This window comes from Halanaerobium congolense (assembly GCF_004366375.1).
GTDB lineage: Bacteria > Bacillota > Halanaerobiia > Halanaerobiales > Halanaerobiaceae > Halanaerobium > Halanaerobium congolense.
On sequence record NZ_SOEF01000011.1, the window covers coordinates 1 to 57,671 of the forward strand.

53 protein-coding genes and 1 tRNA gene (1 of these 54 running past the window's edge) are annotated in these 57,671 nt (G+C 32.7%); 6 read left to right on the forward strand and 48 right to left on the reverse strand.

Features of this window, described 5'->3' with window-relative positions; genetic code table 11:
* Positions 1-228: 228 nt before the first annotated feature.
* From C7954_RS05240 to C7954_RS05310, 16 genes are all read right to left on the reverse strand, one after another.
* Positions 229-1,251: an AfsR/SARP family transcriptional regulator gene (locus C7954_RS05240; protein ID WP_243833648.1), complete on the reverse strand. Its 1,023-nt coding sequence runs from the start codon at positions 1,249-1,251 to the stop codon at positions 229-231.
* A 194-nt stretch (positions 1,252-1,445) separates the two neighbouring features.
* Positions 1,446-2,636 (reverse strand): iron-containing alcohol dehydrogenase, encoded by a 1,191-nt coding sequence (locus tag C7954_RS05245; protein WP_089723165.1) that lies wholly within the window; start codon positions 2,634-2,636, stop codon positions 1,446-1,448.
* Complete coding sequence (locus C7954_RS05250) at positions 2,636-3,136, reverse strand: hypothetical protein (RefSeq protein WP_073157000.1); 501 nt, start codon at positions 3,134-3,136, stop codon at positions 2,636-2,638. The genes C7954_RS05245 and C7954_RS05250 overlap by 1 nt, the downstream gene beginning before the upstream one ends.
* A gap of 19 nt (positions 3,137-3,155) precedes the next feature.
* Entirely contained in the window at positions 3,156-3,701 is a 546-nt protein-coding gene (locus tag C7954_RS05255; RefSeq protein ID WP_073156997.1) for a TIGR01440 family protein, read from the reverse strand.
* A 154-nt stretch (positions 3,702-3,855) separates the two neighbouring features.
* Positions 3,856-4,866, reverse strand: a complete 1,011-nt coding sequence (locus C7954_RS05260) for a hypothetical protein (protein ID WP_089655171.1) — start codon at positions 4,864-4,866, stop codon at positions 3,856-3,858.
* A 94-nt stretch (positions 4,867-4,960) separates the two neighbouring features.
* Entirely contained in the window at positions 4,961-5,596 is a 636-nt protein-coding gene (locus C7954_RS05265) for a metallophosphoesterase family protein (RefSeq protein WP_073156991.1), read from the reverse strand.
* A 132-nt stretch (positions 5,597-5,728) separates the two neighbouring features.
* Positions 5,729-6,682 (reverse strand): tRNA modification radical SAM protein MnmL/YtqA, encoded by a 954-nt coding sequence (gene mnmL / locus C7954_RS05270; RefSeq protein ID WP_110300785.1) that lies wholly within the window; start codon positions 6,680-6,682, stop codon positions 5,729-5,731.
* A 10-nt stretch (positions 6,683-6,692) separates the two neighbouring features.
* Positions 6,693-7,445 carry a PHP domain-containing protein gene (locus C7954_RS05275; RefSeq protein ID WP_134058986.1) on the reverse strand — a complete coding sequence of 251 codons (753 nt, stop codon included), beginning with the start codon at positions 7,443-7,445 and terminating at the stop codon, positions 6,693-6,695.
* Between the two features lie 138 nt (positions 7,446-7,583).
* Positions 7,584-8,312 carry an amino acid ABC transporter ATP-binding protein gene (locus tag C7954_RS05280; protein WP_134058989.1) on the reverse strand — a complete coding sequence of 243 codons (729 nt, stop codon included), beginning with the start codon at positions 8,310-8,312 and terminating at the stop codon, positions 7,584-7,586.
* Between the two features lie 9 nt (positions 8,313-8,321).
* A complete protein-coding gene (locus C7954_RS05285) occupies positions 8,322-8,966 on the reverse strand; it encodes an amino acid ABC transporter permease (protein WP_073156980.1) in 645 nt (214 codons plus the stop codon).
* A gap of 11 nt (positions 8,967-8,977) precedes the next feature.
* Positions 8,978-9,772: an amino acid ABC transporter substrate-binding protein gene (locus C7954_RS05290; protein ID WP_081374508.1), complete on the reverse strand. Its 795-nt coding sequence runs from the start codon at positions 9,770-9,772 to the stop codon at positions 8,978-8,980.
* Between the two features lie 293 nt (positions 9,773-10,065).
* Complete coding sequence (gene pyk / locus C7954_RS05295; protein WP_089655166.1) at positions 10,066-11,820, reverse strand: pyruvate kinase; 1,755 nt, start codon at positions 11,818-11,820, stop codon at positions 10,066-10,068.
* A gap of 21 nt (positions 11,821-11,841) precedes the next feature.
* On the reverse strand, positions 11,842-12,840 hold the full coding sequence (pfkA, locus tag C7954_RS05300; protein ID WP_073156973.1) for a 6-phosphofructokinase: 999 nt from the start codon (positions 12,838-12,840) through the stop codon (positions 11,842-11,844).
* Between the two features lie 15 nt (positions 12,841-12,855).
* Positions 12,856-13,032: a hypothetical protein gene (locus C7954_RS13620; RefSeq protein WP_166667683.1), complete on the reverse strand. Its 177-nt coding sequence runs from the start codon at positions 13,030-13,032 to the stop codon at positions 12,856-12,858.
* 57 nt (positions 13,033-13,089) lie between these two features.
* Positions 13,090-13,308: a trp RNA-binding attenuation protein MtrB gene (mtrB, locus tag C7954_RS05305; protein ID WP_073156970.1), complete on the reverse strand. Its 219-nt coding sequence runs from the start codon at positions 13,306-13,308 to the stop codon at positions 13,090-13,092.
* 133 nt (positions 13,309-13,441) lie between these two features.
* Positions 13,442-16,798 (reverse strand): DNA polymerase III subunit alpha, encoded by a 3,357-nt coding sequence (locus tag C7954_RS05310; RefSeq protein ID WP_089655164.1) that lies wholly within the window; start codon positions 16,796-16,798, stop codon positions 13,442-13,444.
* Between the two features lie 85 nt (positions 16,799-16,883).
* Between C7954_RS05310 and C7954_RS05315 the strand changes: the two genes are divergently transcribed.
* Entirely contained in the window at positions 16,884-17,105 is a 222-nt protein-coding gene (locus tag C7954_RS05315) for a NifU family protein (protein WP_073156964.1), read from the forward strand.
* 239 nt (positions 17,106-17,344) lie between these two features.
* Here the strand turns inward: C7954_RS05315 and C7954_RS05320 are convergent, their stop codons facing one another.
* From C7954_RS05320 to rlmD, 6 genes are all read right to left on the reverse strand, one after another.
* Positions 17,345-17,731, reverse strand: a complete 387-nt coding sequence (locus C7954_RS05320; protein WP_073156961.1) for a YlbF/YmcA family competence regulator — start codon at positions 17,729-17,731, stop codon at positions 17,345-17,347.
* Positions 17,731-18,225 carry a metallophosphoesterase family protein gene (locus C7954_RS05325; RefSeq protein ID WP_089655162.1) on the reverse strand — a complete coding sequence of 165 codons (495 nt, stop codon included), beginning with the start codon at positions 18,223-18,225 and terminating at the stop codon, positions 17,731-17,733. Before C7954_RS05325 ends, C7954_RS05320 begins: the two co-directional genes overlap by 1 nt.
* A 16-nt stretch (positions 18,226-18,241) precedes the next feature.
* Positions 18,242-19,384: a DUF362 domain-containing protein gene (locus tag C7954_RS05330; RefSeq protein WP_073156956.1), complete on the reverse strand. Its 1,143-nt coding sequence runs from the start codon at positions 19,382-19,384 to the stop codon at positions 18,242-18,244.
* 113 nt (positions 19,385-19,497) lie between these two features.
* Positions 19,498-19,740 carry an FmdB family zinc ribbon protein gene (locus C7954_RS05335; RefSeq protein WP_134058990.1) on the reverse strand — a complete coding sequence of 81 codons (243 nt, stop codon included), beginning with the start codon at positions 19,738-19,740 and terminating at the stop codon, positions 19,498-19,500.
* A gap of 39 nt (positions 19,741-19,779) precedes the next feature.
* The gene (locus C7954_RS05340) at positions 19,780-20,052 is read right to left on the reverse strand and encodes a hypothetical protein (RefSeq protein ID WP_134058993.1); all 273 of its coding nucleotides are present in this window, start codon (positions 20,050-20,052) and stop codon (positions 19,780-19,782) included.
* Positions 20,053-20,183: 131 nt separating this feature from the next.
* A complete protein-coding gene (gene rlmD / locus C7954_RS05345; RefSeq protein WP_420841469.1) occupies positions 20,184-21,545 on the reverse strand; it encodes a 23S rRNA (uracil(1939)-C(5))-methyltransferase RlmD in 1,362 nt (453 codons plus the stop codon).
* A 201-nt stretch (positions 21,546-21,746) separates the two neighbouring features.
* Between rlmD and C7954_RS05350 the strand changes: the two genes are divergently transcribed.
* Positions 21,747-22,676, forward strand: a complete 930-nt coding sequence (locus C7954_RS05350) for an AEC family transporter (RefSeq protein ID WP_166667684.1) — start codon at positions 21,747-21,749, stop codon at positions 22,674-22,676.
* A gap of 24 nt (positions 22,677-22,700) precedes the next feature.
* Positions 22,701-24,062, forward strand: coding sequence for an MATE family efflux transporter (locus C7954_RS05355; RefSeq protein WP_073156944.1), 1,362 nt, complete (start codon positions 22,701-22,703; stop codon positions 24,060-24,062).
* A gap of 133 nt (positions 24,063-24,195) precedes the next feature.
* On the opposite strand, the gene C7954_RS05360 is transcribed toward C7954_RS05355, so the two are convergent.
* The 9 genes from C7954_RS05360 to C7954_RS05400 all read right to left on the reverse strand — a co-directional run bounded on the left by C7954_RS05360 (position 24,196) and on the right by C7954_RS05400 (position 35,850).
* Positions 24,196-26,703, reverse strand: coding sequence for a CoA-disulfide reductase (locus tag C7954_RS05360; RefSeq protein WP_134059002.1), 2,508 nt, complete (start codon positions 26,701-26,703; stop codon positions 24,196-24,198).
* Positions 26,704-26,754: 51 nt separating this feature from the next.
* Positions 26,755-27,084, reverse strand: a complete 330-nt coding sequence (locus C7954_RS05365) for an ArsR/SmtB family transcription factor (RefSeq protein WP_073156938.1) — start codon at positions 27,082-27,084, stop codon at positions 26,755-26,757.
* 138 nt (positions 27,085-27,222) lie between these two features.
* Positions 27,223-27,846 (reverse strand): NUDIX hydrolase, encoded by a 624-nt coding sequence (locus C7954_RS05370; protein ID WP_243833649.1) that lies wholly within the window; start codon positions 27,844-27,846, stop codon positions 27,223-27,225.
* Between the two features lie 92 nt (positions 27,847-27,938).
* Positions 27,939-29,384: an Asp-tRNA(Asn)/Glu-tRNA(Gln) amidotransferase subunit GatB gene (gatB, locus tag C7954_RS05375; protein ID WP_134059008.1), complete on the reverse strand. Its 1,446-nt coding sequence runs from the start codon at positions 29,382-29,384 to the stop codon at positions 27,939-27,941.
* 21 nt (positions 29,385-29,405) lie between these two features.
* Positions 29,406-30,848: an Asp-tRNA(Asn)/Glu-tRNA(Gln) amidotransferase subunit GatA gene (gatA, locus tag C7954_RS05380; protein ID WP_133505619.1), complete on the reverse strand. Its 1,443-nt coding sequence runs from the start codon at positions 30,846-30,848 to the stop codon at positions 29,406-29,408.
* A 25-nt stretch (positions 30,849-30,873) separates the two neighbouring features.
* Positions 30,874-31,161, reverse strand: a complete 288-nt coding sequence (gatC, locus tag C7954_RS05385; protein WP_133505620.1) for an Asp-tRNA(Asn)/Glu-tRNA(Gln) amidotransferase subunit GatC — start codon at positions 31,159-31,161, stop codon at positions 30,874-30,876.
* A gap of 39 nt (positions 31,162-31,200) precedes the next feature.
* A complete protein-coding gene (gene ligA, locus C7954_RS05390) occupies positions 31,201-33,216 on the reverse strand; it encodes an NAD-dependent DNA ligase LigA (protein ID WP_134059010.1) in 2,016 nt (671 codons plus the stop codon).
* Between the two features lie 12 nt (positions 33,217-33,228).
* Entirely contained in the window at positions 33,229-35,376 is a 2,148-nt protein-coding gene (gene pcrA / locus C7954_RS05395; RefSeq protein ID WP_134059013.1) for a DNA helicase PcrA, read from the reverse strand.
* A 30-nt stretch (positions 35,377-35,406) separates the two neighbouring features.
* A complete protein-coding gene (locus C7954_RS05400) occupies positions 35,407-35,850 on the reverse strand; it encodes a GIY-YIG nuclease family protein (RefSeq protein ID WP_110300794.1) in 444 nt (147 codons plus the stop codon).
* A 785-nt stretch (positions 35,851-36,635) separates the two neighbouring features.
* Between C7954_RS05400 and hflX the strand changes: the two genes are divergently transcribed.
* Entirely contained in the window at positions 36,636-37,865 is a 1,230-nt protein-coding gene (gene hflX, locus C7954_RS05405) for a GTPase HflX (protein WP_166667685.1), read from the forward strand.
* Positions 37,866-37,898: 33 nt separating this feature from the next.
* Here hflX and hslO read toward each other — a convergent pair whose 3' ends face one another.
* The 9 genes from hslO to C7954_RS05450 form a co-directional block, all read right to left on the reverse strand.
* Positions 37,899-38,840 carry an Hsp33 family molecular chaperone HslO gene (gene hslO / locus C7954_RS05410; protein ID WP_110300795.1) on the reverse strand — a complete coding sequence of 314 codons (942 nt, stop codon included), beginning with the start codon at positions 38,838-38,840 and terminating at the stop codon, positions 37,899-37,901.
* A gap of 96 nt (positions 38,841-38,936) precedes the next feature.
* Positions 38,937-39,221 carry a hypothetical protein gene (locus tag C7954_RS05415; protein WP_089716067.1) on the reverse strand — a complete coding sequence of 95 codons (285 nt, stop codon included), beginning with the start codon at positions 39,219-39,221 and terminating at the stop codon, positions 38,937-38,939.
* Positions 39,222-39,929 carry a 2-phosphosulfolactate phosphatase gene (locus tag C7954_RS05420; protein WP_243833650.1) on the reverse strand — a complete coding sequence of 236 codons (708 nt, stop codon included), beginning with the start codon at positions 39,927-39,929 and terminating at the stop codon, positions 39,222-39,224.
* A 51-nt stretch (positions 39,930-39,980) separates the two neighbouring features.
* Positions 39,981-42,278: a single-stranded-DNA-specific exonuclease RecJ gene (gene recJ / locus C7954_RS05425; protein ID WP_089655152.1), complete on the reverse strand. Its 2,298-nt coding sequence runs from the start codon at positions 42,276-42,278 to the stop codon at positions 39,981-39,983.
* Between the two features lie 304 nt (positions 42,279-42,582).
* Positions 42,583-43,380, reverse strand: coding sequence for a PD-(D/E)XK nuclease family protein (locus C7954_RS05430; RefSeq protein ID WP_089655151.1), 798 nt, complete (start codon positions 43,378-43,380; stop codon positions 42,583-42,585).
* Positions 43,381-45,588 carry an ATP-dependent helicase gene (locus C7954_RS05435; protein ID WP_134059016.1) on the reverse strand — a complete coding sequence of 736 codons (2,208 nt, stop codon included), beginning with the start codon at positions 45,586-45,588 and terminating at the stop codon, positions 43,381-43,383.
* 3 nt (positions 45,589-45,591) lie between these two features.
* A complete protein-coding gene (locus C7954_RS05440; RefSeq protein ID WP_134059019.1) occupies positions 45,592-47,571 on the reverse strand; it encodes a UvrD-helicase domain-containing protein in 1,980 nt (659 codons plus the stop codon).
* Positions 47,572-47,657: 86 nt separating this feature from the next.
* Complete coding sequence (locus tag C7954_RS05445) at positions 47,658-48,137, reverse strand: DUF456 domain-containing protein (protein WP_073156894.1); 480 nt, start codon at positions 48,135-48,137, stop codon at positions 47,658-47,660.
* A 242-nt stretch (positions 48,138-48,379) separates the two neighbouring features.
* Positions 48,380-48,838, reverse strand: coding sequence for a redoxin domain-containing protein (locus tag C7954_RS05450; RefSeq protein ID WP_081374506.1), 459 nt, complete (start codon positions 48,836-48,838; stop codon positions 48,380-48,382).
* Between the two features lie 157 nt (positions 48,839-48,995).
* On the opposite strand from C7954_RS05450, the gene C7954_RS05455 reads away from it, so the two are divergent.
* Positions 48,996-49,072, forward strand: a tRNA-Pro gene (locus tag C7954_RS05455).
* A gap of 92 nt (positions 49,073-49,164) precedes the next feature.
* Here C7954_RS05455 and C7954_RS05460 read toward each other — a convergent pair.
* The 5 genes from C7954_RS05460 to C7954_RS05480 form a co-directional block, all read right to left on the reverse strand.
* Positions 49,165-50,568: an NAD(P)/FAD-dependent oxidoreductase gene (locus C7954_RS05460; RefSeq protein WP_089716063.1), complete on the reverse strand. Its 1,404-nt coding sequence runs from the start codon at positions 50,566-50,568 to the stop codon at positions 49,165-49,167.
* Positions 50,569-50,748: 180 nt separating this feature from the next.
* Positions 50,749-51,753 carry a glycine betaine ABC transporter substrate-binding protein gene (locus tag C7954_RS05465; RefSeq protein WP_089655147.1) on the reverse strand — a complete coding sequence of 335 codons (1,005 nt, stop codon included), beginning with the start codon at positions 51,751-51,753 and terminating at the stop codon, positions 50,749-50,751.
* A 57-nt stretch (positions 51,754-51,810) separates the two neighbouring features.
* A complete protein-coding gene (locus C7954_RS05470; protein WP_089655146.1) occupies positions 51,811-52,437 on the reverse strand; it encodes an ABC transporter permease in 627 nt (208 codons plus the stop codon).
* The gene (locus C7954_RS05475) at positions 52,438-53,103 is read right to left on the reverse strand and encodes an ABC transporter permease (RefSeq protein WP_089655145.1); all 666 of its coding nucleotides are present in this window, start codon (positions 53,101-53,103) and stop codon (positions 52,438-52,440) included. It lies immediately after the preceding gene.
* Between the two features lie 12 nt (positions 53,104-53,115).
* Positions 53,116-54,231 (reverse strand): betaine/proline/choline family ABC transporter ATP-binding protein, encoded by a 1,116-nt coding sequence (locus tag C7954_RS05480; protein ID WP_089655144.1) that lies wholly within the window; start codon positions 54,229-54,231, stop codon positions 53,116-53,118.
* A 391-nt stretch (positions 54,232-54,622) separates the two neighbouring features.
* Between C7954_RS05480 and C7954_RS05485 the strand changes: the two genes are divergently transcribed.
* Positions 54,623-54,982, forward strand: coding sequence for a hypothetical protein (locus C7954_RS05485; protein ID WP_089655143.1), 360 nt, complete (start codon positions 54,623-54,625; stop codon positions 54,980-54,982).
* A 573-nt stretch (positions 54,983-55,555) separates the two neighbouring features.
* On the opposite strand, the gene C7954_RS05490 is transcribed toward C7954_RS05485, so the two are convergent.
* The 3 genes from C7954_RS05490 to ppdK form a co-directional block, all read right to left on the reverse strand.
* Positions 55,556-55,858: a YerC/YecD family TrpR-related protein gene (locus tag C7954_RS05490; RefSeq protein WP_073156887.1), complete on the reverse strand. Its 303-nt coding sequence runs from the start codon at positions 55,856-55,858 to the stop codon at positions 55,556-55,558.
* A 23-nt stretch (positions 55,859-55,881) separates the two neighbouring features.
* The gene (guaA, locus tag C7954_RS05495) at positions 55,882-57,420 is read right to left on the reverse strand and encodes a glutamine-hydrolyzing GMP synthase (RefSeq protein WP_089655142.1); all 1,539 of its coding nucleotides are present in this window, start codon (positions 57,418-57,420) and stop codon (positions 55,882-55,884) included.
* 173 nt (positions 57,421-57,593) lie between these two features.
* On the reverse strand, positions 57,594-57,671 hold the end of the coding sequence (gene ppdK / locus C7954_RS05500; protein WP_166635208.1) for a pyruvate, phosphate dikinase. It continues 2,547 nt past the right edge of the window; 78 of the gene's 2,625 nt are visible here — the last part of the coding sequence; its start codon lies off the right edge, out of view — the gene reads right to left on this strand; the stop codon is at positions 57,594-57,596.

A 57,671-nucleotide genomic window follows, 5' to 3' on the forward strand; every position in this document is an offset into this window, starting at 1 on the left:
TGTCAATAAATATATTCAACCACTCAAAGAAGGATTCCTCTTTTTATTTAAAAAAATTATCATAATTTTATTTACACAACTTATTATACATTACTGCCACCTAATATTAATATCTTTTAAAACTCTAAAAAACCTCTAAATATATATCAAATTTTTTGAGATAATCTAAAATTCTAGCTAATTAAAAAACCACCCGTACGGGTGGTTTTTAGCAAAATATTATTTTTTTTATTTTATCTCTTTTATATCTAGTGATGGTTTTTGATCTAGATCAAATTTTTTACAAAAATTATTAAATCTTTCTAAGATTATTCCACTACTGCCAAAGTTCATTCCATGAAGCAGTATAAAAATTTTATTATTACAAATAGATATTACATCCCCTGCTCTCAATTGTTTACCAAAATAGTCAGCTGCTTTTTCAATTATAAATTCATTTTCTATTTCTTCAAAATCCAAATTTAACAGAATAAATGAACTTTTTAAACGTTTAACATGACGAAACTCAAGCTCATAAATTTTTTCAAAAATATTAAAATCACAACACATTGCACCAGTCTTTACATTAATATCACTTACCAGATGATCTTCAATTTTCATTGAAAGCTCTCGACTCAACTTAATTCGGTGATAAACATTATTTAACTCCTGACCTGGCAAAAGATCAAGCTCCTCTTTAAGTATTCTCTCACATTTTTTATAACTGTTTATTGCTTCTGCTATTCTTCCTAGTTTAACTAGAGCCTTGATATAAAGCAGATAAAAATTCTCCCGATAAGGGTCAAATTCTATACCTTTATGAAGATAATTAACTGTATCCCGATAGTTTTGATTTTGATACAATTTTTTTGTTAATATTTCTATCAGATTCAAATAATTTACCCTTAAATTTTCTCTGTGTATCTCAGTCCAGTCTTCGTATTTTAAATTTGAATAAAAATCTCCCCGATAGAGCTGATATAAAGTTCTTAATTTTTCTATTGAAAAATCTTCTCCTTTAAGAATTTTATTTACTTCTTCTTCAAAATAATCCCAATCTGTCCAAATCTGATACTTATCATTTATTGAATATCCTCCACTTACAGACTGAACAATATCTTTAGGAACTCCATCTCTGATTAAAGATCGTCTTAAAAGATATATTGTGTTATAAAGCTTATTTTTTCCGTCATCTAAGTCAGATTCCGGCCAAAAAACATCAACCAATTCTTCTGCACTAATTTTTCTGTTCTTTTCTAATAATAAAAACATTAACAAATAAAAAGCACGCTTAGAGATCCATTTTTTTCCCATCAACTATTTTATCCTGAAATTTTAAATAAAATGGACCCAAACCATAAAACCTAATAATTTCCGCTTCCACCAGCAGCACCCCCTAAAATTGAAATGAATACCCGACATTTATTATAAAAGGGGCATTTGTCAATTATGCAAATGTCCATTATTTAAAAAGCTGCTTCTAAAATATTTTTTATATCTTCCCGATTAACCTGACCTGCGGAATTCAAAATAGCACTATTATGCATCGCTTTATCTACAATATCATCAAATTGGTTCCTTTTCACACCAATTTCTTTGAGAGTAACAGGAATACCAGTTAAAGAACGAAGTTCATTTAAAATACTGACTACAGCATTAACAGCAATTAGAGCTCTATCTTCTAGCCCTGTCTCAATAAACTTATCTCTTCCCTCCAAGGCAATTAAAATATCCTGATATGAATTTCTGCAGTAATCAAATTTAAGATTATAAAACATTCCATGAGGTAAAAGAACTGATAAAGCATCACCATGAGATACCCCAGCAATTTTTTCACAGGCATCACCAACTGCGTGAATAATACCAGCATGAGAGTTCGAAAATGAGATCCCGGCCATAACAGCTGCATTATTCATAGCAACTCTGTGTTTCTTATTATTGACATCTTTAACTAATTCGCGCAAATTCTGTCCTATTAGTTTTAGAGCTGCAAAAGCATACGCATCACTAAGTGGATTAGTCTGAAGACCCGTATAGGCCTCGACAGCATGGACAAGAGCATCTACTCCTGTAGAAGCTGTAAGTCGTGGTGGTAAAGAAAAAGTCATTGTTGGATCTATAACAGCAAGATCTGGAATTAATTTACTGGATATAAATTCTAAAACTCTTTTGCTGCTCTCATCATTAATCACAGCAGTTAAAGCAGCTTCTGAACCTGTACTGCTTGTGGTGGGAATCACAATAAATGGTTGCATATCTGCATGAGCAGTTTCAATTCCGGCCAAATCTTTCAAATCTTCAACCTGTTCCGAAATCATTAAATTGATTCCTTTAGCAGTATCTATAATCGCTTCCCCACCTAATGCAATAATTCCATCACACTCTAAATCTTTATATCTTTGAGAAGCTTTTTTTACAATTTCAATTGTTGCCTGGTTAGGAATTGTTTTGATAATCTGACGCTGATTTATTGAATCATTTTTTAGATGGGATAATAGTGTATCCAGTATTTTCATTTCATCTAAACTTTGATTTGTTAAAATTAGAGGTTTACTAACATGTAAACGATCTAATTCATAATTTAAAGTTGATAAAGCATGTTCTCCTGAAATTATTTTAACAGGACTAAAAAATTCAAAATAATCTGAGCTGTACATTAAATTTCACCCTTTTCTCTATATAAAAATAGTGCACGGATAATTAACTGCAGCCGAGAGATATTTCTTTTAAATTTATAACCTATAATTTTTTCAGAAAATTTTTCTGACATAATATAGGCTTCAACAACCTCAAAAATATAGATTAAAGATACCGCATATTCCAAATCACCTTCCAAAATTATTTTGTGTTCAGAAAATGCCTGTCTGATACCTTCTTTGGCTCCTAAAACCTCATAGGCAAATTCTTCATCTTTAAAATATAACCTCAAATCAATATTATTTGGCTCATAATGATAACCAAAATATTTAAATCTATTGTTTTCTTTTTTTACTATAATAGATGGTGCACCCTCTTCTACAGCAAATGCTGCTGTAAATTCATCAGGTAAATATGCTAATTCTCTTTTTATAATTGGCTCAGTATCAGTTAAAATGGTGAAAGAGCGGCCTATAAGTGAAAGAATTAATTTATCAATTAAATGATGCAGTTTTTTCAAATTAAAGCCTCCCTTAAAATTAATCTCTATATTTTGCTCTGGCTCCTCCAACAAGTTTTAATCTTGTCTTGGCAGCTGTAAGATGAGCTTCTCCAACCTGCTTGATTGATAATCTTACTGGCACTGCAACATTCTTAAGATGCATTCCGATTAAAGCATCACCAATATCAATACCTAAATCGGCCTCCATATTTTCTACAGTGACAGCTTCGGAAAATTCTTTAAATGCTGCTGTGGCAAAAGCACCTCCAGCACTTCGATGTGGAATAACATTTACTTCACTAAATGAATATTTTTGCTGACATTCTCTTTCAATAACTAAAGCTCTATTTATATGCTCACATCCCTGAACTGCAAGATACAGTTTATATTCTTTTAAAATTAAAATTATCCTTCTTATAATCTTGTCGCCTAAATCTACATCAGTTGCTGATCCAATCTTTTTCCCCTGGATTTCACTTGTACTTCCACCTAAGATAAAAATGGATCCGGTTTTTGGTTCTACAGTATCTATTAATTCTCTGACGGCTTTTTCAACATCAGTTAATATCTTCTCTGTCTGCATTCAAAATCTCCTTCCTAAACTAGGGTATATATATCTATTTTAACTCAAAATAATCTATATCGCAAATATGTATTTTTTTTTACAAACTAATAATGTAAATATATATTATAAATTATTATTTTTCAAAAGAAAAACCGGGAATTCCCGGTTGCATTTATTTATTTGACTGAGCTGTAATCTCTTTTTCTATATCAAAATAACGTTTTTTGGCAGATTCTGATAATTCTTTCATAATTTTTTCTCTATAACTAAAGGCTAATTCTTTACGATCATGATATTTGCCATCATTTAAGATTTCTGACCAGTTGATTTTATTGCTTTTGTTAAAAAGATCATAATCAACAAGCCTTTCTCCATCACTATTATATTCAAAAGCAAATAATATTTTTTTTATTTCTATAGGCTCAAGGAAAGTAAAGAGCCTTATCTGATAAGCAGTAATTGAAAACAAAGCAAAAGCATGATCTTTAGTCCAGGATTCACCAAGAATGATTCCCGCTTCTAAATCTGATAAAATTGTGATTAATCTTTTATATTCTAGTTCATATAATTCATCTGAGTCATAAATATTTATTTTGAGCTCAGACCACTGATGATTTTCTAAGCCATGGGTAATATATCTTACAGCATCCCGTCTTAATTCTTCAAAAACTAAAGTACTGTTCTTTGCAACTAAGATATTGTCTCTAACTTTTTTTAAAGATTTCAGTCTGGATTTAATAGGTTGATCCGTAAAAGAAATAATTGTACTGTCAGTATTACCTTTATCAATAGCTTCTAGAATTGACATTTCTTCCGCCTGATAATTTTCTGCAATTTCTTCTATTACTTTTTCACCCTGGTCGGGTATTCGCATAACTAGCTGACCTGGTCCTGTAGTAACTTTCTCAACTGCCTGACTTAGTTCATGTTGATTTAAAATCATTGCCAGCAGAGCTGTGGAATTTAGAGGTAGATATAAAATCAAATCAGAATCTTCAACTTTAAAACTATCTTTATTGTAATCACTTAAAAAAACAATCACTGATTCTTCTGCAGCTAATTTAATAGCTGTTTGAAAATTTAATTTTTTCAGCTTCGTTTTTCTAGAAAGTTCTTGACAAAATAATTTTGGTGATTTTACTTTTAAAAATAAATATCTGGGCCCACTTCTCACAAAATTCATTTAATCATCCCCAAATCATAATATTTTTAAATTTCTAAAAATTATTTTCAAATAAATAAGCCAGATTATTCAAAACCTGGCTGCTTAAAAATATTTAAATCATATTAAAAGTTTTATATTGCCTTCCCTGGTCAACTGTCCATGGATAATTAACTTTAAAGTCTTCTTTAGATGGAAGCAAAATATAATTTATATTTAAAATTCCATTTAAAAATTTATTATCACCTGTGAAATCCTGTTGATGATTATGACCAAAAAGATTAATATCAGCATCTAAGGGAAGTTTTTCAGGATAATGTGCTAATCCAATTTTAACTCCATCTAATTCAACAATACTTCCTTCAAACATAATTTCACTTCTATTTATATTTTCTTTAATAACATTTATATCATCATGATTACCTGGGATATAGATAATTCTGGCACTGGTTAATTTTTCAAGATTTCTAATAAATTCAGCTGATTTTCTTTGGTAAAGTGGTATAAGTTCATCTCCAGCATCTTCAAGCTTTAAATTATCCACTAAATCACCAGTATGAATAATCACGTCTGGACTGCTATATCTCAGCATCTTATAAACATGAGAATAAATTGATTCAGGTGTATCACTTATATGCATAATTTTTAATTCATTGGAATTATGATATTCTTTTGGCAATTTATATCTATTTTTAAAATCATAAATTCCACTACTAAAGTTTTTAATTACTTTCTTTAATACTGAAGTCATCTTACCACTCCTCTACTTTTCTGCTTTTGACTCCATTTAGATATTTGATTAACTTTAATTATAATACTTTTATTTCCATATTTCAAGTACTATTACCATTTAAAATATAAATTCAAGCTCAATATTCTCATATTATAAATTATTCAACGCTTTTCCATTCAGATAATTAAACAATCTTCCTTGATATGTATTTCTTTTATTCATTTCCTTAATAATGAGGTCATGAATTTCCCACCAGGGTGTGTCCCAATTAATAAAGATTGATTCTTTTCCAGGAGCTCTGCCAATCAAACGCTGAACAGCAATCTCAGGTGATAAATTTTCTAAAAACAAAATTACTCTCTCTATATATTCATTAAGTGAGCAAATTTCTAAATTTCCTGCTTTATATTTTTTTGCAAAAACTGAATTTTCTCTAATGTAAAGAGCATGCAATTTTACATGGTCTACTTCTAAAGCAGACAAAATTCTTGCTCCCTCAATTACATCTTCTCGTGTATCACCTGGTAAATTTAAGATTAAATGTGCTCCTACTTCAACTTCAAACTTTTTAGCTCTTAAAACAGCATCAATAAATTCAGCTAATCCATGCTGTCTATTTACACTTTTTAGAGTTTTATAATTAACTGTCTGCAGGCCAAATTCAAATGCTAAACTTATATCAGAATCAACTTCTTCTACAGCATTTTTTAAGGTTGAAATATATTTATCACAAATTGAATCAGGTCGGGTTGAAAAATAAATAGATTTAATTTTCTCTACCGCTGCAGCTTCTTTTACATATTTTTTTAATTTATCTAAAGACAAATAAGTATTGGTATAATTTTGAAAGTAGGCAATAAATTGATCTACTCCATAGCGCTCACCAATATAGTCTTTGTTTTCTAAAAGCTGTTTAGTAATTGACATATCATCAGGCAGCATTTCGAAATCAGCACCTTCTTCACCACAAAAATGACATCCTTCTTTTGCCAAATTGCCATCTCTGTTCGGACAAGTAGTTGGCAAATTAACCGGTAGTTTGTAGGTCTTTTTGCCATACTTATCTTTTAAAAACTGCGAATATTTATAGTATGGTTCTTCCATTTTTACACCTCTAAACTGTTTTCTTCAATTTATTTAATCTTTTCTGTCTTTGATCTAAATAATTAATTATATTTTCAGCTTTACTATTGATTATCAGTTCACTATCAAAATCTGGACTTTCAAAAATAAAATTGAGAGTTGAATATTCTCCAATTATATCATAGAAGTGTGCATCACTATTTACAGCAAGCTTAAATCCATACTTTTTTGCTAATTTTAATAATTTAAGTGATTCAGACTTTATTCCCCTTGTTTTAAATTTATTAGGGTTATAAGAACTTGCATTTAACTCTAAAATAACATTATTTTTGCCTGCAGCTATAGCTACCCTTTCTAGATCTATAGGATATTCACGCTGAACTGGATGAGTTATCATATCTAAATGAGGATTTTCCATTGCTTTAATTGTTGCTTCAGTATAGTCGCTTTTATTATTCAATTTATGTTCTGTTAAACGATGAATTCCCGCTGAAACAAATTCTAAATAACCGAGTTCTTCATCTGTTAAATCTAATCTACCATCTTTTAAAATATTTGCTTCTACACCTTTTACAATTCTAACCCCATATAATTTATCAGGTACAATTGAAAAATTTCCAAAATGATAAACATTCGGACCACCAGGCATATTGGGACCATGATCAGTAATTGCAAGTAATTTAATACCTTTATTAAAAGCACCTCTAGCCATTTCATCTACTGTACAATATGCATGACCACTGGCTACAGTATGAGTGTGTAAATCAGTATTAATTCTAAACACTATTAAGTTTCTCCCCCTTATATTACTTAGTATCACTAAGTAAATGTTATACTATTATATACCATTTATCTGTAAACATTTTAACAGTGATTATCTTTAAAAGCAAATTAAACATAGAAAAGCTCCCAAAAGGGAGCTCTAATTTTGACTTAATATTTTTGTTAAAAAGTTTTGGATACGTTCAGATTCTGGATTTACAAATATTTTTTCTGGGACAGTGTCACTTATTATTTTACCGTGATCCATAAAAAACACTCTATCTGAAACATCTTTTGCAAAACCCATTTCATGAGTTACAATCATCATAGTAATGTTTTCATCTGCCAAACCTCTGATAACTGTCAAAACTTCTCCAACTAACTCTGGATCTAAAGAAGAAGTTGGTTCGTCAAATAGCATTATATCAGGTTCCATTGCTAGCGCTCTCGCAATTGCAACCCTTTGTTTTTGGCCTCCAGATAATTGTGCAGGATAGCTGTCTTTTTTATCAGTAAGACCAACTTTGTTTAATAATTCTTCAGCTCTTTTTTTTGCTTCTCCCTTTGTCTCACCTTTTACAACTATTGGTGCTTCAATTAAATTACCCATAACAGTTTTATGTGGAAAAAGATTAAAACCTTGAAAAACCATTCCCATTTTTTCATAAGCTTTTTTGCCAGATTTTTTTACAGAAATTCCCTCTATAAATAATTTCCCTGAATTAATTTCTTCTAAGCCAATTAGTGAACGTAAAAGTGTGCTTTTACCAGAACCAGAAGGGCCAATTATTGAAATAACCTCTCCCTGCTGAACGTCAAACGAAACATCCCGCAGCACCTCTAATTCTCCAAAACTTTTATTTATATTTTTTGCCTTTATCATTTCCAAAATTATCACCTATTCGTATACAGAATATTTTTCTTCTAATTTGCGAAAAACTGTAACAATAACTGAGCTAATTATTAAATAAAATACGGCAGCTATTATAAAAGGGATAATAGAAAAATCCCTAGTTACAGCTACTTTGGCAGCCCGCAATAAATCACCAAGTCCAATTACAGCTACAAGAGCACTGTCTTTAACCAGATTAATTGCTTCATTACTGGTTGCTGGTAAGACTCTTTTCACAGTTTGAGGAATAATAATTCTACTCATAGTCTGTCGATAATTCATCCCCAACACCTTTGCTGCTTCATATTGACCATCACCAATAGACTCTATTCCACCTCTAAAAATTTCTGTGAAGTAAGCACCATAATTTACAATAAAAGTCAGAGCTGCAGCCGGAAAAGGTTCCAAAGTTATACCAAGTACCGGTAGACCATAATAAGCAAAGAAAAGCTGTAATAAAAGTGGTGTTCCTCTGAAAACCCAGGTGTAGAATGACAAAATAGATTCTAAAAGTGGAATTTTAGAAATTTTTCCTAGAGCACCCAGTACACCTAAAATAACAGAAAAAATTGCTGTTACCAAATAAAGCTGGAAGGTAACTAAACTACCTTCCAGTACATATCCTGATACGTTTAATATATAATCAAACAAATAAATGCCTCCTACTTAAGTACAATATCTTCTCCAAACCATTTTTCTGAGATCTCAGCTGCTGTTCCATCTGCAATCATTTCATCTAAAGCAGCATTAAGAGCCTTTCTGAATGAAACTGCTCCATCACGAATACCAACCCCATACTTTTCGCCACCAAAATCTTCTTCTAAAACTTTAAATTGACCGGGACGCTGACTAATATAATAACGACCAACAATTACATCTAAAACTACTGCTTGAACTCTACCTGTTTGCAAATCCATCAGAGCTTCAGTGTTGTTAGAAAACTTGCGCAGCTCTTTAAATGTATCTAACACTTCTGGCTCAGATTCTACAGCACTTACAGCACTACTTCCAAGCTGAATCCCAACAACTTTGCCGGCTAAATCTGCCTTAGTTTCAATATCACTATCAGCCTGTACTACAATACTCTGGGAGTTTTCTAGATATGGTTGAGAAAAATCAATGCTTTCTTCTCTCTCAGGAGTGATTGTTAGACCATTCCAAATTGCGTCAATCATCCCATTTTTTAAGCTTAAAATTACACCATCCCAATCAACAGCTTTAAATTCTACTTCAACCCCCATTCTTTTAGCTGCTTCTTTTGCTAAATCTATATCAAAACCAACAATTTCTCCATTTTCATCTCTAAAACCCATTGGTGGAAAACTATCATCTAAACCTACTACCATTTTTCCCTTTTCCTGAATTTCAGCCAAAGAATCTTCTGCCATTACACTGCCACCAATTAATAATAAAGCCAATAAAACAATAACAAAAATATTTAATAAATTATTTTTCACTTTATATCCCCCTCTAGTATATTTTCTTTTATTATACTTTATTACTTTATTATTGTAAAGTATTAATAGAAAAAAATATATTTTTTTATGAGGTCTAATATAAAAATTAAAATAGAACAAAATGTCCTTCGGACAATCTGTAATATAGTAAGGTTAAATTTTGTTGATAGCGAAAATTATGAAACTATAAATATTATCCACAACAAACCATCAGGTATAATTTCCTAGCTAATAAAAATAATTAAGAGGACAGTTAAGCCCTCTTAATTTAATATATATTTTTTTGATTGATATTATTTTAGATTTGCCTGACCTCTATAGACTAAGCCTCTAACACCATCTACAGTAAGAATTTCACCATCTTTAAAGTCATCACTAATGTCACCTGTATTAACTACAACAGGAATTCCAATATTAAGACCAACAATAGCTGGGTGAGAAGTTAGACCTCCACTAAATGTAACTACAGCAGAAGCTTTCTTCATAGCTGGTACATAATCTCTGTCTGTCATATGGGCAATCATAATATCTCCTTCTTCAATTTTTTCATTTGCCTCGTCAGCAGTTCTAACTAATTTAGCTTTTCCAATTGCTATCCTCTTTCCAATACCCTGACCATCAGCAATCGGCTTACCGACAACATCTACTTTAATTAAGTTTGTTGTACCTGAAATACCAACAGGAGCTCCGGCAGTAATTGTTACTAAATCTCCTTCATTAATTAAACCATGTTCTAAAGAAGATGAAATTGCATTATCCATCATTTCATCAGTTGTACTGCTTCTGGCTGCTAATAATGGAGAAACTCCCCAGGTCATTGACAGCTGGTGCAGCACTCTCTTATTTGGTGTAACAGCAATAATTGGTGTCTGTGGTCTAAATTTAGACACTGTACGGGCTGTTAAACCTGAACCTGTAGAAGTAATTATAGCCTCTGCTCCAAGTTCTTCGGCAGTTTGACAGGTTGCAAGTGAAATAGCAGCAGTTACAGATTCAGCTGCAAATTCATATTTTCCTGCAAATTTCTCTTTATAACTATCAGAATTTTCAACTTCATTTGCAATCTGAGCCATGGTTGCCACTGATTCAACCGGGTATTTGCCAGCAGCAGATTCTCCAGACAGCATTGTTGCATCTGTTCCATCAAAAATAGCATTAGCAACATCAGATGCCTCAGCTCTTGTTGGACGAGGATTCCTAATCATAGAGTCCAGCATCTGAGTAGCTGTAATCACAGGTTTTGAAGCTTCATTACACTTTTTAATCATCATCTTCTGAACAATTGGTACCTTTTCAGCAGGAATTTCCACCCCAAGGTCACCACGAGCTACCATAATTCCATCAGCAACTTCTAAAATGGAATCAAGATTTTCTACACCTTCCTGGTTTTCAATTTTAGCAATAATGAAAATATCTTCATTCCCACTTTCTTCTAAAATCTTTCGGATTTCAATTACATCATTTGATTTGCGAACAAAAGAAGCTGCAATAAAGTGAATACCCTGTTCTACACCAAAACGGATATCAGAAATATCCTTTTCAGTTAATGGTGGAAGACTTACTTTAACTCCAGGCAGGTTAACACCTTTACGCGATCCTAATTCACCGCCATTAACCACTCTACAAATCACATCACCATTATCAATACTGGTCACTTCTAGCTCGATTAAGCCATCATCAATTAAGATCTTATCTCCAACTTCTATATCTTCTGCTAAATCTTTATAAGATACAGATATTTTTTCTGGAGTACCTTCAATATCTTCTTTGGTGATTACAATCTCAGCATCTGCCTCTAATTGAATTTTATCACCTTTCATTTCTCCAGTTCTAATTTCAGGACCTTTGGTATCAAGCATTAAACCAACAGTTTTACCTGTTTCCTTTTCTATTTCTTTTACCAAATCAAATCTATGCTTATGTTCCTCATGATCACCGTGAGAAAAATTCATTCGGGCCACATTCATACCTGCTTCAACTACTCGTTTTATTGTTTCTTTATCATTCGTTGCTGGTCCTAATGTACATACTATCTTCGTTTTTCTCATATTAACCTCCCAATTATTTACTTACATTGATAAAATATTTGCTAGATTATAAATATCCATGTTTATGGTGTCATTTTTCTTAACTGCATCTTTTATTTCACAAACACCAATAGAATTATCTTTGTAGTTAACCATTTTATCACGTTTTCCTTCTAATAACAATTCTACTGCTTTAGCACCCATACGGCTGGCGACAATTCTATCTGTAGCTGTAGGACTTCCACCTCTTTGAAGATGACCTAGAATTGTAACTCTTGTTTCCATTCCAGTTCGCTCTCTAATCAATTCTCCCATAGCCATCCCAGGACTACCGTTGTATTCATTTAAATCAACAAATGGAGCTTCTACCCCTTCTGCTATAATAATTAAACTGTGTAATTTACCTCTGTTAAATCCTTGAGTGATTTTGTCACAAACTTCCTGAGGTGTAAAATCAATTTCAGGCAGCAAAATATACTCAGCTCCACCGGCAAGCCCAGTCATAAGGGCTAAGTAACCAGATTCCCGGCCCATACATTCAATAACAAAAGTTCTTTCATGAGATGTCGCAGTATCTCGAATCTTATTAACTGCATCTAAAATTGTATTCATGGCTGTATCTACACCTATTGTATAATCAGTACATGATAGATCATTATCTATTGTCCCTGGTATACCTACAGCTTTGATGTCACTTTCTTCATTAATTTTTTGAACACCCCGTAGAGAACCATCTCCACCAATTACAACAATTCCATCAATGCCTTCTTCTTTCATATTTGCATAAGCTTTTTTTCTTCCAGACTCAGTTTTAAACTCGTCACAGCGGGCTGATAATAAAATTGTCCCTCCACGCTGAACAATATCAGCAACTGAACCACGTTCCATGTCAAAAAAATCTTTTTCAATAAGACCTTTATAACCATGTCTTACTCCAACGACCTCTAAATTTTTATAAATTGCTGTTCTAACTACAGATCTGATAGCCGGATTCATGCCTGGAGCATCTCCTCCGCTTGTAAGCACTGCTATCTTTTTCATATCGATTCCTCCAAATTAAAAATTTTTATGTAAACAGGAATAAGCCTCTTCTGCTTCAATAGCCGGAACCTTAATCTGATATGATCCAGAACCGGCATCATCAATTTGAAGCATGAAACCTTCTTTTTCCATAATTTTTAAAATATTATCAGCTTCTTCTTTAGAAGAGGCTATATATACAACCTGCCACATTTATAAGCTCCTTTCAATTTCCAGTATATCAATGTTACTGGAAAACAAAGCTGTTATTTACCCTTCAGAATTAACTTTGCCGTGTTTACTCATTATTTCTGCTTTACCTCTTATTTTCATAGCAGAAACATTTTCAGTAAATTGAGCAGCTAAGATTTCTCCCTTGTCTAATTTTTCTGTATGATTAAATTTTGTATCTTTTCCTCTTGTTAAGCCAATAATTGTAACTCCATTTTCAAGTGCCTTAATTAAAATATAATCCGCATTAACATCCATGGTTTTCCTCCTTTATCCACTTAATAATATAATAAGCAAAAAAGAATTGTCAAGAAATTTGTCATAATATATCAAAAGATTACATTAATTTTTGAATTCATTTGAACATAAGTCAAAAAATATAATTTTAAGTTCAGATATATTTATATTCAGATTTTTTCAAAGCTCTTGCTAATTCATCTTTAGTAAGCTGATTATTATCTATATTATATTTATTCTCAGTAATTATCAGCTTATTATTTCTTTTCAACAGAACAGAAACATTACCTTCTTTTTTTAATAAGTATTTTTTTAATTTCATAATCCTCTTTTTGGAGAATTCAGAAACATCTATTAAAAGCAGATCACTATTAAGAGAAATGATTTTTTTAGCAATAATCTGTCCCTCAACTTTTTCCCCATAAACTAAAAGAGCTTTATTTGTTGAGAGATCAAAATTTATTTTTCTAAATATATCAGAAAATATAATTATTTCTATTTTTTCCTCTTGATCATTAATAGTTAAAAAAGCCATTTTGTTATTACGTTTAGTTACATGTTCTTTATAATTTGTTAAATAGCCTGCAGTCAACACTTTTCTTCCTTCAGAAATATTCAATGCTTTTTTAATTGGATAAGGTTTGATTTTTTCCAACTTATTTTGATACTGATCTAAAGGATGAGCTGAAAGATAAATGCCCAAAAACTCCTTTTCCTGCTCAAGTATAGTCTCAGTCTTTAATTCATCTACTTCAGTATAATTTAAATCTTCTTTCATAAATTTATTTTCATCATTAAATAATTCCGCAAATGACTGCTGTCCCTGAGCTTTACGTTTGGATAAATTATTATATTTATTATAAAGTTCTTCATAGTTTAAAAGCATTGAAGCTCTACTTTCAGCAATCTGATCAAAGGCTCCTGCTTTAATAAAAGCTTCTAAACTTTGAATATTAATTGCAGAAATATCAACTCTTTTCAAAAAATCGATTAAAGAAGAAAACTTTTTAACCTTTCTGGCTTTAATTACTGCTTCAATTGCAGCAGACCCCACATTTTTAATAGCTTTTAAACCATATCTGATTTGTTTATCACTTTCAGCAAAAAAATCATGATGGCTATTATTGATATCAGGAGCTAAAATTTTTAAATTTATTTCGCGTGAAGCTTTAATATAATCAGCGATTTTATCATGGTTTCCCATGACAGAAGAAAATAGAGCAGACATAAATTCAACTGGAAAATGATATTTTAAATAGGCAGTTTGATATGCTAAAAAAGCATAAGCAGTAGAATGCGATTTATTAAATCCATAACCAGCAAAATACTCCATTTGATCGAAAATCTCCTGAGCTGCTGCTTCAGTTAATCCTCGCTCAACCGCACCCTTAACAAATTTTTCTCTTTCAGCAGCAACTAATTTCAACTTTTTCTTTCCCATTCCGCGACGTAAAAGATCAGCTTCTCCCATGCTGTATCCTGCCAGATTACTTGCAATTTCCATAACCTGTTCTTGATATAAAATCATTCCAAAAGTTTCTTCCAAAATAGGTTTTAATTTAGGATGCAAATACTCTGCCTCCTTTTTTCCATGGCGAATAGCAATAAAATCATCAACAATATTACTTCCAAGTGGTCCCGGTCTTCCTAAAGCAAGCATTGCAATTAAATCACTAAAACGATCTGGTTTCATTTTTTTGTTTAAAGATTGAAATAAATATGACTCCATCTGAAAAACACCAGCAGTTTTACCTGTGCTTAAGAATTTATAAACCGCACTATCATCAAGGGGAATATTATTGATATCAATAACTTTATCTTTACGATCTTCTATTAATTGAAGGGTATTTTTAATTACAGTTAAATTTCGCAAGCCTAAAAAATCCATTTTCAAAAGCCCAAGTGCCTCTAAGTCTCCCATGGGTAACTGAGTAATTACACTCTCATCTTGTTTCTGTAAAGGGACTATCTGGGTTAAAGGTTCAGCTCCAATAATAACCCCTGCTGCATGTGTTGAGATATGTCGAGGCAGCCCCTCTACACCTCTCGCATAATCAATTAACTCCTTAATCTCTCCATCATTATGATAAAGCTCCTGCAATTTTTTTTGGTCTTTCAAAGATTGATTAATTCCTTTTCGGGAAGAAATTAGTTTTGCTACTTTATCTACTTTAGCATAAGGAACAGCAAGTACCCGGCCAACATCTCTAACTGCAGCTCGAGCAGCCATAGTCCCAAAAGTACCAATTTGAGCAACTCTCTCAGTTCCATACCTTTCTTTAACATATTCAATAATTTGATCCCTGTTTTCATCAAAATCAATATCTATATCCGGCATTGTTACTCGTTCTGGATTTAAAAAACGTTCAAAAATAAGTCCATATTTCAAAGGATTAACTTTAGTGATATTTAAAAGATAAGCGACCAAACTTCCTGCAGCTGAACCTCTACCAGGGCCAACCATAATTTCATTATCTTCAGCATACTTTACAAAATCATAAACTATCAAAAAGTAAGCAGCATAACCCATCTCAAAAATTATCTTAAGTTCATATTTTAACCGCTCAACAGCCTTTTGATCTGATCCCATTCCTTTGGCCTTTAAACCTTTTAGACACAGTTTTTTTAATAAATCCTCAGGACTTTTTTCTTGACCTAAATCTGGATATTCTGGCAGGTAAAAATGATTAAAATCTAAATCTACTTCTACCCTATCTGCAATTTTAACAGTATTTTGATAAGCAGAATCTAAATCAGGAAAAAGTTCTAGCATCTCAGCAGGAGATTTATAATAAAATTCTTGACCGGTAAAAGTCATTCTGTTTTCATCAGCTAAAGTAGTTCCGGTTTGTAAAGCTAATAAAATATCCTGTAATTCTGCATCTTCCTTATTTAAATAATGACAGTCATTTGTAACAACTGTTGGAATGTTTTCTTCTCTACTTAATTTTAGTAGTCCTTGAACCGCTTCTTTTTCCTGCTGCAAATTATGATTTTGTAATTCTAGAAAAAAATTATCTTTTCCAAAAATAGCATGATAATCTGAAACTGCTTTTTGAGCAAGATCATAATTACCATTAATTAAAAGCTGAGGAATTTCTCCTTGGATACAAGCTGATAAACAAATTAAGCCTTTACTGTATTCAGCCAAAAGTTCTTTATCGACTCGAGGTTTATAATAAAACCCTTCCAACCAAGCCTTTGAAACTAGCTGAATTAAATTATGATAACCTTCATTATTTTGAGCAAGCAGCACTAGATGATATCTTTTTCTATTTTTTTCAAAACGACTACCTAGACTCAAATAAACCTCTGCTCCAATAATGGGTTTTATACCTTCTTTTTTAGCTTTTCTGTAGAAATCAATAATCCCATAAAGTACTCCATGATCAGTAATCGCAGCAGCAGGCATATCATATTTTTTTGTTTTTTTAATTAACGAATCTACTCTAATTGCTCCATCTAAAAGACTGAATGCAGTATGATTATGAAGATGGACAAAATCGGACATTTAAATCATCCCTTTAAATTTATGCTTGTAAAATCTTGAGTTTTTTAGTATAATATAATTAAATGTTAATTTAGGAGGTGCAAGTATGAAAGAAGAAGTACAAAAATATATTGATAAAATCAGACCAAGTCTACAAGCTGATGGTGGAGATGTTGAATTAATTGAAGTAACCGAAGACGGTATCGTTAAAGTTAAGCTTCTAGGTGCCTGTAGTGGTTGCCCAATGTCAACCTTAACCATAAAAAATGGTATTGAAAGAACACTAAAACAAAATGTTGATGGTGTTAAAGAAGTTCAACCTGTCTAATCTTTGACTAAATTAAATAATTAAAAATATTTAAATTAAAAGAACAAAATGTCCTTCGGACAATCTGTAATACAGTAAGGTTAAATTTTGTTGATAGCGGAAATTATGAAAACTATAAATATTATCCACAACAAACCATCAGGTATAATTTCCTAGCTAATAAAAGATTTTAAAAGCATCCTCTTTCGGGGATGCTTTTTTATTTACAGATCTTATTTTAAAGATAATATTAATCTTCATTAATTAGATTCTTCTGTGTCATCCTGTACTGTGTCATCCTGTAATTCTTGCTCAGGTATACCAACTTCAATATCAGAAAATATTATTTTTTGAATATCATTAATCATTTTACTTAAACTATATTCTGCTTCTAAATATTTCTTCACATTATTATTAATTTCGATAAAATTTTGCAAGTTTTGTAATTTTTCTTTATCTTCTTCACTTAACTCTTCACCTGACATTCTCTTGGTCTGCATCTCCATCATTAAATTTTGATAGTCACGCAGCATTTTTTTAGATCCTTCTTTGGCCATAACTTTTTTTCTTAACTCTAAATAATTTTGATATTCATCAGAATTCTTAAGCTTTCTCTGCAGTCTTCTAGCAGTATCTTGTACTGACATTAAGATTCCTCCTTCAAAATTTTAATTTCAGATTTTATTTCATTACCTATTTCTATTATACCAAATGTAAATTTTTTTTCCAGACGCTTATCTGTTGGTGAACCAGAATTAAAAAATAATTTATCACTTAACCGTTCATTAAAAGGGCGGTGAGTGTGCCCAAAAACAATAATATCACTATCATTAAATGTATAATTTAAACCTTGAAGAATATTTTTGCCTCTAAACTGATGTCCATGAATTACAGAGATTTTTTTGCCTGCTGCTTCAAAAGTTATTTTATCTTTTAATTTTCTTTTCAGCTGCTGGCTATCTCTATTTCCGGCAACTGTTTTAACTTCTGCAATTGATTTTAACTTATTTAAATATCTTGCTTCACAATGATCTCCAGCATGAATAATCAAATCAACCTGCTTTAGTTCATGAATTAAAGCAGCTGGAAAACCAGAACCTGCATTAGGCAGATGTGTATCTGATATTACTCCAATCTTCATATATCTTAAACCTCCATTAGTTTGAAAAAAACAATTTGGCAAGCAGTGGATATTTTATCTCTACTGCATCATAAGGACATAATTCCTGACAGCAAAAACATCTAATGCATTCGTCTAAATTTACTTTCGGAAAATTATCTATCATAGTTATTGCCTCAGGCGGACAATTTTCAGCACAGGTTCTGCAGCCAACACACTTACCTTCTTTAAATACGGGTTTGGGACGCAAAAATTTTTCTAAGATGTCTGACAAAAATTCAGGCATCCTTGAATCGAGAAGATTATTTTCTTTTTCTATTTTAGGAATTTCAACATTATCTGCAGCAATTACTTTATCTCCTCTAATTTCTAGTTTGTCTTTTTTAATAATTTTGTCTTCCAAAGCCGCTTTTATTGACGGAACTTTTTCAGCAGGTTCAATTCCTAAAACTTTTACAGCTGCCAAATCTAAATAATAGGGGGAAGTTGAAGCCAACAAATAATTAAACTCTCTCGGTTTACCATTAGACGGCCCTTCACCTTCCATTCCAACAACTGCATCCATAATTGTTAGCTCTGGTGCTACAAGTGCTGCCAGATCATTTAACATCCTAGAAAAATCATGGACTGACTGCATTCTTAGATGATATTCTGCTTTTAAAACCCCAGGAATACAGCCAAAAAGATTTTTAACACCACCTGTATACATTGTTAAACCATGTGTTTTTAATTTTGGTAAGTTTATAATGAAATCTGCTTCTTCTAAATAAGAAGCCAGCTGAAAAGATTTATTGATTTTACCTTCTTTATAATCATACTTTTTTGAATCTGTATTATAATTTAATTTTATATTTTCTTCAGCTGCCATCTGATAAAGCCCTGATTTTTGATAAGCTCTTTTTAATAATTTATCGTTAAATAGTCCACCTGGGCTATCTGCAATTGTAACTTCTGCTCCCAAAGCTTTTACTTTTTTAGCAAGAACCCTAATAAATTCAGGGTTGGTGGTGACTGCTGTTTCAGGAGCTTTTCCCATTAAAAGATTAGTTTTAAATAAAACTTTATCTCCTACTTTAATAAATTCTTCTAAACCTCCCAATTCAGATAACAAAAGATCTAACTTTTCTGCTAATTCTGCTGTTTGATAACTATAGCATTTCTTTGAGGCTACAATTGGCATCTTTAACCCTCTTTCTTTAGTGACAGAAAAAATTAAAACCGGCACTAAGGCCGGCTTATTTGCGTAATTTTATGGCTCAAATATAAACTGGACTGTCACCAGCCAAAAATAGTTTAAGAAACTTTTTCACCCTTTTTTTCATTACTTTTAGTTGAGCTTTTATTAGAACTGTTGGTTGATTTTTTTTTATCTTGATTAACATAAAAATTAGATCCTTTAAAAATAATTCCTGGTGAACCAATAATCCTCTTAACCTCACCACTGCATTCCGGACATTCTTCTAAAGCATCCTCACTAATATTTTGAAATTCTTCAAATCTACCACATTTTTCACATTCATATAAATATGTCGGCATTTTTATTCCTCCTTCATATCCTGTTTTCGAATTTAGTTTTTATTCATTGACAATATTTAAATAACCCCAGTAATTATAAAGTTGGATAAAAACAAACAAAGCAGCAATTAACCACTTTGAGTGATAAATAAAATATCCAAGCCCTGCGACCGAAGAAATAATTATAGCGGTTAAGACAAATTTTCTTTTTATCTTAATTTTTAAAATCTGCCAGGGTATTAATCCCAATCCAATAAAAACACCAGAATCAACATTATAAACCAGGCCTGCAATTCCAACTATCACGAAAATAATTAATAAAAATAAATTCATAATTCGACCTCCAATTATGGAGTAACATAATTATCAAATATAAATTCCAACTTTATAATAATATATCATAAGAATACCAGTCTTGACAAGCTTTTTATCAAAAAATTGATACAGTAAGTTGCTTAACATTTTTAAATTTTACTAAGCAGAGCCACAGTCTCCAGATGATAGGTCTGTGGAAAAAGGTCGACTGGCTGTAATTCTACTAATTGATATACTTCCTTTAAATTACCTAAATCTCTTGCCAGTGTAGCTGGATTACAGGAAATATAAATAATTTGTTCAAGCCCTGCAGTTTTTAATAAATCTATAGTCTTTTCATCCAGACCTTTTCGTGGTGGATCAAAAATTATTGTGTCAATCTGATCTTTTTTTAATAATTCAGGCAGTTTATCCTCTACCAACCCCTGCTCAAATTCTACATTGCTGATCTGATTTAGTTGAGCATTGGCTCTGGCGTCTTCAACAGCGGATTTTAAAGATTCAACTGCATAAATTTTATCTGCCTGGTCCGCCAGATAAAGGGCAATGCTGCCTGTACCAGAAAAAGCATCAACTACTCTTGCTCTACCAGCATCTCCCAGATATTTTGCTGCTGTATCATATAACTTTTTGGCCTGCATGGTATTAACCTGAAAAAATGATCTGGCAGAAATTGAATAAGCTGTCTTACCAATATATTCAGTAATTTTATTCTTACCGGCTAAAAGTAGATCCTCTTTACCAAAAATAACATTTGTATTTTTAGTATTTATATTTTGAACTACACCTTTTAACTCAGGAATTTTACGCATCAGAGTCCTGGCAATTAAATTTTTATCAATAAAGTCATCACCATTAGTGACCATTACCAGCAAAGCCTGGTTGGTACAGGTTCCAACTCTAATTACCAGGTGCCTCAGCAGTCCCTGCAGAGTATTCTCATTGTAGACACTTAACTGAAATTTATTTAATTCTTCCAGTGTGATTCTTAAAATTCTGTTGATTAATGGATGCTGAATCAGACAGTCATGATTTGGCACAATCTCATGACTTCCTCTTTTATAAAAACCGGCAGTTATCTGATTTTCATCATTTAAATCCAGTGGAAATTGAGCTTTATTGCGGTAGCGAAAATCATCATCTGCCGCCAGCACATCCCTTAATTTAAACTCTTCAATTTTTGCTATCCGATTAATTAACTGTTTAAGATTATTCTGTTTAAATTCTAATTCTTTTTGATAATTAATATGCTGAAGCTGACAGCCTCCACACTCATTATAAACCGGACAGGGTGCTTTAATCCTACCACCTCCAGCTTCTATAACCTCTATTAACTCAGCAAAAGCATAATCTTTTTTGAGTTTAGTGATTTTTGCTTTTACAAGGTCTCCAGGTAAAGTTAGAGAAACAAAAACAGCCTTCCCATTTTCTGCTCTGGCTACTCCATCTCCACCATGAGCTAAATCTTCTATTTTAAAAGTTTTAATTTCATCTTTTTTCAAAATTGGCACTCCTCTATAATTATTATTGCTGTCCTGCCTGTCCTTATAAAAGTTTATCACATAAAACTCCAGCTTAGCAAACTTTACAGCTAGATACTTCTGTGGTAGAATAATTTGATAGAATATTTATGATTTAGAAACAAATTTAATTAAACTTACTTAATAATAAAATCTACCGATAACTAAATCTTTTCAGAAGGAGGCAGTACTTTGAATTTTCAGGTAGTCATAACCCAAATTATATCATTATTTCTACTAATTGCTGTCGGTTATTTTCTCAGGCGCAGTAAACATCTAGACAAAAAAGAAACCGGAGCCATCTCTAAACTGCTTTTAGACTTAATCCTACCTGCTATGTTAATTTCTTCCCTACAAATTGAAATCACAGCTAAAATGCTGGGAGACTTTAAAAATTTATTTTTATACTGGATTGCTTTCTATTTAATTCTAATAGCTGCTGCCTCATTAATTTCCAGGTTGTTTCCAATTTCTAGAGACAAAAAAATTGTACTTAAATTTTTCCTGATCTTTGGTAATGTTGGCTATATGGGGCTGCCTGTAATAGATGTGATATTTCCGGAAAACGGTATTTTCTTCGGCTCAATTGGAGTGGTAGTCTTTAATATCTTTTTATGGACCTATGGAGCCAATCTATTTTTACGGGGGAAGGAAGAGAAAAAGAGTAATTTAAGAGATATTTTTAATAACGGTGTAATTGCGATTATTATTGGCTTATTTTTAATGCTAACAGGTCTCAAACTTCCAACTGCAATAATGACAGCTGTTGATATGCTGGCAGAAGCTACTTTCCCGCTTTCAATGCTGGTTATTGGTAGTGGTCTGGCCCAGATTAAAATATCTGGTATTTTTAAGGATTTAAATATTATTGCCTATTCTACTTTAAAATTATTAATAATTCCTGCTGCAGCTCTACTGATTTTAAATTATTTTAAGATTGCTGATCCAATAAGGAGTATTTTAGTTTTACAAATAGCAATGCCGGCTGCTGCCAATGGAGTTATTTTCGCCGAAAGATATGAGGGAAATTATGTTTTTGCAGCTGAAAGTCTATTTTTGTCTACTTTAATGGCCGCATTCAGTATCCCTGTAATTTCGTATTTAACAACGTATTTTAAATAATAGATAACTGGAGGCAGTTAAAAAATGGAAAGTAATTCTCAAAAACTTGGTACAGAGCCTATAATTCCTCTGCTGATGCGTCTATCAATTCCCTCAATCATAGCAATGGCTATTCAAGCCTTATATAATGTAGTTGATAGTATCTATGTGGGAAGAATTAGTACAGATGCACTTTCTGCGCTATCCCTTGCCTTTCCTATTCAGATAATTTTAATAGGAATTGGAGTTGGAACTGGAGTTGGAGCAAGTTCATTAATTTCAAGGCGTCTTGGAGAAAAAGATAATCATGCGGCAGTAAATGCAGCGGAACACAGTATTATGCTCTCTGTTTTTTATGGAATTATAGTTGCTATTTTTGGTTTTTTATTTTCTGATCAGATTCTTCAGTTATTTACAGGTGAAGCTAATTTGATTAGGTTGGGAAGTGAATACATAAAGATTATTTTAATTGGCTCTACAGCTATGTTTTTCCCAATGATTAGCAATAATATACTGCGGGGAGAGGGTAATACATTCACACCTATGGTAGCTATGCTGATCGGCTCTATTTTGAATATCATTCTTGACCCATTTTTGATTTATGGGCTCTGGATTTTTCCTGAAATGGGAGTAGCTGGTGCAGCAACTGCAACAGTAACTGCTCGTCTAATTAGCGGCAGCTTTTTAGTTTATATCCTGCTTTTCAGCAAAAAAAATGAGCTTCAGATTTCTTTAAAAGACTTTTCTTTTGACTTTCAAATAATTAAGGATATCTATGTGGTTGGTTTTCCCGCAATGGTGATGCAATTTCTGGCAAGTTTTATGCTGGGAGGGATGAATAAGATTCTGGCAGGTTTTGGCAGTACAGCAATTGCAGCAGCTGGTATTTATTTCAGGCTGCAGTCCTTTGTTTTTATGCCAGTTTTTGGTCTTAATCAGGGTTATATGCCGATAATGGGGTATAATTACGGCCACAACAACCCTGAGCGGATGAAAAAGACCTTTAAATCTGCTCTTTTAGTTGCTGTAACTTTTACAACTACAGGCTTTATTATATTTCAAACTGTACCCGAATTATTGATTAAGATGTTTAACAGTGATCCGGAACTGCTTAAGATTGGCACAAATGCTCTGAAGAAAATAAGTATTGCTTTTCCTGTAATAGGGCCTGCAATAATTATTTCAACTACTTTTCAGGCCCTGGGTAATGGCTTCCCCAGCTTATTTTTCTCATTTCTGAGGCAGATTATAGTGCTGCTGCCTGTAATGTATTTACTGGGTCATTTTTTTGGTCTGGAATATCTCTGGTTTGCTTTTCCAATTTCAGAAGCCGCCAATATTTTACCGGCCTCAATCTGGTTAAGATTAAAATTTAAAAGTATTTTTGCCAGAATGGAAAAAAAATGAAGATGAATACTTAATGGTTTTTTCTTGCTAAATATATAAGATCTTAAAATATATTAATTTAAACAATTATAAAAACCCCGGCCAGAGTTTAATTTGATCTCTGACCGGGGTTTGAATTTAAATATGTTTTTATTTAAATAAATAGACTCATATTTGATTCGTCTGCTGAACCTAAGAAAGTTGCTACTCCCCCAACTTCAACACCTGAAATTAATTCTTCTTTTTTAATACCGAGCATATCCATTGTCATCTGACAGGCAACAAGTCTAACTCCATTATCTACAGCATTTTCGATTAGTTCTTCCAGAGAATCAATACCTTTTTTCTCCATAATGCCTCTAATCATTTGGGGGCCGATTCCCATCATGTTCATATTAGAAAGAGGGAGTTTCTTGCTGCCCTGAGGCATCATTTTAGCAAACATTTTTTCCATCATATTTTTATCAGCTTTAACGGGGCCGTCTTTTCTTAAAATATTTAATCCCCAAAAAGTAAAGAACAGGGTTACCTGATTACCCATTGCAGCTGCTCCATTGGCAATTATAAATGATGCTATTGCCTTATCCAGTTCACCACTAAAGACAATCATAGATTTCCCTTTCTGAACTGGTTGAGAAGCAGTATTTTTAGCCAATTTTTTTTCCTGCTGATCTGCAGTAGACTGACCTTTTAAAAGAGTAACTTCTATTTTATCGGCAAGCTCTTCTATTTTTAAAACTGTATTGCCTGTGTTTTTAGCCCAGGCTTTAATGTCCTGCATAAAACCAGGATCAGTTGCTGTCACTTCCAGAATATCTCCATTTTCCATTTTTTCCATTTTCTTATAAACCTGCATAATTGGACCCGGACACTGCAGACCACAGGCATCAAGTTCTACCACTGTACCTCGACTGTGTTTGAGCATATCTTTACTGGCCTGTTTAGCTTCTTCTGGACTTTCTGCAGAATTATAGCCTGCTTCAGCAGGATCTTCAATAACCTGTTCCTGATCATCTTGAACAGCCTTATATAATTTATAGCCGCCACTTAAGTTGCGAACTTTAGAAAAACCATTTTGCTGCATTATTCGCGCAGCTATATAGCCTCTTAACCCAACGGCACAATAAACAATATATTCTTTTGCTGGATCAAGTCGATCCAAATTATCCCGTAAATCATTTAATGGAATATTAATTGAATCTTTAATACTACCTAATTGGGTTTCAACTTCTTCTCGCACATCTAAAATAACAGTCTCTTCTGGATTGATATTCTCTAATTCCTGCCAGTAAGCAGTATCTACAACCCCTTTTAAGAGATTACCAGCAGCAAACCCTGCCATATTCACAGGATCCTTTGCTGAACCAAAGGGTGGTGCATAAGCAAGTTCCAGCTCCTGCAGATCAAAAACATCCATTTCCTGCCTGACTGCTGCAGCCAGAACATCTATTCTTTTATCAACCCCATCATAACCGACAATCTGTGCTCCCAGTACTCTACCGTTTTCGGGAGCAAAAATTAATTTAATCATCATTGGAACTGCACCCGGATAATAACCAGCATGATTATTGGAATTCGTATGGATAACTTTATAATCCCATTTTAAATCCTGAAGTTTTTTCTCCGAAACCCCTGTTGAAGCAATAGATAAATCAAAAGCCTTAGCAATTGAAGTTCCCTGAGTTCCTTTGTATTTTTCTTTTCTGCCGCAGATATTATCGGCTGCTATTCTCCCCTGTTTATTTGCAGGTCCGGCCAGAGGAATTCGTACAGCCTGACCTGTAACTAAATCTTTGACTTCAATTGCATCACCAATCGCATAAATACTGGGATCAGATGTCTGCAAATATTCGTTTACTTTGATCCCCTTACTACTTCCAATTTCCAGTCCAGCTTCTTCTGCCAGCTCAGTTCGGGGACTAACTCCAATAGATAAGATAATCATATCTGTTTTTATAGTTTTACCACTCTGTAGTTTTACTATTTTTCTTTGATCAGCCTCTTCTACTGCTGCAATGCCATCTCCTAAGTGAAGATCAATACCTTTAGTTCTGAGATGATTATGCAGCATTGCAGCCATTTCGTAATCTAAGGAACCCATCAGTTGATCCATCATTTCAACCACTGACACTTCGATTCCTCTTTCGTGAAGATTTTCAGCCATTTCCAGACCAATAAAACCTCCTCCAACTACTACAGCTCTTGTAGGCTTTTTGTTATCTACAAAATTCTTTATTTTATCTGTATCTGGAATATTTCTCAGTGTAAAAACTTCTGGAAAATCCAGACCAGGAAGAGGTGGCTTGATAGGTTCTGCCCCGGGAGATAAAACTAATTTATCATAGCTTTCTTTATATATTTCTCCACTTTTTAAATCTTTTATTTCAACGGATTTTTGCTCACGGTTAATTTTTACAGCCTGATGTTGAATTCTAACATCAATTTTAAATCTTTCCTGCATTGATTGAGGAGTTTGAACTAAAAGTTTTTCTCTTTCCTCAATTACTTCTCCAATATGATATGGTAACCCACAATTAGCAAAAGAAATATATTCTCCTTTTTCTAACATAATTATCTCAAGATCTTCATCCATTCTGCGCAAACGAGCTGCAGTACTTGCTCCCCCTGCAACTCCTCCAACTATAACTACTTTTTTTGACATCATTTACCTCCTAATTGTTTCATACTAAATAATTTTAACAAATAACCTAAATTATTTGTTTACTTTAAAATCTGCAAGTACTTCTATTATATCCATAACTTTTTTATTAACAACATAATAGTTTCTTTCCAAACCATTTCTTTCACTATTTAAAATATCAGCTTCTCTTAACTTGGCCAAATGCTGTGATAGTGTTGACTGTGGAATATTTAAACACTGCTGCATTTCTGAAACATTACATCCTTCTTCGGCCATTAAACCTTTAACAATAATTAGCCTTATTGGATGAGCAAGTGCCTTCAATAATTCTGACTCTTCTTCCAAAATATCTCTATGTCTTTCTAAAATTTCCTTTCCCTTTTCACCTGTAAAAAAAGGCATTTTCATACCTCCAATCTTAAATTATATTGCTTTATTCAAATAATACGATATATCGAATGCGATGTCAAGCTATTTTAAGAATTATTTAACAAATTTATTTATAAATAATTTTATCTAGAAAAAAACAGGAAAAACAAGCTAATGTTTTAAGATATCAATAAAAGTTTTAGTTATTTCAGCAGTAATTCCCCAAATTACCCTACCCTGATAACGATAAAAATATATTTGATAATCTCCCTGGCGCGGATTATATCTTTCTCCCTGGGGTAAAAGATGATAAGGAAAATCCTGATCAAACTCACTTTTTAAAACAGCTGCATATTTTTCAGCCTGGTTATTTAATAAAAACTTTAGAGGCACAGTGAAAATCTCTTCTACTTCATAATTATTAACTTTAATTTCTTCTATAGAATCTACATTAATTTTACCAACAAAAGCATAGATTATAAAATTAAAAGGAGTAATTAAATAATCTGTTTCTCCAATCAATTCAATTTTCGATTCAGGAATTAATAGTTCTTCACTAGATTCTCTTACTGCTGCCTGAGAAAATTCTTCACCTCTCTCAATTCGTCCACCAGGAAAAGAAATTTGACCAGGCTGTGAATTGAGATTTTGTGATCTTACTTCATAAAGCAGATGTATTTCGCCATCAATTTTAATCAAAGGAATTAAAACTGAAAAATAATGCTGAATCCTGGTTGGACCTGGTATTCTATTTTTTATTTTAGCTTCTATTTCTTTAAGATTCAAAAAAATCATCCTTAAAATTAGTTATTATTAAGCTAGCCGCTAAAATTATTAGGTTTCAGCAGCCAGCCATTTTTATTACTTTGTAGTATACAAGTTCAATATCAATCCATTAATTTATCTCTAAGCATCTGATTGACAAGACCAGGATTAGCTTTACCTCTTGTTTCTTTCATTACCTGACCTACTAAAAATCCAATTGCCCTATCTTTACCATTTTGTACATCTTCGACAGCATCTGGATTATCTGCAATAATTCCATCAACTATATTTTCTAATTCATCTTCATCACTAATCTGTTTTAATCCTTCCTCTTCGACAATAGTTTCCGGATCACTGCCGCTATTGTACATTTTCTCAAAAACTTTTTTAGCAATTTTACCACTGATAATATCCTGATCAATCATTTTTAGCATTTTCGCCAGATTAATTGGACTAACTCCAGATTCGAATGGAGCCTGACCATTTTCATTTAATAACCTCAAAAATTCTCCCATCATCCAGTTGCTCAAATTTTTAGGATCATCATAATCAGAAAGTACTTCTTCAAAGAAAACTGCCAGATCTTTATCTCCGGTTAAAACACCTGCATCATACTCAGGCAGCCCCAGTTCGGAAATGAAGCGTTTGTATTTTTCTCTAGGCAGCTCTGGAATTTCTTTTCCCATTTCTTCTTTCCAGGCTGCATCAATTTCTAAAGGAACTAAGTCAGGCTCAGGGAAGTAGCGGTAATCATGTGCTTCTTCCTTACCGCGCATAGAAATTGTCTTATTTAAAGACTCATCCCAGGTTCTTGTTTCCTGAACTACTTTTTTTCCTTCGTCAAGTAATTCCTGCTGCCTTTTAACCTCATATTCTAAACCCTTTTCTACAGCACTAAAGGAGTTCATATTCTTCAACTCTGCTTTGATACCAAACTCTTCCTGACCCACAGGCCGCAGTGAAACATTTGCATCACAGCGCAGTGATCCTTCTTCCATATTGCAGTCAGAAATATCAAGATATTCCATAATCATTTTTAACTCTGTTAAATAGGCTTTGGCTTGAGCTGGAGTCCTCATATCCGGTTCACTTACAATCTCGATCAGAGGTACTCCAGTTCTATTGTAATCTACTAAACTGCCCTTTGATTTATCAATACTTCCCTCATGAATCAACTTACCTGCATCTTCTTCCAGATGAACTCTGGTCACTCCAATGTTGAAAAGCCCTGCTTCAGTTTCTATTTCAATCTCACCATTCTCTGCAATCGGTAGGTCAAACTGAGAAATCTGATAGGCTTTAGGTAAATCTGGATAGAAATAATTTTTACGGTCAAACTTAGAGTATTCTGCAATATCACAATTTAAAGCAAGTCCTGCCATAATTGCATAATCTACTACTTTTTTATTTAAAACCGGTAGAGTCCCTGGTAATCCCAGACAGACCGGACATGTATTTTCATTTGGCTCTTTTCCAAATTCTGTACTGCAGCCGCAGAAAATTTTGGAATCTGTATTTAACTGGACATGGACTTCAAGTCCAATTACTGTTTCATATTTAGTGGTCATTTTTTCACCTCTCTCAATGATTTATAGTTCTGCTCTCTTTTCGTTAATATTTAATAATTTCTCTAAGGTATAAGCTGCCTGAATTATTTTCCCCTCACCAAAATGGGGTCCGATTAACTGCAGACCAATTGGCATCTCACTGCTGTCAAAACCACAGGGAACAGACATTGCAGGTACACCAGCTATATTTACTGGTACTGTAAAGATATCTGTATGGTACATTTCTAAAGGATCACTTTTTGATTCCAGTTCAATCGCTGTTGAAGGCGCGGTTGGAGTTAGGATCAGATCAAAATCATTAAAGATACGGTCAAAATCATCTTTAATCAGGGTTCTAACCTTCTGTGCCTTAAGATAGTAGGCATCATAGTAACCTGAACTTAAAGCATAAGTACCAATCATAATTCTTCTTTTAACCTCTTCTCCAAAACCCTCATGACGAGTATTTGTAAACATTTCATTAACATCAGAAGCATGCTCACTGCGAAGTCCATAGCGAACTCCATCATAGCGGGCCAGGTTAGAACTAGCCTCAGCTGGAGCTATTACATAGTAAGCTGCTAATGCATAAGAGGCATCTGTCATATGTACTGTTTCTACTTCAGCACCCACTTCTTTTAATTTTTCCACCGCTGCCAGGACACTGGCTTTAACTTCTTCATCAAATTCCAAATTGAAATATTCTTCGGGAATTCCAATTTTCATCCCGCTTACATCTTCTTTTAGATATTTAGTATAATCCTCTTTTTTACCTGCAATAGAAGTCGAATCCTGTGGATCATGACCTGCAATTACATTCATTAAAATTGCACTATCTTCAACATCTTTAGTAATTGGTCCAATTTGATCTAAAGAAGAAGCAAAAGCAACTAAACCATAACGGGAAACCATGCCATAGGTAGGTTTTAAACCAACTACACCACAGTAGGATGCAGGCTGTCTGATCGAGCCACCTGTATCAGAACCTAAAGCTGCTGCACACTCTCCGGCCGCAACGGCTGCAGCTGAACCTCCACTCGATCCACCAGGAGCATGATTTAAGTTCCAGGGGTTATGAGTAACAAAAAAAGCAGAGTTTTCAGTAGAAGATCCCATAGCAAACTCATCCATATTTGTTTTTCCTAAAATTACCGCTCCAGCTTCATTTAATTTTTCGACTACTGTGGCGTTATATGGTGGTTTGTAATTTTCCAGCATTTTGGAAGCACAGCTAGTTTTAATACCATCAGTTGACATATTATCTTTAACTGCAATTGGAATCCCAGCCAGCATTTTCTCTTTTTTGTTCTCATAGTCTTTTAGTTGGGCTTCTGCCAGCTCATAAGTCACTGTAATATAAGACTTTACTTTATCTTCTACATCATTAATTCTATCTGCGAAAGCTTTTTTTATTTCGCCAGGAGTTAGCTCCCCAGCAGAAATTTTTTCTTTTAATTCGTGTATTGTTAGATCATAAATATTCATTTTATTATTTTACCTCCTTAGCTGCTTAATCTGACATAATTTTTGGAGCTCTAAACTGTCCATCTTTTTCATCTGGTGCATTTGCCAGTGATTTTTCGCGTGGTAGAGATTTTTTTACCTCATCCTTACGCAGAACATTTTTCATAGGTACAGTATAGGCTGTTGGAACAACATCATCTGTATCTAACTCACTCAGCTTATCTACATAATCTAAAATTTCCCCAATCTGTTCAGTATACTTTTCTTTTTCTTCTTCATCAAGCTTAAGGTGTGCCAGACCGGCTGCATATTCAACATCTTTTTTATCAATCATTTAAATTCCTCCTCACTTTTAGGATAGTTACTCTTAAATTTATTCAACTAATGATTTTTCCTCAATCATTTCTTTGAAATCTTCCTCACTTAAAATTTCAACTCCAAGTTCTTGGGCTTTATCAAATTTAGAACCAGGATTATCACCAATAACAAGATAATCTGTTTTAGAACTAACTGAAGAGACGGCTCTTCCTCCTAATTTTTCAACCAGGTCCGTGACTTCAGAACGGGTATAATTGTTAAGTGATCCTGTAAAAACAAATTTTAGACCATCTAAAAACTTCTCATTTTCCTGATCTTTTTCTTTTTCCAGTCTGATTCCTGCCTGTTCTAGTCGACTTAAAAGATCCCTATTATGTCTTTCCTGAAAAAAACCGACTATGCTTTCTGCAATCACAGGTCCAATTTCATCAATTGCTTCCAGTTCTGCAGCTGAAACATTTTTGATTTCTTCTATTGAATCAAAGTTTTCAGCTAAAATTCTAGCTGCACCAATACCTACATGCCTGATACCTAAAGCATAAAGAACTCGGAAAAATTCACGATCTTTACTATTTTTAATTGCTTCAATAACATTTTTTGAAGACTTTTCTCCCATTCTGTCTAAATCTTTTAAATGAGATTGTTTAAGAAAATATAAATCAGCATAATCTTCAATAAGATTATTATCAAGCAGCTGTTCAATTAAAGCAGGTCCCACTCCATCAATGTTCATGGCATCTCTAGATACAAAATGAAGTATGCTTTCTTTTCGCTGAGCTGGACAGCTGATGTTAGTACAGCGGGTAACAGCCTCACCTTCAGCTCTAATCACTTCCCCACCACAAACAGGACACTTACCAGGCATCTTGAATTCTTTTTCACTGCCATCTCGGTCTTCTTTAATTATTTTTACTACCTCAGGAATAACATCTCCTGCTTTCTGCACCAGAGCAGTATCACCAATCCGGATATCTTTTCTTTTAATTTCATCTTCGTTGTGCAGAGTAGCTCTGCTGACAGTTGAGCCAGCAAGTTCTACCGGTTCTAAAATAGCAGTTGGGGTCAAGGCTCCTGTACGACCAAGAGAAATTTCTATATCCTTAATTCTGGTTGTTTTCTGCTGGGCAGGAAATTTATAAGCAACTGCCCAGCGCGGTGATCTGGCAGTTGTACCCAATTTTTCTCTTAAAGCCAAATTATTAATTTTAATGACCAGACCATCAATTTCAAAATCAAGACTTTCTCTTTCTTTCTGCCACTGCTCACAAATTTCGATTACAGCTTCTATCTCAGCAGCAGACTGATGCCAGTTAACCTTAAAACCCTGTTCTTTTAAATAAGAAAAAACCTCTAAATGGGTTTCAAATTCTCTGCCTGAATGAGAAATTAAATCATAGATTAAAATTGATAAACTTCTTTCTGCGGCAATCTTACTATCCAGCTGTCTAACTGATCCAGCAGCAGCATTGCGGGGATTAGCAAAAGGTGATTTATCATTTTTTAACCTTTCTTCATTTAAACGCTTAAATTCACTTTTAGGTAAATAAATTTCTCCTCTGAGTTCCAGTTCAGCTTCTTCTTCAATTTTTAAGGGAAGAGAACGAATAGTTTTCATGTTTTTGGTGATGTCCTCACCCACTTCGCCGTTACCGCGAGTAGCACCAAGTTCAAAACTGCCGCCACTGTAGCGCATTACTGCTGAAAGCCCATCAATTTTATGTTCAACAACATACTGATAGTCTTCACCATCAAGGTTTTTTTGTATTCTTTTATCAAAATCTCTTAATTCTCCTGCCCCAAAAGCATTATCCAGACTGAGCATTGTAGAAGAATGCTCTACTTTTTTAAACTCATCCAGAACCTCCCCTCCGACTCTCTGAGTAGGGGAATCCTCTGTTACTAACTCTGGAAATTCATTTTCCAATTTAATTAATTTCTGCATTAATTGATCAAACTCAGCATCAGAAATTGAAGGATCATCTAAGACAAAATACTTATATTCATGTTCTCTAATCTTTTCCCTTAATGCTTTTATCTTTTTTTCAGCTTTTTCTTTTGTCAGTTTAGCCATCTTTACACCTACCTATACTTTTTGAATTGGCGCAAATTCCGCCAATAAATTTCTAGTTTTGCCCTGTTCAAAGGCAATCTTTAATTCTGGATTTTTATCGCCTCTTATTGATAATATAGTACCAATTCCCCAGCGAGGATGAACAATTCTCTGTCCAATAGCATATTCAGTTCCAGAGTTGTCAGAATGAATCAACTTTTCTTCCTCTGCCATTTCAGAACGTTTATCAGCTGTCCCAGCTAAAAGTTCTTCAGGAATTTCTTCAATAAATTGAGAAGGAGGATTCATCTTTCTCTCTCCAAAACGGAGCCTGACCTGAGCCCTGCTTAAATATAATCTTTCTTCAGCCCGAGTCATTCCAACATAGCAGAGGCGTCTTTCTTCTTCCATTCCTTTTTGTTCAAACATTGAATTAGAATGAGGAAAAATACCTTCCTCCATTCCAACTAAAAAGACAACTGGAAATTCTAATCCCTTAGCTGAATGAATAGTCATTAAGGTAACTGAACTCTGCTTTTCATCCATTGAATCAATATCTGACATTAGAGTTACTTCTTCCAAAAATCCGGCCAGTGTATTATTATCACTATTTTTCATATATTCGTTGATAACCGAAAATAATTCTTCAATATTCTCCAATCTATTTTCAGCTTCAGCAGTTTTTTCTTCTTCTAAATTGTGTCGATATCCACTTTTATCTAAAAGTTTTTCAGTCAGTCTTGCTAAAGCAATTTCATCCTTTTCTGATCTCAATTTTTCGATAATTTCTGTAAAGTGAAGTACTCTCTTAGCGTAAGTTCCACTCAAAGCAGGATTGGCTTTAGATTTTAAAGCAGCTTCATATAAATTTAATCCCTCTGCCTCTGCAAAATCTTGAACTTTGCCCAGAGTTCCAGCACCAATACCTCTTTTAGGCCGATTTATTATCCTTAAAAAACTAATATCATCGGCTGGATTATAGATTAACCTTAGATAAGCCATAATATCTTTGATTTCCATCCGCTCATAAAAACGAACTCCTCCAACAATTTGGTACGGTATTCCATATTTCATCAGCATATCTTCAAAAGCACGGGACTGAGAATTAGTCCGATAAAGAACAGCCAGATCATCAAAAGTAAGTTCTTCTTTTTTAGTCAGTTCTTTAGCTGTTCGGCAGACAAAGTCTGCTTCTTCTTTCTCATCTTTTGCTTCATAAAGTTTCAGTTTAGGACCCTCACCCTGATCTGTCCAAAGTTCCTTCTCCTTCCGAGAAGAATTGTTTTTAATTACAGACTGTGCTGCTTTTAAGATATTTCCTTTAGAACGATAATTCTGCTCCAAACGAATAGTTTTAACGTCAGGATAATCGTCTTCAAAGTTTAAGATATTTCGGATATCTGCACCTCTAAAACCATAAATCCCCTGATCAGGATCACCCACAACACAAATATTACGGTAGCGCTCTGCCAGCAAATTCACCAGCTGATATTGAGCATGATTAACATCCTGATACTCATCAACCAGAATATACTCAAATCGCTCCTGATAGTGCTCTAAAACCAGTGGGAATTCTTTAAAAAGTCTTACTGTCTGCTGAATTAAGTCATCAAAATCCATCGCATTATTTTCTTTAAGTCGTTTTTGATATTCTTCATAAATATCAGCAGCGGTCTTATCAAAAAAACTGCCTGAGAGTGAACTCATCTGTTCTGGCGTTTTTAATTCATTTTTAGCACTTGAAATTTTATTTAAAACTGATCTTGGTTTTATTTTTTTAGGATCAAGATTTTTTGACTTCAAAACCTCTTTCACAAGTTTCCGTTGGTCAAGGCTGTCAAAAATAACAAAATTTTTATTATAGCCCAGTTTTTCAGCCTCCCGACGCAGAATTCGTACACAAAAAGAATGAAAAGTACTAACCCAGAGACTGCTGTTTACCCCACCAACCATCTCTTTTACTCTTTCCTTCATCTCATTTGCTGCCTTGTTGGTAAAAGTAACAGCCAAAATATTATAAGGGGAGACTCCGTAATGATTGATTAAATAACCAATTCTTCTGGTTAAAACCCTTGTTTTACCACTGCCGGCACCCGCAAGTACCAGTTCCGGTCCCTGATGATGTTTTACAGCTTCTTTTTGAGCCTGATTAAGATTTTTCAGTATTTCACTATCTTCCACCGAACCACTTCCTTATTTAAAATTATTTTTTTATTTACTAAATTCATTAAAATCTTTTTCCAAATTTCTGTTTTTTATTAATTCCTCTACAATCTTATTGCCTACCGCTGCTGAAAAATATATTAAATGACTGCTGCAGCTGCAGTCACTGGCACCAAAACCATCAATCAAAGTTTTTCCACCATTATCTATTAAAATCCGGGCTAGAAAACATTCTCCCGCCCCCGGCAGTTCAAAAACAAAATCACTTTCTATATCTGCTTCAGCTAAAAAATAATCTATATGCCAGTGATAATTTTTATCAGAACTGTAATGACGATCAATTCTTGCCTTAAGATTGCGCTGAGCTGTTCCTGCATAAAAGTAATATCCGGGAGGAAAAATCTTTTTCCCCAAAGCTCCAATCTTAATTTCTATTTTCTTTTCTAATTTTATTTTTAAAATATAAACTCCACCATCAGGGTAGTTCTGCATCTAAATCACTCCACTAAATAGTCATATTCTGGATTTAATCAACATTCTCCTGCATATTTAACAGAAAAAATGCCGGTATCCCAGCATCTCAATTATAATACATTTATTAGTTTTTATCAATTTTTTCACTTAATGCCATAACTATATCGAATAGAACATCAATTACTAAAGATAAGAAATAACCACTCAATACCCTTATCTGTGGTTAGTAAATAAAAAATAACCCAATTTTGAGTACCTAAGAATGACAAAAAGATGCTCAGGGGAGAGCATCTTTTTGCATAGAGTATATTTTAGCATTTGGGCAAATTTATTATAAACCTCTATTAATAATTTAAATTTAGAGGTCTACTTATTTTATTAATTTTAGCATTTTTTCTTTTCAACTTTACCAATAAATGAAAATTTTATTATTTTGTGAATAAAGTAACATGAATTTACAAAAAATTATTTACACATCTAAGTAAATATTTAAATTATATCTTGTACTCATAGAATAACATAATAATCTTATTATTTCAAACAGTAAAGTGTTTGATTTCACATTTTATTTTCTTTTAAAATTTGATTAGCTTCTTTATACTCTGTTATATCCTATTTTTACTTACTAAAATCAATTAATCTTTATTTTTACTAAATCGTTAAATAATAATTTATTGATTTTAGATTCTTTAAAAAAATGTTATAATATAAATAAGAACTAATCAATAAGTATTAATTCTTAAGACTTAAATTTAGGAGATGATAATATTAATAATAAATTTGAAATTAATGAAAATAATAATATGTATCAAATACAAGAAATGCAGGAAAAAGCAGTTTTAGTTGGTTTAAATGAGGGAGAATTAAAAGAACTCCAGCTGCTTATTGAGACTGCAGGTGCTAAAACTATTTTAAAAATGACTTATCATGACCGCAAAATTGATCCCGCTTATTATATCGGCAGTGGTAAGGTAAAAGAAATTAAAGAGGCTGCAGAAACAGTTGCTGCTAATTTAATCGTTTTCGATAATGAACTTTCCCCTGTTCAGCAGCGTAATTTGGAAGATAAGATTGAGATTAAAGTTATAGATCGAGCCCAGGTTATCTTAGATATTTTTGCCAGGCATGCCCACAGCCGCGAAAGTAAAATCCAGGTCGAATTAGCTCAATTAGAATATCGTCTTCCACGGTTACAGGGACGAGGTATAGAAATGTCAAGACTAGCAGGTGGGATTGGCACCAGAGGTCCTGGTGAGACAAAACTTGAGGTTGATCGACGCCGCATTGAAAAGAAAATTTATCGCCTTAAAGAAAATTTAAAAGAGATAAAGGCGAGTCGAGAAGTTCAACGAAGCAGCCGTCAAGACCCAATTGCAGCACTTGTGGGTTATACAAATGCTGGAAAGTCAACTCTGATGAACAAACTAACTGGAGCTGGAAGCCATACAGCCGATAAATTATTTGCTACTTTAGATTCTACAATGCGACAACTTCAACTGCCAGTAGGACAAAATATTATTTTAAGTGATACTGTTGGATTTATTAATAAACTACCCCACCAGTTAATTGCTTCTTTTAGAACCACTTTAGAAGAAGTTGAAAATGCTGATATAATTCTTCATCTAATTGATGCTTCAAATTCTGAAATGGAAAAAAACATGAGAATCGTAAATAAAGAAATTAACGAACTTGTAGATCCGAGCTGTAAAATAATTAAAGTATTCAATAAAATTGATTTAATTGAACAATCTAAACTTAATGATTTGAAAATAATTTATCCTGATTCCCTTTTCATTTCTGCTTTAAAAGAAATTAATATCGATACTGTAATTAATAAATTAAATGAAATTATTAGTAATGAAATGATTGAAATGGAACTTGATCTTCCTTACTCTGAAGCCAAATGGATAGAAAAGATTCATAATACAGCTAAAGTTTATGAAGAAAAATATCAAAAAAACAATATATATCTAAAAGTTTTAATACCTAAAAAAACAGCTTCAAAATTAAAAAAGTACCGCAGAGAAAGTTAATCCTCTGCGGTTTATTTTGATTATTATTTAGTTTTATTTATTATTTTCTTTTTCAAATATTATTTCCTCAGTATTAACCTCTGGTATTTCATTTTCTTCTATCTCTAGCTCAGATATAATAGTTTCTACATCTTCTTTTTCAAAAGTATAAGTATTGTTACAGAAATGACAGCGAACTTCTATTTCTCCCTGTTCAGCTAAAGTTGATTCAATTTCTTCTTTGCCCAGGCCGGCTATTAACTCAAAACTTCTTTCTCTACTACATCTGCATTTAAATTCAACATCTTTACGAGCCATAATTCTATAATCCATATCTCCTAAAAGTTCCTCTAACAATTCTTCTGGAGTCATACCGGATTCAATTAATTTACTGACAGATTTTACTTTTGTTAAATTATATTCCAGCATTTGGATGGTTTCTTCAGAAGCATCAGGCAATAACTGAATAATAAATCCTCCAGCAGCTTTAACACTAAGATCAGTATCAACCAGAACACCTAATCCTACTGCAGATGGAACCTGTTCTGATGCAGTAAAATAATAAGTTAAATCCTCACCGATTTCACCTGAGACTAAAGGAACACTGCCTGTATAGGGTTCTTTCATTTTCATGATTTTTGTCAGTGAGAGTTCACCCGCGCCAACAGCTTTTGCTACATCAAGCTTACCAGAATCGGTCTGATATAAATCCAAATTTGGATTTTCAATATAGCCGCGTACTTCCCCTTTTTGATTTGCGTCTGCAACAATTTTGCCTGCAGGTCCTGTACCCTCTATTTTTAAAACAACTTCATCTCCAGACTTAACCAAAGAACCAGTCAATAAAGCCCCTGTGATCACTCTACCTAAAGCTGCAGTTGCAACAGGTGTAGTTTGATGTCTTTCCTGAGCTTCTTTGACAATATCAGTAGATTTAACTGCTAGAGCTCTAATTTCTTTATTAGTTGTTATTACCCTAATTAAATAATCTTTCATTGTATAATCTCCTCCAACTTAAATTATATCAAAATTAAATTCCACTCATTTACTCATACATTATTTTATTAAACTGAGTTCTAAAGTCAAATTATTTTAATTTAAAGCAAAAAAATTATTGAAAATTCCCAGGTATTTAACTTCACTATCTGATTTTTCTAGAACAAAAATTGTAAAAAATACAAAATCATCTGCTTTTGTTTGCAGTTCCAACATAGGTGCTGCAACTGCTCCTCCAAAAATTCTTTCAATATCAGTTTCTGCTTCTGATTTTATTTCGGCAACACCCCAATTAATAAATTCTTCCCGGGTAGGATTAGTAATAGCTGCAGAAATTAAAATAATTAAAATAATAATTACAGTAATTAAAAGCTTTTGCACTTAATTCACCTCTTTCTTTTTTAATTGATAAATGTCCTCTGCTATTTTTACAGCTCTGATGACAAAATTAAAACAATTGATCTTTAAAGAATACTCAAAATCTTCTTTTGGCATCTCCGATTGAGCTGATTCCACAAAAAATCTGTCTCCAGCTGGACTTCGAAGTTTATCTTTGATTTCAGCTTCACTCAAAATACTATTTCCAATTAAAAGTTTATTTAATTCCTGCATATATAGATTATCTTCTTCAGCCTCAGCTGTTCCATTATTACCCATTGCTACAATTGAAAGTAATTCCGGCCTTTTATTTTTAATATATTCTGCTGCAGCATTGATATTAACAAAACTACCTGCAATAATTTCTTCTGCATTTTTAGCTGCAATTATACCTTTAGTTCCTGCACTGGTACTTAAAACTATTTCTTTACCAGAAAAATCGTTTTGAGAAATAAAGTAAGGTGAATTATTATAATCAAATTCTGCAATTTTTATTCCTTTTCTTTCTCCAATTAAAACTGGTGAATTCAATTTTCTTTTTAATTTTTTAGCTGTTTCAATTTTACTAACTATATAAATTTTATCCGCCTTACTACTGAAAAGATAAGCAGCAGTTGTATAAGCTCTAAAAACATCAACAATAACTGTTAATCCTTCTGCTTTTTTTGCTCCTGTTAGTAATTTTAAATTTTTTATTTTAATTTTTATCACTCTCCTACTTTGCTTTAATTGAATTTTTAAAAATAAAGCAGATCAGCTTTTTTATTTTGCCACTAAATTACTAATAAAATTCTCAATTTTAGCAGCATCTTTATTTTTAATAAACCTTTTAAAAGCAGAGCTTTCTTTTAAAAGATTCTTTAAATTTTTTTTATTTAAATTTGCCTGCCCTAAATTTTTTTCTCCGTTTTTAGTGATTAAAACTTCTCTGTGTGATATATATTCATAGCTTATAAATGCTTCTGCTCTTAGAAAATCTAGAGCTCGTTTAATAGTGATTTCTTCAACCTCAAGAGCAAGTGCTGCCTCTTCTAAATTAAAGATTCCATTTTTATTTTTTAGACTGTATTTTAATAAAGACAATACTTTTTTTATAAAATCATTAAAAGTTATAACATCATTTCTTGAATTTATTAAAATTAACTTTTCTGCAGCAGTTGAAAGTAAAGCCTCTTTTAAAACAGCAGGAGAAGATGGTAATGTAATTAAAACTAACTTTTCTGCTTTTCGATAATAATTTCGATTCACAAGTGGATAAAAATTATATTCCTGCAGTCCCTCTGCAAAATAAACAGTATTGACAGATCTAGTTTGAATTTCAGAAATATTTTTTTCTCTCCAATCAATAATTTTTATTGAATTTTTCTTTTCTTTTTTAAAATGAAAGTTTTTAGCTTTCTCTTTTAATGGCTTTAAAGCTTTAAGCACAAGCTGTAAATTTTTATTCCCTCTATAATTATTTTCAGTTAAATTACAGGCTGCTTTTTGAGTGTAATTATTTTCTACTTCCCCACTCCACCACCAAAGAGCAGTTATTCGATTATCATCACTGCTTAAAATAAGTCGTTTATGCCTGCCAGAAGAAATCTTACGGCTGCTGATAACATCTGCCTCCAAATAAAATAGTGGTTCTGGATTCGACTCACCAAAAGGCGCAAAGCGTCGTAAAGATTGATAAAATTCTTCATTAATTTGACAAAGCTCTAAATTTAAATCTGTTTTAATTTTAAAATCTGATTCAAGCTTATCTAGTTCCTGATCAATAAGCCGCTGAAGCCTTAATTTAAATTTTTCTAAACGATCTTTTTTTAAAGAAAAACCTGCTGCTGCAGCATGACCACCATGTTTCTCTAAAAGATCAGAACACTCAGAAATTAAATTATTAATATTAATACCTTCTATTGAACGCGCTGAACCTGTTATAAATTCTCCGTCCAAAGTAGATGTCATTAAAACTGCAGGGATCTGATAGTTTTCAGTTACTCTTCCAGCTGCAATTCCAATTACTCCTTGATGCCAATCAGAATTATAACTGATTAAAGCCTTTCTTTTTTGAGGATTAATTTCTTTTTCAAGTTCTAAATAAATTTGCTGACTTATTTTTTTTCTATAATCATTTATTTGACTTAATTCAGCAGCTAAACCAGCAGCTTTACTTTTGTCTTCTGCTAAAAGTAATTCCAATCCTTTTTCAGCACTATCAACTCTACCGGCCGAATTCAGTAGAGGACCAATTTGAAAACCAAGTGTTTTTTCGTTTATCTCTAAAGGATTAATGTCAAGTTCATTATATAAAGCTTTTAAACCAATTCTTTCTGTAAATTGTAATTTTTTTAAACCTGTTTTAAATAAATAACGATTTTCTCCTTTTAATGGTACTACATCTGCTATTATTGCTAGTAATAATAAATCTAAATAGTCTTCCTCTTCTCCCGTTTTATCTGCTTTTTCAAAGATTGCTTTGATTAAAAAATATGCCATTCCAGCTCCAGGCAGCCAATAGCCCTGATGATCCTCTGGTAATAATCTAGGAGAAATCACATAATCAGCAGGTGGTAATTTATCTGGTAAATCATGATGATCTGTAACAACAAAATCCATACCTGCTTCTTTTGCAAATTTCACTTCGTCGTAGTTGCTGATTCCACAGTCACAGCTAATAACTAAATCCATTTCAGCTTGATACCCAGCCAAAACTTTTTTATTAAGCCCATATCCTTCTTTAAATCGGTCCGGAATATGATAATTAATTTGATCACTCAGCTGACTGAGAGCACCAAATAGGATTGAAGTTGATGTGATTCCATCAACATCATAATCTCCATAAATTAAAATTTTACTGCCATTTTTGATATGCTGTAAAATAAAATCAGCAATTTTATATATTTTTGGAAAATCATCTAAATTTAGGGGAATATATTTGTCTATCTCTAAAAACTGGATTAGTTTATCTTTTGTATCTAAGCCTCTTTTTTTTGCTAAACAAGCGAGTTTTTTGCTTTTTAAATATTCCACCAATTCAGCTGAGGGTTCACATTCTTCCGCTTTAATTATTTTCATCTTTAACCTCTCAATCTCTATACTTAAAAATTATATCAGAATTAAGATATCTAAAATATCTTCTCTTTTTATCTTTAAGTTCTTTACGATCAAGCACAGACCCATCCCAACTATTAAAAAGATCATCATATTGATCTAAATTAAGTTCAATTAAAAAGCATTATTATGTCGATTTGTATGATAAATATAACGAAGCTGATAATCATCTTGATTTTTAAACATAAATTATTGAATAATTTTTTTAAATTTATTCTTAAAATTAACCTCATATTAAATAATTACTATAATCTTGTTTTTGTAGCTTTTAAAATTCCATTTCTTCTACTGAGTCCCAGTCAAGATTTAATTTTAAATCATCCTCAATTATTTCTTTATTTTCAGTAGTTTTTCCTCTACAAATTGGTCTGTATTCACAAAAACGACATTTATTTAAGTCATCAGTTAATGAAAATTCATTTTCATTTAAAATTTCATTGATTAATATTTCAAAATAGTTTTTATCCTTTTTAAAATCATCTTTACTGTATTCTATTTTCACTTTTTCTTTTGGATAACGAGGATTCCAATAAATTAGTATAGGCATATTCTTTAATTCATATCGATTTAAAAAATATTTATAACCAGCTTCAAATAAAAGAAATAAATAGAAACGACTCTGCATTGACTTCTCAATATCTTTTTCAGTCAAACTTTTTTTATCAGTTTTCCAGTCAAAAATTATAAATTTCTTTCCTTCATAATCATATTTTAAAAGATCATATTTTGCCAGTAATTTAAGATTATTCTTTTGAAAACGCAATTCCTGTTCTGCAGAAACTACATTTTTAGCTGCCGCAAAAGATTTTAATCTATTCAGCCAGGACTGCAGCAGTTGGTTAGAATTTAGAACAGTTTCTCCCATAGTTTCACTATAATATCTTTCAGCTAATAGGTGAAAAAGCTTTCCCTGTTTAAGATCTTTTTTTACTTCTTCATTCATCCCCCATTCAGCAGGCCAATATAAACCGTCTAAATAACGATATTTAAAACGCCTTCTACATTTATTAAAAATTGCCAAAGCAGATTGAGAAAAATAAAGATCATTTAACGTGCTTAATGGCATTTAATCAGCTCCCTGCTGCTTTTCTTTTTTTCTATTATTGATAAACTTATCTAAAGAACTAAAAATAAATGCAGGATCCTTTTTCCATTTTCCATGTTTTAAATGCGTACTTAAAAAAAGATTGCTGCGGGCTCTAGTAATTCCCACATATAAAAGACGTACCCTTTCAGCTATCAGTTCCTGTCTTGCTTTATAATCTACATTTCTTTCTTTTTTTTCATTCAAAATATATTCTAATTCTGCTCTAGCAGAAGCTTTTGGATTTTTTATTTCTTCATTTAGATAAAATTTTTCTCCCATAAAATAGTCATCATTATCATGCTGAAAATGACTTGATGTCAGGCTGCCAATAAAAACAGTATCCCATTCCATACCTTTAGCTTTATGAATAGTAGACAAAGTTACCTGATCTGGTTTTGCTTCAAAACCTTCCATTTCAGTTAAAGTTTCAGCAAATTGCTTAATTCGATCCCTTATTTCAGGAAGTTCTGCTGTTAATTGATCCAAGCGCCAGGCCGGATTATCTTTTAAAAGTCTGCCGAATTCTAAGGCTAAATTTTGAGCTAAAGCCAGTTTTTTACCTGTAAGTCCGATTCTTTCAGCTAAAAACAATACCAACTCATCTGGTGGTAATTCCATCGAAGCCTGAAGCCACCCTTGAATTTGCAGTAAACTCTTATAAAAATCTTCAAAACCATCTTTTTTTCTAAATTCAAGTTCAAAATTATCTCGATTTAAACCTGATAGAGGAAAAATTAATTCTTGATTTTCATTTTTGTCTAAGCTGGTGTCTAATAGCTGTGTCAATTCTGGCTTTTCTTTACTAAAGAGTTCAGCAAAAACCAATTTTAAATTATCCTCTGAGGCAGGAGAGGTTAAAAATTTTAATACTATCTCTATTTCTGTTAAAAAAGCATTTCTCGAGCTGCTGCCAGCAAGCTGGAACTCTCCCCCCAAACTATTTATTTCTCTGGCAATTTCTTCTAACTGCCACCCTGTAGGCATTAACACTGCTGTAGTTGCTTTAGTATTTTCATTGGCTTTACGCAGAGCCTGGCGAGCTATAAATTTTTTTTCTGTTTTCCAAGTTTTAAAAGCACGACTCCCAATTCTATACCCTTTCGGCTGAGGATTAGGCGCTGGATCATCTTTAGAAACTGCTTTTATATATTTAGATTCTAAAGGCTCAATTTCTCTTTCGGAAAATTCTTCCTGACTCCAGTCAATAAGGTAATTAGCTAAATCAATAATATCCTGGCTGCTGCGGCTGGAAACAGCCATAGTTTCTACCTCAACCTCTTCTTTTTTACAGTAACTACGAAATATTTCTGGATCAGAAAGAGTAAAAGTTCCTGTAATCGCCTGGTTGCTGTCCCCAACTCGAACTAAATTATTATTATCACCTGTAAGTAAATAAAGCATTTCCTCTTGAGCTTGATTAGAATCCTGTGCTTCATCTTCAAAAACATATGCATACTGAGAAGCAATACGCTCAGCAAAATCAGCGTCTTCTTTTAATAATTTTAAGCTCTGCTGAACAAGATCATCAAAATCTAAAAGTCCAGCTTGAGCCATTTTAAATTCATACTCAGAAAAAATATCTACTGCTGGCGTTAAAATATTTGCAGATTTAAGATCCGAATATTTAACCATATTTTTTAATTCTTCCCCATTTAAAAGCTTAAGCTTGAAATATGAAATCATAGAACCTACAAAAGCTGGAAAATCTTCCTCTTCCCATTTTTTTAGATATTTTTCAAATTTATAACTGTTTTTTTCTAAATTGAAAAAATGCTGGAGCAGTTTATTATTTTCTCCTGCCCATCTGCGGCATAAATCTTTTATCCAGCGATAACGCTTACCTGATTCAATTAATTGAAAATCTTGATTAATTAATCTTGACTCAGGTTTTTCTTTAATAATGCCAAGAGCAAGAGAATGTAGAGTTTTAACACTATAACCCCTACTGCGGGGTAAACCTTTTTCTGCCAAAAAATCTCCAATTCTTTTACGGAAATTTGCTACAGCAGAATTCATATAGGTTACTATTAATATTTTTTGATTATTATTTAATTTTTTCTCAATCAGCTCTGCTGCAAGATGTGCAAGAACTGTTGTCTTACCTGCTCCTGGAACAGCAGGTACAGCAAGCTGTCCACCTTGATATTCTAAAACTTCTTTCTGTCCAGATCTCGGTTTAAAATTCATTAATTACTCTCCTCTCACATCAAACCAGCGATAAAGTGGTCCTTCTTGCTCTCTACCACTGCTGTTCAAAAAACTATCTGCTACATAAATACCTTTTTTTACTTTATAAATCAAACTAATCAAAAAGTCACTAAGTTGATTTAATCTGATTTGCTGATCAATTTTATCATCCCAGGCTGCCTGTTTTTTCCACTGATCCGTATAAATATAAGGATTAACTAGTTCCTTGGCAATACTCTGCATCCATTCATTACTTGAAATATCAAGCAAAAATAAATAATCTACTCCTTTTAATTCAGGTGAAAATAAAAATCTATAGGGAGAAGCAAGAATCACTCCTTTGTCTTTTTCCTGACCCTTAAAAAGAGTTTCAGCAGCAAGAGTCCCCTCATAAATCATATTAATGTAACGCTCACTCAAATCATCTTTTTCCTGATGAAAATTTTCGACTGTCTGATGAAAACGTGCTACTGATTCAATCATTTGTCTGCAGGCAAAAACATCTTCCTCAGAAGGATTTAAAGGAGCTAACAGTTCACTAAAAACTAGTTGAAAAAAATCTTCTATTTCTAATTTATTTTCTTTTTTGTCCTGGAGCCAATCTCTTAAATAATCATATTTTTCTGCAGAATGAAAATTAATTTTTCCTCGTAAGTTTGATTGATCAAGATCAATTAAATTCATTCCAGAAGCAGCGATTTCTTCCGCTAAGATATATGATCTTAAAGGATCAAGTTCTAAAAGAAGACTTAAAGCCTGCTGCAGTGATGAAATGCCAACAATATTTGTCTTACCACAATAAAATAAATATAAAATTAAAAGTGCTCTGGCGAAAGGAATATCAATTAATCTTTTAGATCGATTAAAATTGCTTAACTGATATCCATTTTTTTCTAGAATTTGTTCTAAACTAAAACTTAACACCTTATCAATATTAGGAGAAATCACTGCTATTTGATCAGCTTTTGTACCTTTTTTAAGTAAAGTAATAATTTCCTTAGCTACTTTAATTAGCATTTCTCCTCTTAATTCACTATCTATTTCCGCTAACAAAAGTTTTGATTTTAGTGTATTTTTTTCTCTTTCCTGGACAACCTCCTTTATTTGCTCTGCTAATTCAACGCTGGCACTTGAAGATGTATAGTTTGCTTTTAACTGAATTATCGCTGCCTCTGAATTAAAAAACTTTTTTTTAGCTGCAGCTGGATTACCCCCAAAGAATCTATTAAAACCACCACTTTCATTAAAAGTAAAAATTCCTTTCAATCTATTTTCTGTTAAAGTTTTAATTAAACTTTGACCGGCAGGAACAAGTTTTTCTAAATCATCCACTAAAAGATAACTATAACTATTATTTAAATTATTAAGATATTCTGAGTCAGATAAGAGATACTGATTAAATAAAGTCACTGCAGCTGAATAATCAAAAAGCCTATAATTTAGAGAAAATTTCCTAAATGTTTTCATTATTCTAATTGACTGCTCAGCATATTCTCTTCGTTCTTCATCATTTTGAGTCCAGCTTATTAGTCTCTGCCTAAGTTCTTCGAAATTAAGCATGTTAAAAGCTGCTAAATTCAAATTATCTATTAGCTGTACTGCAATCTGGACCGGCCTTGCTTTTATATTTCTAAAATAAGCTTTTTCCTCTCTATATTTGGCTACATAGTTGCTCATCAAAAAATGGGAAGTTTCTATGTTCATAAAAGTAGGTTCAATAATCTCATTTTCTCCACTATATCTTCTCTCTACTGCTGGCCAGTTCTTATTTAACTGCTGATTTACAAAGCCAAAATAAGTATAAACATTTAAGTTACCAACCATTTCTAAGTTTATTTCTTCTCTGAATTGGCTGACAGAACGAGCTGAATTCAAAAATAATAGTATTTCTTCACTTCCAATTTTAGAAGCCAGCTTCTGATATTCTTTTTTTAATTTAAAACTTTTACCACTTCCTGTACTTCCACTATATATTTTGTACACTGTCAGCCTCCTTTGCTTTTGTGCTAAGCTTGATGTTTAATCTATTCGCAGGTTTAATATAATTAAAAGATATTTTAATACACTTCTTAGTAGATTTCTATAAAGAACCATACCATTAAAAAGATCTGCATAGCTAATCTAACTGCTGTACTAGTTAAAAATGCTAATATGCTGCCCACTGCAAGTCTAAATGAATCTTTTTTATTTCTACTCTGCCAGTATTCTGTGACAAAAATTAAAATAAAAGGTGCAATTATAAATCCTAATGGTCCTAAAAATATTGTTCCAAATATCATACCAATGACAGCTGCAAATATAGTTTTATTATTGCCACCACGTTTTTTAATAAAATAAGCATTTGCTAAGTAATCAGCAAAAAAGATGAGTACAGTTATCAAAATCGCTCCAGTCCAAAAATATGGAGAATAATTAATACCATTTTTAATTATTTTATATAAAATGATAGCAGACCAGAAAAAAATAGAATCTGGCAGTACTGGTAAAAATATTGCAGCGATTTCAATTACAAATAAAATTACTACCATAATTATTAAAAATATATCCAAGCTTTTCACATCCTTTGAAAATAATATAATTAGTTTTTTGATATCCAAACAATATTTAATTTTTCTTTAAGCCTGAAATTAATTATAACATAAATAACAAAGAGCAAGCAAAAAACCCTGTTTATTATAATAAACAGGGAGTTCACTTACTCTTAAAATTAGTTTTAGAATAAATCAATTATTAACTTTTTCTCTATTTTACTTTGAATAACAGGAATCTTGAATTTTATTTTTAGTAGAAATTAATTATTTTTTACAGCAGTTAATACTTCATTTATATCAGGTAGTTCAGGAATATCATATTCTTTAATCCAAAGAACTTTTCCCTGATCATTGACTAAAATATTTACTCGACCAGATATTCCTTTTTCTTCAATAAAAATACCTAATTTAGAAGCGAATTCTCCGTGAGGCCAAAAGTCAGATGCTAATTTTAAATTTTTTAAACCTATATTTTCAGCCCAAGCTCTCTTAGATGGAACAGGATCAACACTAATTCCAATTGGAACTGTATTATTTTTTTCGAATTCTTTATAATTATCTTCTAGTGCCTGCATCTGATTACGACATACACTTGTCCAAGCTAAAGGATGAAATGACAAAAGAACATTCTTTCCTTCAAATTTGTCTAATGTAATTTCTTCATCATTGTGATCTCTTAAATTTATTTCTGGAATCTTAGCTCCTACTTCAATCTTCATTAAATATACCCCCTATTAATTATATTTAAACCTGAGTTATTAACTTGTATTAATTATATATAAATTGAAAATAAATATCAAGTTAAAATTTAACAAAATCGATAATTATTTTCTTTTTTTTTATAATAAATTATGATATAATATTTTATAATATCCGCTGGCTGTGGCGCAGCTTGGTAGCGCGCTTCGTTCGGGACGAAGAGGTCCGGGGTTCAAATCCCCGCAGCCAGACCATTATTTTAAAAACCAATAATTTGCAAACAAAAAAGCAGCAAACTCAATCTTCAGAGACTGAGCTTACTGCTTTTTTAATTATATTTTATATTTTAGATATTTTTTTCTAACTTTTTCATAATTGAGCGAGCTATTACAATTCCAGAAACAGAAGCCTGCATCAGACCCCTTGTTATTCCAGCCCCATCTCCACCAAAGAATAGATTTTCTACTTTACTTTCCAGCTTGTCATTAACATTTAAGCGTGAAGAATAAAATTTAACCTCTACTCCATAAAGCAGTGTATCTCTTCCATAAATTCCTGGAGTTATTTTATCCAGAGCCTTTAACATCTCGATAATCCCTGTCAGATGTCTGTGCGGCAGTACCAGTGATAGGTCTCCTGGAGTTGCATCTTTAAGTGTTGGCTCTGTAACCGATCTAGCCAACCTCTCTTCGGTAGTTCTTCTACCTTCAAGCAAATCACCCAGTCGTTGAACTAAAACCCCTCCAGCCAGCATATTAGCAAGTTTGGCAATGTCTTTACCATATTTAATCGGCTCGTGAAAAGGTTCAGTAAAAGTCTTACTAACCAACAGAGCAAAATTAGTATTATGAGTTTTAATATCAGAGTGGCTGTGTCCATTAACAGTAATTAAGCCCTGATTATTCTCACTTACTACCTCACCATATGGTGACATACAAAAAGTTCTTACCTTGTCCTCAAAGGTGGGAGTATGATAAATCAATTTTGATTCGTATAAATTATCAGTCATATATTCCGTTATTGCAGCCGGACATTCGACCCTAACTCCGATGTCTACTGGATTAATTGCAGTCTGAATATCTAATTTTTTTGCCTGATTGGTTAACCATTCTGCATTCTCTCTTCCGGCTGCAGTCATTACAAAATCCGCTGTAATTTCATCTCCGTCAGCAGTCTTAACAGCTTTAATTTTATCATCTTCAACTATAAACTGCTTAACATTAATCCCAAATCTAATTTCTACCCCATTTTCTTCCAAATAATCCTGCATATTCTGCAGAACCACCTGACTGTAGCCGGTTCCTAAATGTCTTAAACTGGCAGGGATAAATTTCAATTCAGCTCTTACAGCTTTTTTTCTAATTTCATCCTGCTGATCCTCAGCAACTCCAAAAACACGGTCAGGTGCACCAAATTCCATATAAATATCATCTGCATAGGAAATATTATCAATCAGTTCCTGTCTTCCTATATAATTTTCCAGATTCCCTCCAATATCAGGAGAAAGTGAAAGCTTACCATCACTATAGGCTCCAGCTCCACCCCAACCTGAAACTATTGCACAACTGGGACAGTTGACACAGCCCATACCAGGGTTCTCTTTCATTGGACAAACCCTTTTTTTTAAATTAGTTCCTTTTTCTATAATTAGAATATCTAAATCTGCTTCCTTTTTAACAAATTCTACCGCAGTAAATATTCCAGTTGGTCCAGCTCCAACAATAATAACATCATAATTTTTTTTACTCATTAATTTTTTAACCTCCAGGTTTTTAAATAAAGTCTAATTAATTTCTTTAGACAAACCAATATTATAATTTCTAGACAAATATCTAAATTCCTGCTTTTAATTTATTTTTTTCTTTCACAAATAAAAACCGGCCCTATAGACCGGTTTACAAAAATATACATGTTATACATATATAATAATTTATTTAATGTGTTCTTCTAAATCACTTATTTTTTCAATACTCATTTCTTCTGCCTTATCTTCCTTCATCAGCAGACAAAAAGTATTATTGGCTTCTGCATAATCCAGCCAGATAATATTATTATTTTCTTGATCCCATTCTTTTACTGTCTGATAAGCCTCTTCAGATTCTATAATTTCTTCTTCATATCCCATGGTTGTCATTAGAGTTGTTCCAGTATACTCCCAGTACATATCAACTTCTCCTGATTCAATAGCAGGTCTTAAAACTGCAGTTTCCCCAAGACTTGTTCTATCATCTACTGGATAACCATGACTTTCAAGCAGCATTATAGTCATATTTCCTAATATCAGCTGTTCTGTCCAGGGTTTTGAAGCAACTGCGATTGTCGGTCCATCTTTTTCTTCAACATTTTCAGCTAAAAGATTATTTGCTTTTAGAAAATCTTCAGCAACTTTTCCAGGGGATTCTTCTTCAACAGCTACTCTTTTATTTAAATCAATCTGGGTTTCTTGATCAAGCAGAGGTGGCAGCTCATTGATTAAACTTTCAAGCTCTGGGTAACTCGCTAAAATTTCCTGTCTGATAGTTGGTGCCGGATTATATACTGGAAAAAATCCTTCGTCATCTTCTAGAATTCTAAGATCCATAGAAGCAATTCTTCCATCAGTTGCAAAACCAATTGCTACATCAACCTTATTGGAGTCCAGGGCTTCATAACCAAGTCCTACCTGCATTGTATTTACATTATCATCATTAAATTCAAACCCATATGCCTCCTCTAAACCACTAAGACCATCCTTTCTCTCATAAAAATCTATAGTTGTTGCCAGTCTAATACCTTCTGGTTCTGCCGAGCTTTCCATTTCAGCAGCTGTTTCTGTATTCTGAGACGTCTCTTGAGCCTGATTCTGAGCTCCATCCTGTCCACAGCCAGTTAAAACTAAAGCAAAGACCAGTGAAAGAATCATTAAATAAAATAAAACTTTTTTCTTTTTTAACATATTTTCACCCTTCCTAAATTTTTTAAATTTAGATTACTCCAGTTTGAATATTTCTAATTAATTATTCTGCAGCATTTTTTCTATCAGATCAAATAAACGATCAATTATTATGGCGATTATTGCAGATAAAATAGAACCCAGTAAAATTTTTTGTGTATCAAATCTGACAAGACCAGTAAAAATAAGCTGACCTAAACCTCCTGCGCCAATCAAGTTGGAAATAACTGCTGTACCTACACTGATAACAGCTGCAGTTTGGATACCTGCAATAATTATTGGTAGAGCAAGAGGTAATTCAATTTTATATAAAACCTGAAAAGGAGTCATTCCCATTCCCCGAGCCGCCTCTATTATCTCATCTTCTACATTATTTATACCAGCTATAGTATTCCGTACAATTGGTAAAAGTGCATAAATAGTAAGTGCAGTCACAGCTGGAAAAAAACCGATACCCAAAAGTGGGAGAAAAAGAGCAATTATAGCCAGACTTGGTAAGCCCTGAGCTACATTAAAAACTGCAATGATTTTACCTGAATAATCTCTCATAAGATCTCTACTTAAAAGAATACCTGCAGGAAGTGCAATTATAATTGCAGCTGAAACAGCAATTCCAACTAATTGTAAATGTTCAATCATTAAATAAATACCTTCATCAATAAAAATTTGCCAGATCTCATTCCACATTTATTTTCCCTCCCCGGCTGAATCCTCTTTTAATAAACCAGGTGAGACTAAAATCCTTTTTAAAATCTCCATCATAATATCAACAATAATTGATATTAGTGAAATTAAAATAGCGCCGGTAACAATCATTTCTGTTTTAGTTCTAACAATTCCCTGATAAATTAGCTGGCCTAAGTTACGCTCACCTATAAAAACTGCCAGAGTAGCAATTCCAACCATCATTACAAGCGCAACCCTTATTCCAGCTATAATGACCGGCATCGCCATCGGCAGCTGCACCTTCCACAGAATCTGTTTTTCTGTCATCCCCATTCCTTTAGCCGATTCCAAAATGGCTGGGTCTACTTCGTTTAAAGAAGTATAAACATTTCTAACAATTGGAATCATTGAATATAAAACCAGTGCAAAAATTGCACTTCTCATATTAAGACCAAAAGCCGGTAATGTCATTAATATACCATAAAGTGAGACACTGGGGACAGACATAATCAGGCTGCCAAACCCCAGTAATGATTTTGCGGTTTTTTCCCTGTTTCTAATTATAATTCCTACACTTACCCAGAGAATTAAGGAAAGTATAATTGAAATTGAAATCAAATAAAGATGTGCTAATGTATATTCTAAAATTTTATCCGAATTTTCAAAAAAATATTCAATTACAGCCATCTTAATCCCCCTTTATTCTTCCTGATTATATTCATCACTAATATAATTTTGAATAATCTCCATTGTAATTGTTGCTTTCAGATTATTATCACTGTCAACTATAGGAATTAAAGTTACATCATTTTCTATCATTTTATTTAAGACGTCTTTTAAAGAGGCATCCTCTTCTATCACAGGAGTCATTTTTATATGTTTTTCCCAGTCAGACTCCTCATTTTCTTTGAGTCTTTTTAAATTAACATAACCCATTAATTTTCTTTTATCTGCAGTTACAAGAATATACTTCTGTTTTGATTCTTCCAGTTTTTTTATTACCTGTTCATAACTTTCAGATCTATCTGCTTTATAAAATTCTTTTTCCATTACTTTTTTAGCCTTTAAAAGATTTAAGACTTTTAATCCTCTATCTGAACCAATAAAATCTTCAACAAATTCATTTTTGGGGTTAAATAAAATATTTTTTGGAGTATCATATTGAACTAATTTCCCCTGATTCATTATGGCAATTTTGTCCCCCATTTTAATTGCTTCATCAATATCATGAGTAACAAAACAGATAGTCTTATTAATCTTTTTCTGCAGTCTAAGAAATTCATTCTGGAGATCAGCTCTAGTAATAGGATCAACAGCCCCAAAAGGCTCATCCATTAACATAATTGGAGGATCTGCTGCCATTGCTCTGGCCACCCCCACTCTCTGCTGCTGACCCCCTGAAAGCTCATTAGGATATTTATCCAGATGGTTATCAGGATCCAGTCCAATAGTTTTTAGTAATTCTTTTACCCTCTTGTCAATTCTTTCAGGATCCCATTTTAATAATTTTGGAACAGTGGCTACATTTTCTTTAACTGTTAAATGCGGAAAAAGACCAATTTCCTGAATTACATAACCAATCTCTCTACGCAATTCACTTTTCTCCAATGAAATAGCATCTTTTTGATTAATATAAATTTTCCCGGAAGTTGGTTCAATTAATCTATTGATCATTTTAAGAGTAGTTGTCTTACCACAGCCAGAAGGGCCTACAAAAACGCAGATTTCGCCTTCTTTAACTTCTAAATTTAAATCAGAAACTGCCTCTTCTTCAGCAGTAAAATATGTTTTTGATAAATTTTCTAATTTAATCAATTAACATCCCTCCTTAAAAAGAAAAAAGCGTCTCCTATTGTATTATTCTAAATTTTAGAAATTAATCAAACTAAATAATTTGTACTTCATTTTGTCTTTTGATATAATTTACCTGGGATGGAGTATATTGCGGCTCTTTTAAAAGAGTAACGCTCTAACATTTGTGTACTCCGTCCCATTTTCTTTTGTTTTATAAATTTGTTCATAATAGGTGGATTAGGCTAGTATCCTCCTTGCGGCTCTATCTTACTAGAGTAACGCTTTATACGAAACTGCCATCCACCTATTTTATCATCAGAGACGTTAAATAGGACGCTGCGAATCAACGCTAATCCAAATAGGGCACGCCCTGATGATAATTTAAATAAATCTAATTAAGTAGCTGATCACTGTGGAACATCAAAACTACGTATTTGTCGATGTTGATACTCACAAAAACCAGCATACCGCCTATGTCTTAAACTGTTTTCATCAGAAAATAGTATTAACTCAAACCCCCAATAATCCAGCCAGTTTTGAAAGTTTTATTCAGGATATTAGTTCTTTCAAAACTCCTGATAAATCTGATGAAATTGACGCTGAAGCCAGAAATACTATCATCAAGAGCACAATTGAACACCTGAGATTACTTGCAAAATCTCTTGAGAAAATAAATAAGCAACTTAAAAAGGCAGTTGAGAAAAGTCAGTATCAGCTAACTACTATGCCTGGTATTAATTTTAAACTGGCTGCATTATTTATTTCCAATTAAACCATGCTTTTTATATGCTTGCATTCAAACAGGTAGGTAAAACCAAAAATAGCAAAATTAAAAATCCTGTTTCCTACAAGTACTACCAGAAAACATTGATTATGAAGTACTTGATAAAACTGGTTAATTTAAATTTCTAGCAAATTTTAAAAAAGCTAATATCTAATCACTGAAAATTCTTAACTTAAAAACCAATCCCATTTTCTTTCATGGAATTTTTTAACTTTACATAGGATGTCTCGTATAATATAGTTAGTGACATTAAAAATTTATCACCATTTAAAAATAAATTTAATTGTTTCTATTAAGTTTGGATTTAGTCCCTGATATAATAATATTTAAAGATATCTAGGGTAGATTTAGCGTCTCCTTGTAGCATGTAAATACATGACTACTTTAAAAGTATGATCCCATGAAGCTGATATGAACTCCTTTTAATAAGTAGACACTTTCTAATCTATAGATTATTTATATTTTTAATAGCTTACTCGATTGAATAAAGCATAACATATTATCAGAAAAGTTTCAAAATTGCAAATCTGTGCGCAATTTAAATAAGTTAATTTTTAATATTTAATCTGCTGTTTTGTTTTCTTCTAAACGAGCCAAAATTAAATTATAGCCATCTTCACCATATTCTAATGAACGTTTAACACGGCTGATAGTCGCTGTACTAACACCAGTCTCATCTACAATATGATCATATGTATAGCCTTCTTTAAGCATTTTAGCTACCTCAAGCCGCTGCCCTAAGGCCTTAATTTCTCCAATAGTAGCTATATCCTGAAAAAAATTATAACATTCCTCTTTACTTTCCAGTAACAAAATAGCCTCAAATAGCTGTTCAGTAAATTTGTCTTTTATAGTTCGGGCCAAAGTTTACACCTCTTTTCTAAAAATTACTCCCATTCTATTGTTCCAGGAGGTTTTGATGTTATATCATACACAACCCTATTAACTTCTTCAACCTGGTTAACAATTCTATTAGAAATAGACTGCATAAGCTCATATGGAAGTCTTGCCCAATCAGCAGTCATAGCATCATCACTATTTACTGCTCTTAAAATAATAGGATAACCATAAGTTCTTTCATCACCCATAACTCCTACGCTTCTTAAATCAGGTAGAACCGCAAAAGACTGCCAGATATCTCTATAAAGACCAGCATCTCTTATTTCTTCTTGAACAATTGCATCTGCATTTCTTAAAGTTTCTAGTTTGTCCCAGTCAACATCTCCAATAATCCTAATTGCTAAACCAGGTCCAGGAAATGGCTGTCTCCAAACAATCTCTTCTGGTAAACCTAAAACTTCACCTATTTTCCTTACCTCATCTTTAAATAGAAAGTGAAGAGGTTCAACAAGTTCAAGATTCATCTCTTCTGGTAAACCTCCAACATTATGATGACTTTTTATTGTTGCTGCTTTATCAGTTCCTCCACTTTCTATAACATCAGAGTAAATAGTTCCTTGAACTAAGTAGCGAACATCTGACAAAGTTTCAGCTTCTTCATCAAAAACCTGAATAAACTCATCACCAATTATTTTTCTTTTTTCTTCTGGGTCTTTTACTCCAGCTAATCTATCTAAAAATCTTTTTTTGGCATCAACATAGATTAAAGGAATATTAAATTCTTCCCCAAAGGTTCTTTTTACTTGTTCAGCTTCTCCTTTACGCAAAAGACCGTGATCAACAAAAATACAGGTCAACTGATCACCAATAGCTTTATGTACTATAGCTGAAGCCACAGCAGAATCTACTCCCCCAGAAAGCCCACAAATAACTTTTCCGGTACCAACTTGACTTCTAATTCTCTCAACTTCTTCATTGATATAATCTGACATATTCCAATTAGCCTTAACTTTAACAATCCTAAATAAAAAGTTATGCAGTATTGTTTTACCATGGATAGTGTGATTTACCTCTGGATGAAACTGAACTCCATAAAAATCACGTTCAAAATCTGCCATAGCAGCTGCCTCAGTTAGTTCTGTTTTAGCAATTATCTCAAAGCCTGCTGGCACTTTTTTTACATGATCACCATGACTCATCCAAACTTGTGAATAATTATCTATTTCTTTAAATAATTTTTTTTGTGTAAACAACTCTAAATTAGCTTTTCCATATTCTCCGTGCTCTGCTTTTTCAACCTGACCTGCTTCTAATAATTGTGCCATTAATTGCATTCCATAACAAATACCTAAAATAGGAATTCCTAATTCAAAAACACCCTGATCAACACCAGGTGCTTTGGATGCTGTTACACTATCTGGTCCTCCAGAAAAAATTATGGCTGCTGGATCAATTTTTTTAATTTCTTCTAACTCAATATCATGTCCTCTAATTACAGAATAAACATTAAATTCTCTTACCCTTCTGGCAATCAGCTGACTATATTGACCTCCAAAATCAAGAATAAGTATTTTTTCGTAATCCATCAAATTCCCCTTCCACTTTTATTTACTAAAGTATACAGGTTAAAGACTGCAGTTGTCAAGCATAATAAAAGCAATAAGATTAATCTTCCTCAAACAGTAAAACTCCCTTCTATTAGCTTAAAATAAATAGAAGGGAGTTAAATAATTTAACAGTTCGATTAAAAATTTATTTTTTAACTGTGTTTGATTGCAGACTGTGCTGCTGCTAGACGAGCAATTGGAACTCTATAAGGTGAACAGGAAACATAATT

Coding starts and splice junctions, on each gene's coding strand:
- C7954_RS05240 (WP_243833648.1), bottom strand. CDS start 1,251: ATGTTTTTATTATTAGAAAAGAACAGAAAAATTAGTGCAGAAGAATTG.
- C7954_RS05245 (WP_089723165.1), bottom strand. CDS start 2,636: ATGTACAGCTCAGATTATTTTGAATTTTTTAGTCCTGTTAAAATAATT.
- C7954_RS05255 (WP_073156997.1), bottom strand. CDS start 3,701: ATGCAGACAGAGAAGATATTAACTGATGTTGAAAAAGCCGTCAGAGAA.
- C7954_RS05260 (WP_089655171.1), bottom strand. CDS start 4,866: ATGAATTTTGTGAGAAGTGGGCCCAGATATTTATTTTTAAAAGTAAAA.
- C7954_RS05265 (WP_073156991.1), bottom strand. CDS start 5,596: ATGACTTCAGTATTAAAGAAAGTAATTAAAAACTTTAGTAGTGGAATT.
- mnmL (WP_110300785.1), bottom strand. CDS start 6,682: ATGGAAGAACCATACTATAAATATTCGCAGTTTTTAAAAGATAAGTAT.
- pyk (WP_089655166.1), bottom strand. CDS start 11,820: ATGAGAAAAACGAAGATAGTATGTACATTAGGACCAGCAACGAATGAT.
- pfkA (WP_073156973.1), bottom strand. CDS start 12,840: ATGAAAAAGATAGCAGTGCTTACAAGCGGAGGAGATGCTCCAGGCATG.
- C7954_RS13620 (WP_166667683.1), bottom strand. CDS start 13,032: ATGTGGCAGGTTGTATATATAGCCTCTTCTAAAGAAGAAGCTGATAAT.
- mtrB (WP_073156970.1), bottom strand. CDS start 13,308: ATGGATGTTAATGCGGATTATATTTTAATTAAGGCACTTGAAAATGGA.
- C7954_RS05310 (WP_089655164.1), bottom strand. CDS start 16,798: ATGTCCGATTTTGTCCATCTTCATAATCATACTGCATTCAGTCTTTTA.
- C7954_RS05315 (WP_073156964.1), top strand. CDS start 16,884: ATGAAAGAAGAAGTACAAAAATATATTGATAAAATCAGACCAAGTCTA.
- C7954_RS05320 (WP_073156961.1), bottom strand. CDS start 17,731: ATGTCAGTACAAGATACTGCTAGAAGACTGCAGAGAAAGCTTAAGAAT.
- C7954_RS05325 (WP_089655162.1), bottom strand. CDS start 18,225: ATGAAGATTGGAGTAATATCAGATACACATCTGCCTAATGCAGGTTCT.
- C7954_RS05330 (WP_073156956.1), bottom strand. CDS start 19,384: ATGCCAATTGTAGCCTCAAAGAAATGCTATAGTTATCAAACAGCAGAA.
- C7954_RS05335 (WP_134058990.1), bottom strand. CDS start 19,740: ATGCCGACATATTTATATGAATGTGAAAAATGTGGTAGATTTGAAGAA.
- C7954_RS05340 (WP_134058993.1), bottom strand. CDS start 20,052: ATGAATTTATTTTTATTAATTATTTTCGTGATAGTTGGAATTGCAGGC.
- C7954_RS05355 (WP_073156944.1), top strand. CDS start 22,701: ATGGAAAGTAATTCTCAAAAACTTGGTACAGAGCCTATAATTCCTCTG.
- C7954_RS05360 (WP_134059002.1), bottom strand. CDS start 26,703: ATGTCAAAAAAAGTAGTTATAGTTGGAGGAGTTGCAGGGGGAGCAAGT.
- C7954_RS05365 (WP_073156938.1), bottom strand. CDS start 27,084: ATGCCTTTTTTTACAGGTGAAAAGGGAAAGGAAATTTTAGAAAGACAT.
- C7954_RS05370 (WP_243833649.1), bottom strand. CDS start 27,846: ATGATTTTTTTGAATCTTAAAGAAATAGAAGCTAAAATAAAAAATAGA.
- gatB (WP_134059008.1), bottom strand. CDS start 29,384: ATGACCACTAAATATGAAACAGTAATTGGACTTGAAGTCCATGTCCAG.
- gatA (WP_133505619.1), bottom strand. CDS start 30,848: ATGAATATTTATGATCTAACAATACACGAATTAAAAGAAAAAATTTCT.
- gatC (WP_133505620.1), bottom strand. CDS start 31,161: ATGATTGATAAAAAAGATGTTGAATATGCAGCCGGTCTGGCACACCTT.
- ligA (WP_134059010.1), bottom strand. CDS start 33,216: ATGGCTAAACTGACAAAAGAAAAAGCTGAAAAAAAGATAAAAGCATTA.
- C7954_RS05400 (WP_110300794.1), bottom strand. CDS start 35,850: ATGCAGAACTACCCTGATGGTGGAGTTTATATTTTAAAAATAAAATTA.
- hflX (WP_166667685.1), top strand. CDS start 36,636: ATGTATCAAATACAAGAAATGCAGGAAAAAGCAGTTTTAGTTGGTTTA.
- hslO (WP_110300795.1), bottom strand. CDS start 38,840: ATGAAAGATTATTTAATTAGGGTAATAACAACTAATAAAGAAATTAGA.
- recJ (WP_089655152.1), bottom strand. CDS start 42,278: ATGAAAATAATTAAAGCGGAAGAATGTGAACCCTCAGCTGAATTGGTG.
- C7954_RS05430 (WP_089655151.1), bottom strand. CDS start 43,380: ATGCCATTAAGCACGTTAAATGATCTTTATTTTTCTCAATCTGCTTTG.
- C7954_RS05435 (WP_134059016.1), bottom strand. CDS start 45,588: ATGAATTTTAAACCGAGATCTGGACAGAAAGAAGTTTTAGAATATCAA.
- C7954_RS05450 (WP_081374506.1), bottom strand. CDS start 48,838: ATGAAGATTGAAGTAGGAGCTAAGATTCCAGAAATAAATTTAAGAGAT.
- C7954_RS05460 (WP_089716063.1), bottom strand. CDS start 50,568: ATGAGTAAAAAAAATTATGATGTTATTATTGTTGGAGCTGGACCAACT.
- C7954_RS05465 (WP_089655147.1), bottom strand. CDS start 51,753: ATGTTAAAAAAGAAAAAAGTTTTATTTTATTTAATGATTCTTTCACTG.
- C7954_RS05470 (WP_089655146.1), bottom strand. CDS start 52,437: ATGTGGAATGAGATCTGGCAAATTTTTATTGATGAAGGTATTTATTTA.
- C7954_RS05475 (WP_089655145.1), bottom strand. CDS start 53,103: ATGGCTGTAATTGAATATTTTTTTGAAAATTCGGATAAAATTTTAGAA.
- guaA (WP_089655142.1), bottom strand. CDS start 57,420: ATGGATTACGAAAAAATACTTATTCTTGATTTTGGAGGTCAATATAGT.